General features: G+C 55.4%; 56 protein-coding genes and 1 other RNA gene (1 of these 57 cut by a window edge). 30 read left to right on the top strand and 27 right to left on the bottom strand.

The features are described 5' to 3' along the window. Positions 1 to 17: 17 nt before the first annotated feature. From AC6I8T_RS18115 to idnD, 3 genes are all read right to left on the bottom strand, one after another. The gene (locus tag AC6I8T_RS18115; RefSeq protein WP_021183501.1) at positions 18 to 1337 is read right to left on the bottom strand and encodes a gluconate:H+ symporter; all 1320 of its coding nucleotides are present in this window, start codon (positions 1335 to 1337) and stop codon (positions 18 to 20) included. Positions 1338 to 1407: 70 nt separating this feature from the next. Beyond that, positions 1408 to 2172, bottom strand: a complete 765-nt coding sequence (gene idnO, locus AC6I8T_RS18120; RefSeq protein WP_021183502.1) for a gluconate 5-dehydrogenase — start codon at positions 2170 to 2172, stop codon at positions 1408 to 1410. A 9-nt stretch (positions 2173 to 2181) separates the two neighbouring features. After that, positions 2182 to 3213 (bottom strand): L-idonate 5-dehydrogenase, encoded by a 1032-nt coding sequence (gene idnD / locus AC6I8T_RS18125; RefSeq protein WP_208724233.1) that lies wholly within the window; start codon positions 3211 to 3213, stop codon positions 2182 to 2184. 299 nt (positions 3214 to 3512) lie between these two features. Here idnD and AC6I8T_RS18130 point away from each other — a divergent pair, with 299 nt between their 5' ends. Further along, positions 3513 to 5516 (top strand): NADPH-dependent 2,4-dienoyl-CoA reductase, encoded by a 2004-nt coding sequence (locus AC6I8T_RS18130; protein WP_497834214.1) that lies wholly within the window; start codon positions 3513 to 3515, stop codon positions 5514 to 5516. Here AC6I8T_RS18130 and rlmG read toward each other — a convergent pair whose 3' ends face one another. Continuing rightward, positions 5517 to 6635: a 23S rRNA (guanine(1835)-N(2))-methyltransferase RlmG gene (gene rlmG, locus AC6I8T_RS18135; protein WP_208724235.1), complete on the bottom strand. Its 1119-nt coding sequence runs from the start codon at positions 6633 to 6635 to the stop codon at positions 5517 to 5519. An 81-nt stretch (positions 6636 to 6716) separates the two neighbouring features. On the opposite strand from rlmG, the gene AC6I8T_RS18140 reads away from it, so the two are divergent. The 6 genes from AC6I8T_RS18140 to AC6I8T_RS18165 all read left to right on the top strand — a co-directional run bounded on the left by AC6I8T_RS18140 (position 6717) and on the right by AC6I8T_RS18165 (position 12170). Beyond that, complete coding sequence (locus tag AC6I8T_RS18140) at positions 6717 to 7217, top strand: M48 family metallopeptidase (protein ID WP_208724236.1); 501 nt, start codon at positions 6717 to 6719, stop codon at positions 7215 to 7217. Between the two features lie 72 nt (positions 7218 to 7289). Then, the gene (locus AC6I8T_RS18145) at positions 7290 to 8213 is read left to right on the top strand and encodes a LysR family transcriptional regulator (RefSeq protein ID WP_021183507.1); all 924 of its coding nucleotides are present in this window, start codon (positions 7290 to 7292) and stop codon (positions 8211 to 8213) included. Positions 8214 to 8344: 131 nt separating this feature from the next. Next, positions 8345 to 9634 (top strand): flavin-containing monooxygenase, encoded by a 1290-nt coding sequence (locus AC6I8T_RS18150; RefSeq protein ID WP_208724237.1) that lies wholly within the window; start codon positions 8345 to 8347, stop codon positions 9632 to 9634. A 13-nt stretch (positions 9635 to 9647) separates the two neighbouring features. Then, positions 9648 to 10343, top strand: a complete 696-nt coding sequence (locus AC6I8T_RS18155) for an SDR family NAD(P)-dependent oxidoreductase (protein ID WP_208724238.1) — start codon at positions 9648 to 9650, stop codon at positions 10341 to 10343. Positions 10344 to 10394: 51 nt separating this feature from the next. Next, positions 10395 to 11753 carry an MFS transporter gene (locus AC6I8T_RS18160; RefSeq protein ID WP_208724239.1) on the top strand — a complete coding sequence of 453 codons (1359 nt, stop codon included), beginning with the start codon at positions 10395 to 10397 and terminating at the stop codon, positions 11751 to 11753. Positions 11754 to 11789: 36 nt separating this feature from the next. Continuing rightward, a complete protein-coding gene (locus AC6I8T_RS18165) occupies positions 11790 to 12170 on the top strand; it encodes a Rid family hydrolase (protein WP_497834215.1) in 381 nt (126 codons plus the stop codon). A gap of 42 nt (positions 12171 to 12212) precedes the next feature. On the opposite strand, the gene AC6I8T_RS18170 is transcribed toward AC6I8T_RS18165, so the two are convergent. Further along, positions 12213 to 13901, bottom strand: a complete 1689-nt coding sequence (locus tag AC6I8T_RS18170) for a chloride channel protein (protein WP_021183512.1) — start codon at positions 13899 to 13901, stop codon at positions 12213 to 12215. A gap of 151 nt (positions 13902 to 14052) precedes the next feature. On the opposite strand from AC6I8T_RS18170, the gene AC6I8T_RS18175 reads away from it, so the two are divergent. The 3 genes from AC6I8T_RS18175 to sstT all read left to right on the top strand — a co-directional run bounded on the left by AC6I8T_RS18175 (position 14053) and on the right by sstT (position 17795). Beyond that, positions 14053 to 15036, top strand: a complete 984-nt coding sequence (locus AC6I8T_RS18175) for a Gfo/Idh/MocA family protein (protein WP_208724241.1) — start codon at positions 14053 to 14055, stop codon at positions 15034 to 15036. A gap of 319 nt (positions 15037 to 15355) precedes the next feature. Further along, positions 15356 to 16327 carry a TerC family protein gene (locus AC6I8T_RS18180; RefSeq protein WP_036625557.1) on the top strand — a complete coding sequence of 324 codons (972 nt, stop codon included), beginning with the start codon at positions 15356 to 15358 and terminating at the stop codon, positions 16325 to 16327. Between the two features lie 232 nt (positions 16328 to 16559). Continuing rightward, positions 16560 to 17795 carry a serine/threonine transporter SstT gene (gene sstT / locus AC6I8T_RS18185; RefSeq protein ID WP_415175686.1) on the top strand — a complete coding sequence of 412 codons (1236 nt, stop codon included), beginning with the start codon at positions 16560 to 16562 and terminating at the stop codon, positions 17793 to 17795. An 87-nt stretch (positions 17796 to 17882) separates the two neighbouring features. Here sstT and AC6I8T_RS18190 read toward each other — a convergent pair whose 3' ends face one another. The 3 genes from AC6I8T_RS18190 to uxaC are packed head-to-tail and all read right to left on the bottom strand — an operon-like array spanning position 17883 to position 22244. Beyond that, entirely contained in the window at positions 17883 to 19373 is a 1491-nt protein-coding gene (locus tag AC6I8T_RS18190; protein ID WP_021183516.1) for a UxaA family hydrolase, read from the bottom strand. Between the two features lie 4 nt (positions 19374 to 19377). After that, positions 19378 to 20826, bottom strand: coding sequence for a tagaturonate reductase (locus AC6I8T_RS18195; protein WP_208725586.1), 1449 nt, complete (start codon positions 20824 to 20826; stop codon positions 19378 to 19380). Positions 20827 to 20828: 2 nt separating this feature from the next. Further along, on the bottom strand, positions 20829 to 22244 hold the full coding sequence (gene uxaC / locus AC6I8T_RS18200; protein WP_497834216.1) for a glucuronate isomerase: 1416 nt from the start codon (positions 22242 to 22244) through the stop codon (positions 20829 to 20831). Positions 22245 to 22640: 396 nt separating this feature from the next. Between uxaC and AC6I8T_RS18205 the strand changes: the two genes are divergently transcribed. From AC6I8T_RS18205 to AC6I8T_RS18250, 10 genes are all read left to right on the top strand, one after another. Further along, on the top strand, positions 22641 to 23942 hold the full coding sequence (locus AC6I8T_RS18205; protein WP_036625639.1) for an MFS transporter: 1302 nt from the start codon (positions 22641 to 22643) through the stop codon (positions 23940 to 23942). 91 nt (positions 23943 to 24033) lie between these two features. After that, positions 24034 to 24807 (top strand): transcriptional regulator ExuR, encoded by a 774-nt coding sequence (gene exuR / locus AC6I8T_RS18210; RefSeq protein WP_021183520.1) that lies wholly within the window; start codon positions 24034 to 24036, stop codon positions 24805 to 24807. A 322-nt stretch (positions 24808 to 25129) separates the two neighbouring features. Further along, positions 25130 to 25804, top strand: a complete 675-nt coding sequence (locus tag AC6I8T_RS18215) for a DedA family protein (RefSeq protein ID WP_013510637.1) — start codon at positions 25130 to 25132, stop codon at positions 25802 to 25804. Beyond that, complete coding sequence (gene mzrA, locus AC6I8T_RS18220) at positions 25804 to 26172, top strand: EnvZ/OmpR regulon moderator MzrA (RefSeq protein WP_021183521.1); 369 nt, start codon at positions 25804 to 25806, stop codon at positions 26170 to 26172. The genes AC6I8T_RS18215 and mzrA overlap by 1 nt, the downstream gene beginning before the upstream one ends. Before the next feature lie 172 nt (positions 26173 to 26344). Beyond that, the gene (locus AC6I8T_RS18225; protein ID WP_021183522.1) at positions 26345 to 26719 is read left to right on the top strand and encodes a DUF1090 family protein; all 375 of its coding nucleotides are present in this window, start codon (positions 26345 to 26347) and stop codon (positions 26717 to 26719) included. Positions 26720 to 26873: 154 nt separating this feature from the next. Beyond that, positions 26874 to 27179: an ElaB/YgaM/YqjD family protein gene (locus tag AC6I8T_RS18230; protein WP_208724244.1), complete on the top strand. Its 306-nt coding sequence runs from the start codon at positions 26874 to 26876 to the stop codon at positions 27177 to 27179. A gap of 2 nt (positions 27180 to 27181) precedes the next feature. Next, positions 27182 to 27580 carry a phage holin family protein gene (locus tag AC6I8T_RS18235; RefSeq protein WP_200864654.1) on the top strand — a complete coding sequence of 133 codons (399 nt, stop codon included), beginning with the start codon at positions 27182 to 27184 and terminating at the stop codon, positions 27578 to 27580. Beyond that, positions 27577 to 27861 (top strand): YqjK-like family protein, encoded by a 285-nt coding sequence (locus AC6I8T_RS18240; protein WP_497834217.1) that lies wholly within the window; start codon positions 27577 to 27579, stop codon positions 27859 to 27861. Before AC6I8T_RS18235 ends, AC6I8T_RS18240 begins: the two co-directional genes overlap by 4 nt. A gap of 210 nt (positions 27862 to 28071) precedes the next feature. After that, positions 28072 to 28482, top strand: coding sequence for a DoxX family protein (locus AC6I8T_RS18245; RefSeq protein WP_036625565.1), 411 nt, complete (start codon positions 28072 to 28074; stop codon positions 28480 to 28482). Positions 28483 to 28549: 67 nt separating this feature from the next. Next, positions 28550 to 29524: a glutathione S-transferase family protein gene (locus AC6I8T_RS18250; protein WP_497834218.1), complete on the top strand. Its 975-nt coding sequence runs from the start codon at positions 28550 to 28552 to the stop codon at positions 29522 to 29524. 23 nt (positions 29525 to 29547) lie between these two features. Here AC6I8T_RS18250 and AC6I8T_RS18255 read toward each other — a convergent pair whose 3' ends face one another. From AC6I8T_RS18255 to rsmI, 3 genes are all read right to left on the bottom strand, one after another. Beyond that, a complete protein-coding gene (locus AC6I8T_RS18255) occupies positions 29548 to 30531 on the bottom strand; it encodes an IS110 family RNA-guided transposase (RefSeq protein WP_497834219.1) in 984 nt (327 codons plus the stop codon). Between the two features lie 552 nt (positions 30532 to 31083). Beyond that, an RNA gene (gene rnpB / locus AC6I8T_RS18260) (RNase P RNA component class A) lies at positions 31084 to 31462 on the bottom strand. A 33-nt stretch (positions 31463 to 31495) separates the two neighbouring features. Next, entirely contained in the window at positions 31496 to 32359 is an 864-nt protein-coding gene (rsmI, locus tag AC6I8T_RS18265) for a 16S rRNA (cytidine(1402)-2'-O)-methyltransferase (RefSeq protein WP_208724247.1), read from the bottom strand. Between the two features lie 62 nt (positions 32360 to 32421). Here rsmI and AC6I8T_RS18270 point away from each other — a divergent pair, with 62 nt between their 5' ends. From AC6I8T_RS18270 to dolP, 4 genes are read left to right on the top strand one after another with little or no spacing between them, the layout of a single operon-like run. Further along, a complete protein-coding gene (locus tag AC6I8T_RS18270) occupies positions 32422 to 34476 on the top strand; it encodes a penicillin-binding protein activator (protein ID WP_497834220.1) in 2055 nt (684 codons plus the stop codon). Further along, positions 34434 to 34829, top strand: a complete 396-nt coding sequence (locus AC6I8T_RS18275; RefSeq protein ID WP_013510647.1) for a YraN family protein — start codon at positions 34434 to 34436, stop codon at positions 34827 to 34829. The genes AC6I8T_RS18270 and AC6I8T_RS18275 overlap by 43 nt, the downstream gene beginning before the upstream one ends. 14 nt (positions 34830 to 34843) lie before the next feature. Beyond that, on the top strand, positions 34844 to 35431 hold the full coding sequence (gene diaA / locus AC6I8T_RS18280) for a DnaA initiator-associating protein DiaA (protein WP_497834221.1): 588 nt from the start codon (positions 34844 to 34846) through the stop codon (positions 35429 to 35431). A gap of 14 nt (positions 35432 to 35445) precedes the next feature. Then, positions 35446 to 36018, top strand: coding sequence for a division/outer membrane stress-associated lipid-binding lipoprotein (gene dolP / locus AC6I8T_RS18285; RefSeq protein ID WP_021183530.1), 573 nt, complete (start codon positions 35446 to 35448; stop codon positions 36016 to 36018). A 29-nt stretch (positions 36019 to 36047) separates the two neighbouring features. Here dolP and AC6I8T_RS18290 read toward each other — a convergent pair whose 3' ends face one another. After that, positions 36048 to 36749, bottom strand: coding sequence for a pirin family protein (locus tag AC6I8T_RS18290; RefSeq protein ID WP_208724249.1), 702 nt, complete (start codon positions 36747 to 36749; stop codon positions 36048 to 36050). 128 nt (positions 36750 to 36877) lie between these two features. On the opposite strand from AC6I8T_RS18290, the gene AC6I8T_RS18295 reads away from it, so the two are divergent. Next, positions 36878 to 37777: a LysR family transcriptional regulator gene (locus AC6I8T_RS18295; RefSeq protein WP_013510651.1), complete on the top strand. Its 900-nt coding sequence runs from the start codon at positions 36878 to 36880 to the stop codon at positions 37775 to 37777. A gap of 125 nt (positions 37778 to 37902) precedes the next feature. Here the strand turns inward: AC6I8T_RS18295 and AC6I8T_RS18300 are convergent, their stop codons facing one another. The 11 genes from AC6I8T_RS18300 to pmbA form a co-directional block, all read right to left on the bottom strand. After that, entirely contained in the window at positions 37903 to 39813 is a 1911-nt protein-coding gene (locus tag AC6I8T_RS18300; RefSeq protein ID WP_208724250.1) for a BglG family transcription antiterminator, read from the bottom strand. A gap of 23 nt (positions 39814 to 39836) precedes the next feature. After that, positions 39837 to 40574, bottom strand: a complete 738-nt coding sequence (gene dagF / locus AC6I8T_RS18305) for a 2-dehydro-3-deoxy-phosphogluconate aldolase (protein WP_021183533.1) — start codon at positions 40572 to 40574, stop codon at positions 39837 to 39839. After that, a complete protein-coding gene (locus AC6I8T_RS18310) occupies positions 40571 to 41692 on the bottom strand; it encodes a DgaE family pyridoxal phosphate-dependent ammonia lyase (protein ID WP_497834222.1) in 1122 nt (373 codons plus the stop codon). The genes dagF and AC6I8T_RS18310 overlap by 4 nt, the downstream gene beginning before the upstream one ends. Next, positions 41676 to 42809: an amidohydrolase/deacetylase family metallohydrolase gene (locus AC6I8T_RS18315; protein ID WP_208724252.1), complete on the bottom strand. Its 1134-nt coding sequence runs from the start codon at positions 42807 to 42809 to the stop codon at positions 41676 to 41678. Before AC6I8T_RS18315 ends, AC6I8T_RS18310 begins: the two co-directional genes overlap by 17 nt. A gap of 9 nt (positions 42810 to 42818) precedes the next feature. Beyond that, positions 42819 to 43460: a DUF4310 family protein gene (locus AC6I8T_RS18320; RefSeq protein WP_021183536.1), complete on the bottom strand. Its 642-nt coding sequence runs from the start codon at positions 43458 to 43460 to the stop codon at positions 42819 to 42821. Positions 43461 to 43472: 12 nt separating this feature from the next. Next, entirely contained in the window at positions 43473 to 44249 is a 777-nt protein-coding gene (locus AC6I8T_RS18325) for a DUF4311 domain-containing protein (RefSeq protein ID WP_021183537.1), read from the bottom strand. A gap of 27 nt (positions 44250 to 44276) precedes the next feature. After that, positions 44277 to 44576 carry a DUF4312 family protein gene (locus AC6I8T_RS18330; protein ID WP_013510658.1) on the bottom strand — a complete coding sequence of 100 codons (300 nt, stop codon included), beginning with the start codon at positions 44574 to 44576 and terminating at the stop codon, positions 44277 to 44279. Between the two features lie 2 nt (positions 44577 to 44578). Further along, positions 44579 to 44941, bottom strand: a complete 363-nt coding sequence (locus tag AC6I8T_RS18335) for an SFCGS family glycine-rich protein (protein ID WP_152521872.1) — start codon at positions 44939 to 44941, stop codon at positions 44579 to 44581. A gap of 19 nt (positions 44942 to 44960) precedes the next feature. Beyond that, positions 44961 to 45293, bottom strand: a complete 333-nt coding sequence (locus AC6I8T_RS18340; protein WP_021183539.1) for a hypothetical protein — start codon at positions 45291 to 45293, stop codon at positions 44961 to 44963. A gap of 254 nt (positions 45294 to 45547) precedes the next feature. Further along, entirely contained in the window at positions 45548 to 45934 is a 387-nt protein-coding gene (gene cybC / locus AC6I8T_RS18345) for a cytochrome b562 (RefSeq protein WP_021183540.1), read from the bottom strand. 69 nt (positions 45935 to 46003) lie between these two features. After that, positions 46004 to 47344 carry a metalloprotease PmbA gene (gene pmbA, locus AC6I8T_RS18350; RefSeq protein WP_021183541.1) on the bottom strand — a complete coding sequence of 447 codons (1341 nt, stop codon included), beginning with the start codon at positions 47342 to 47344 and terminating at the stop codon, positions 46004 to 46006. Between the two features lie 115 nt (positions 47345 to 47459). Between pmbA and yjgA the strand changes: the two genes are divergently transcribed. Further along, positions 47460 to 48005 (top strand): ribosome biogenesis factor YjgA, encoded by a 546-nt coding sequence (gene yjgA / locus AC6I8T_RS18355; protein WP_021183542.1) that lies wholly within the window; start codon positions 47460 to 47462, stop codon positions 48003 to 48005. Positions 48006 to 48064: 59 nt separating this feature from the next. On the opposite strand, the gene AC6I8T_RS18360 is transcribed toward yjgA, so the two are convergent. Both AC6I8T_RS18360 and mpl read right to left on the bottom strand, forming a co-directional pair. Then, positions 48065 to 49372 (bottom strand): IS4 family transposase, encoded by a 1308-nt coding sequence (locus tag AC6I8T_RS18360; RefSeq protein WP_303465395.1) that lies wholly within the window; start codon positions 49370 to 49372, stop codon positions 48065 to 48067. 115 nt (positions 49373 to 49487) lie between these two features. Next, positions 49488 to 50843 (bottom strand): UDP-N-acetylmuramate:L-alanyl-gamma-D-glutamyl-meso-diaminopimelate ligase, encoded by a 1356-nt coding sequence (gene mpl, locus AC6I8T_RS18365; RefSeq protein ID WP_208724253.1) that lies wholly within the window; start codon positions 50841 to 50843, stop codon positions 49488 to 49490. Positions 50844 to 51012: 169 nt separating this feature from the next. Here mpl and fbp point away from each other — a divergent pair, with 169 nt between their 5' ends. Further along, entirely contained in the window at positions 51013 to 52020 is a 1008-nt protein-coding gene (fbp, locus tag AC6I8T_RS18370; protein WP_021183544.1) for a class 1 fructose-bisphosphatase, read from the top strand. A gap of 45 nt (positions 52021 to 52065) precedes the next feature. Here the strand turns inward: fbp and AC6I8T_RS18375 are convergent, their stop codons facing one another. Further along, entirely contained in the window at positions 52066 to 53625 is a 1560-nt protein-coding gene (locus AC6I8T_RS18375) for a methyl-accepting chemotaxis protein (RefSeq protein WP_208725587.1), read from the bottom strand. Positions 53626 to 53798: 173 nt separating this feature from the next. On the opposite strand from AC6I8T_RS18375, the gene AC6I8T_RS18380 reads away from it, so the two are divergent. The 3 genes from AC6I8T_RS18380 (at position 53799) to ppa (ending at position 55363) form a co-directional block, all read left to right on the top strand. Next, positions 53799 to 54212 carry a lysozyme inhibitor LprI family protein gene (locus AC6I8T_RS18380; RefSeq protein WP_497834223.1) on the top strand — a complete coding sequence of 138 codons (414 nt, stop codon included), beginning with the start codon at positions 53799 to 53801 and terminating at the stop codon, positions 54210 to 54212. Positions 54213 to 54282: 70 nt separating this feature from the next. Continuing rightward, positions 54283 to 54732 (top strand): DUF441 domain-containing protein, encoded by a 450-nt coding sequence (locus AC6I8T_RS18385; RefSeq protein WP_021183547.1) that lies wholly within the window; start codon positions 54283 to 54285, stop codon positions 54730 to 54732. 100 nt (positions 54733 to 54832) lie between these two features. After that, positions 54833 to 55363 carry an inorganic diphosphatase gene (gene ppa / locus AC6I8T_RS18390; RefSeq protein ID WP_021183548.1) on the top strand — a complete coding sequence of 177 codons (531 nt, stop codon included), beginning with the start codon at positions 54833 to 54835 and terminating at the stop codon, positions 55361 to 55363. 72 nt (positions 55364 to 55435) lie between these two features. Here the strand turns inward: ppa and AC6I8T_RS18395 are convergent, their stop codons facing one another. Further along, positions 55436 to 56642: the 3' portion of a glucosyltransferase domain-containing protein gene (locus tag AC6I8T_RS18395; protein WP_497834224.1), read on the bottom strand. 275 nt of this gene lie beyond the right edge of the window; 1207 of the gene's 1482 nt are visible here — the last part of the coding sequence; the start codon falls outside the window, past its right edge; it ends in the stop codon at positions 55436 to 55438.

Raw genomic sequence — 56642 nt, forward strand, 5'->3', positions numbered from 1 at the left:
CTGTGCAGCCATATTATTTAGTGGATCAACGCGTTAAGGATTAACACGCCCGCCAGACCCAGGATCGAGATCAGCGTTTCCATCACCGTCCAGGTTTTCAACGTCTCAACCACGCTGAGGTTGAAATACCCTTTGAACAGCCAGAAGCCCGGATCGTTAACGTGCGAGGCGATCACGCTACCGGATCCGACCGCCAGCACCATCAACGCCGGATCGGCATGAGTCGCCGCAATGATTGGCGTCACGATACCCGCGGTGGTGATCGCCGCAACCGTGGCAGAACCGAGCGCGACACGCAGCATCGCGGCCACCGTCCAGCACATCAGCAGCGGAGACAGCGAGGAGCCTTTCATCATATCGGCGATGTAGTTACCCACGCCGCTATCCACCAGCACCTGCTTGAAGGCACCGCCACCGGCAATGATAAAGATGATCATGGCGATGGCAGCGATCGACTCGCCACACATATCCATCACCTGCTCCATCTTGCGCCCATTGCGCAGGCCAAGGGTGAAGACTGCAATGACCACGGCGATAAACAGTGCCACTGCCGGGTTGCCGATAAATTCAAAGAACTGACGCAGCGGATTCTCTTTCGGCGTGGTTAATTCAAACACCGCAGCGACCGCCATCAGCACCACCGGGATCACGGCGGCGAAGATACTGATTCCGAAGCCCGGCATCTCCTCTTCCGTGAAGATTTTCGGGTTATACAGCCCTTCCGGCGGTGACTTTTCAAAGCTTTTGAGGAACTTCGAGAAGATTGGACCGGCGACAATGACCGTCGGGATGGTGATGATCATGCCGTACAACAGCGTGGTGCCGAGGTTCGCGCCGAAAATAGTGGCGATGGCCGTTGGACCAGGATGCGGCGGCAGGAAGCAGTGCGTAACGGACAGCGCAGCCACCATCGGCACACCGACATACAACAACGGCAACCCGGCAGCGGCAACGATGGTGAACACCAGCGGCAGCAGCAGCACAAAGCCCACTTCATAGAACATCGCCAGACCAACAATCAGCCCGGTGACCACCAGCGCCCATTGCAGTCGCTCCTTCCCGAAGGCGGCAATCAACGTGGTCGCGACCCGTTGCGCGGCCCCGGTGTCCGACACCAGCCGCCCAAGCATGGCACCGAAGCCGAGGATCATCGCCAGCCCGCCCAGCGTTGAGCCGATACCTTTCTGGATCGACGCCATGACATTCAGCGGCGTCATCCCTTCGGCAATCCCCACCACAGCGGAGACAAACACCAGAGCGATAAAGCCGTTGACCTTGAAAACAATCATTAAAACCAGCAGGAGAACCACGCCCAGAACGATTATGGTTATTGGCATTTTTTATTATCCATAGAGAAACAAGAGGTGATTAAGGTTTAGGCGCACCCTGGTGAATGCGCCAGTCACATCACACCGCCACGCGCATACCGCCATCGACGAATAGCAAGTGACCATTGACGAAATCGGAGGCTTTTGAGGAGAGGAACACCGCTGCACCAATCAGCTCCTCAGGTTTGCCCCAACGCGCCGCTGGGGTACGTTTGGTGAGCCAACCGGTGAAAGCCGGATCGTCAGCCAGTGCCTGGGTCATCTCGGTAACAAAGTAGCCCGGTGCAATGGCGTTGACCTGGATATTGTGACGCGCCAGCTCAACGCACATACCGCGTGTCAGCATGGTGACGGCCCCCTTGGAAGCGGCATACGGCGTGATGGTGTCGCGGCCCAATTCGCTCTGCATCGAACCGATATTGATGATTTTGCCTTGCTGACGTCCCACCATCTTCTTCGCCACCGTTTGTGACACCAGGAATACCGCGGTCTGGTTCACGGCAATCACGTCATTCCAGTCCTGCTCAGGGAATTCGAGGAACGGACGGCGACGCTGAATACCCGCGTTGTTCACCAGCACATCAATGGCGCCCCACTCGGCTTCAATCTCGTCTACCGCCTGCTGCACCTGCGCCGATTGTGTAACATCAAAGGCTTTCGACTGAGCACGCAAGCCAAGGTCACGCAGTTTCGCTGCCGCCTGCTCGGCCCCGGCTGGGGTGGTGGCGTTGACGATCACTTCTGCACCCGCTTCCGCCAGACCGCGTGCCAGCAGGAAACCAATTCCGCGCGCCGAACCGGTGATCAGTACGCGTTTACCTTCGAGGGAAAATAGCTGACTCATCGTATCTCCTTAAAATGTTAACTGGACTTTTGCCGCCCGGGTTTTGTCGCCCGCAAACTGCAACGCCGCATCAATGTCCTGCCAGCCATATGCTCCGCTGAACAACGGCAGCGGCTTGACCACGCCCTGTGCCAGCCACTCGACAGCGGTATTGAATTCATGGGTAAAGCGGAAGGAACCGACCAGGTTAATCTCTTTAGCAATCAATTGCATAATCGGGAACGAGGGAATTGCTCCGCCCATACCCACCTGCACGAGAGTACCTTTGGCGCAGGTCACGTCGAGGCAGCGTTGCAACGAAGAAGGGTGACCAGAGGCTTCGAAAGACACGTCAAAGTAGCCTTTGTCTGCCAGGTAAGGGGTGAAGTCGCCGTTGGCGGCATGAATCACGTCAGTGGCCCCCATTTGCTGGGCCATCGCCAGTGAACGTTCGCTGATATCGCTACAGACAATCGATGCCGCACCACGCGCTTTGGCCGCTGCGGCGATCAGGCAGCCAATCGGGCCAACGCCGGAGATAAACACATGCTTACCGGTAAGATCGCCTGCCTGGTGGGTGGCATGGATGCACACCGCCAGCGGCTCGGCAAACACCATCACGCTTTCGTCTGCGTCCTGTGGGAAAGGGATGCACTGCGCGCTGTCCACCACTTTGTACTGGGTAAACCCGCCATCGACATGCGGCACATACATGGCGCTGCCGAAGAAGCGCATCGAAACGCACTGGTTTTCCTGCTCACGGCGGCAATATTTGCATTCACCGCAAGGTTTGGACGGGTTAACCGCCACTTTTTGTTCCGGCTTCAGGCGTGGATCATCACTTTCCACCACAAAACCAATCACTTCATGGCCGAGGATCATCGGCATCTTGACTTCATAGCTACCGACTTTACCTTCCTGATAATAATGCAGGTCGGAGCCGCAAATACCCCCGCGCGTAATGCGTACCAGCGTGCCTTTGCCGTTCCACTCCACCTGCTGCTGCGCCACGCTGACTTGTTGTTTTCCGGTGATCACGCAGGATTGCGTTTCGATTTTCATAACTTCCCCATTCAGTGGTGTTGCAATGGGGGTCATAAAACCGGGTTACAGGGGTTAAAACTGTGATGAAGATCACTCAAAACCATGTTACGGAAAAGCTGTTACGCATAACGTGATACGGGCAAGCTGATTCAGCGTCGGAGGCAAGATCGCGCAATAAATTGCGCGTGGACCCCTGGTGTAGCGGTGCGATTTATCGCGCTTTTTTGACACTTCTCACAAGCTGGATGCATTGCACTTCCTTCCCAATTAATTGACGCTAAAGTTAACTCATCCGACCACTTAATTTATGAGTGATTATGACTCCGCATCCTGAGTTGTTTGTTCCGCTGGATTTAGGCTTTACCCAACTCAAAAACCGCTTTCTGATGGGTTCCATGCACACCGGCCTGGAAGAACATGCCGATGGCGCATCCCGGCTCGCTGCCTTCTATGCAGAGCGCGCGCGTGAAGGGGTGGCATTGATTGTTACCGGCGGTATCGCGCCCAATCCGCAAGGAGTGGTCGCCCAGGGTGGGGCCATTCTTAATCAGGAAAGTCAGTGCGGCTGGCATCGCACCATCACCGATGCGGTACATGCCGGGGGCGGCAAAATCGCCCTGCAAATCCTGCACGCCGGACGCTACAGTTATCAGCGCAATCTGGTCGCCCCCTCACCGTTGCAAGCACCGATCAATCCGTTTATGCCCCAGGCATTGAGCGACGCTGATATTCGGCAAACCATCGCCGACTTCGCCCAATGCGCCCGCCTCGCTCAGCAGGCCGGTTACGATGGCGTCGAAATCATGGGTTCAGAGGGTTACCTGATAAACCAGTTTCTGGTAGCGCACACCAACCAGCGGGACGACGACTGGGGTGGCGATGTGTCACGCCGTCAACGTTTCGCGCTGGCGGTGACGCGTGCAGTACGCGAGGCGGTCGGTAACGATTTCATTATTATCTTTCGCATCTCAATGCTGGATCTGGTGCACAACGGCAGCACGCTGCATGAAACGCTGGATCTGGCGGAAAAACTGGAGCAGTGCGGCGTCACGTTGTTTAACAGCGGCATCGGTTGGCACGAGGCGCGTATTCCAACCATCGCCACCTGCGTGCCACGCGCCGGTTTTGCCTGGGTGACCAAACACCTGCGCGAGCGCGTTTCCGTGCCGGTGATTGCCACCAACCGCATCAACCATCCGGCGGTGGCTGCCGAGCTGTTACGTGACGGCATTGCGGATATGGTGTCGATGGCGCGCCCGTTTCTCGCCGATGCCGCCTTTGTCAGCAAAGCCCAGACGGGTGATGACGCAGCGATCAATACCTGTATCGCCTGTAATCAGGCCTGCCTCGACCAGATTTTTGTCGGCAAAGTGACCTCCTGTCTGGTCAATCCCCGCGCCTGTCATGAAACGCTGATGCCGGTGACTGCTGCCACTCAACCCAAACGGCTGGCGGTGGTGGGCGCAGGACCGGCGGGTATGGCATTTGCCTTGCAGGCGGCACAGCGCGGGCATCAGGTGACGCTATATGAAGCCGAGGCGCAGATTGGCGGGCAGTTTAATATCGCCCGTCAGATCCCCGGCAAAGAGGAGTTCAGCGAAACGCTGCGTTATTTCCGCCACCAACTCCAGGCCGCTGGCGTGGAGATTCATACCCAGTGCCGCGTCAGCGCCGACCAACTGGAGGACGCCGATGAAGTGATCGTCGCCACCGGCATTGCGCCGCGCCAACTGACGTTACCCGGCATCGATCATCCGTGCGTACTCAGCTATCTCGACGTATTGCGGGATAAAAAACCGGTCGGCAAGCGGGTGGCCATTATTGGCGCGGGAGGCATCGGTTTTGATACCGCAGAATATCTGCTGCATCAGGCAGGTCATCACGAAGATTTCTACCAAAGCTGGGGCGTTGACCGCGCACTGGCGGCTCGTGGCGGATTGATTCCCCCCCAGCCGCTGCCCGCTGATCGGCAGATCTGGTTGCTGCAACGTAAATCTGGCAAACCGGGTGCCGGGCTGGCGCGCACCACCGGCTGGATTCATCGCGCCAGTTTGCAGGCCCACGGCGTCACCATGTGGGGCGATGTGGAGTATCTGAAGATTGACGACCAGGGTCTGCACCTGCGTCATCAGGACCAAACCCAGGTGCTGGCGGTGGATAACGTGGTGATTTGTGCCGGTCAGGAACCGCTGCGGGTGCTGGCAGATCAGCTCACTGCGCGCGGCAAAAAGGTCAGGCTGATTGGCGGGGCCGATGTGGCGCAGGAGCTGGATGCCCGCCGCGCCATCGCACAAGCCACCGAGCTGGCGCTCAGCCTGTGATTAACGCAGTTTGACCGAACGCAGCACCACAAACTTGGCATTCGACGCCACCAGCGTGCAGTTGCCAAACAGCTTCTTCATTTTGTGGTGATAATCGAGGTGGCGGTTGCCAACGATGCGCAACTCGCCGCCATATTGCAGACATCGTTTGGCATCACGCAGCATCTGCCACGCCAGGTGGTCAGTCACCGCATGCTGCTGATGGAACGGCGGGTTGCAGAGCACCGCGTGCAGACGATCGGACGGGAAGCCGCTCAACACGTTATTGACGCGGAACTGGCTGCGATTCACATCCTGCGGTCGGTTCACTTCAACGTTCAGACGACTGGATGCCACCGCCATGTACGATTCGTCAAAGAACAGCACCTCCGCCTGGGGATTCTGCTCCAGCGCCATCAGGCCAATCACCCCATTGCCACAGCCAAGATCGACAATCTCCCCTTCGATATCATGCGGCAGATGTTGCATAAAAAAGCGCGCGCCAATATCCAGCGAACTGCGGGAGAACACGTTGGCATGGTTGTGGATCTGATAATCGGTGCCGTCAAGCGGCCAGACAGTGGTTTGCGCCAGGTCAGGCAGCTTGGGCGCGGTGTAGCGGCTGTAAATCAGACGCGCTTTTTTCCACGCCAGCGAGGTTTTGCTCTCGCCGAGAATACGTTCAAACAGTTGCAGCGTGGAGCTATGGATATCTTTGGCTTTTGCCGCCGCCAGAATCAGGGTGTCCGGGGTGACCACATCGCGCAACGCACGCAGCTGATGTTCCAGCAGCGCCAGCGTCTTAGGAATTTTGATCAATACCGCCGCCGGGGCCGACGGTAATGCCGCCAGGCTGTCGAGGAACGTTACCTGATCTTCATCCTGCTGGTTAAGATGCAGATTCTGGCGTGCCGCCTGCTGACTGAGCCAGGAATCACTGACGTGCCAGACCTGGCGCGGATTTAATCCGCAGGTCAGCGCGCCAAAGCTGTCGTTAAACACCAGCACCGGGCCATCCGGCAGCGCCTGCTGCAACAGATATTCATCTGCCGCATCCCACGCCTGCAACGGGCTTTCTTCACGCATCGGTGGAAAGCGGTGCAACGTCAGGGTGCGTTCAGTCAGTTCAAGTTGGCTCATGGAATCTCCGGCGTGGTACACTTTGCGCGATTTTCGCCCTAAAAAGGGGGCGCAGTATACTGTCTTTCGCCGGGAATCCCAATGTCATTAATCTACCTCCAGGGCTACCCTGAACATATCCTCACCCAGGTCCAGACGCTGATTGACCACCAACGTCTGGGGGCTTTTCTCCAGCAGCGCTACCCGGATACCCACGATGTGGTGAGCGACAAAGCGCTGTACGACTACACGCAAAGCCTGAAAAGCCGTTATATGCGCAGCGCGCCGCCGGTGAGCAAAGTTATCTGGGATAATAAAATCAAGGTGATGAAGCACGCCCTTGGCCTGCATACCGCCATTTCCCGCGTGCAGGGCGGCAACCTGAAAGCCAAAGCGGAAATCCGCATCTCCACCTTTTTCCGCCTCGCACCGGAACCCTTCCTGCGCATGATCGTGGTGCATGAACTGGCGCACCTGAAAGAGAAAGATCACAACAAAGCCTTCTATCAACTCTGCTGTCATATGGAGCCGGATTACCATCAACTGGAGTTCGATGCGCGGCTGTGGATGACCGACCAGGCGCTACGCGGCAACGCCGCCTGACCGGTTTGCTTTTCCTGTGGTAGCGCATATGCTCAGAGGCGTCTGATTTCCCTCACTTAATGGGTTGGCGCAATGACACTTCAGCAGCTGAACTATTTTCTTGCCGCTATCGATTTTGGCACCATCTCGAAAGCGGCTGAGGCGTTACATATCTCGCAGCCGTCGTTGTCCGACCAGATTCTGCGACTGGAAAGCGAGATGGGCACCCATCTGTTTATTCGCACCAACCGTCGTCTGATCCTGACCGAAGCCGGACTACGTCTCGAACCCCATGCCCGCGCCACCACCCAGGCGGCACAACGCGGCTACGAAGCGGTGCAGTCGGTGCGCCAGCTCAAGGATGGTCTCGCCTCGTTTGGCACCTTCAGTTCCGCTTACCAATATTTTCTGGCCGATCTGATTTGTGAGTTCCGCGCGCGCTATCCGGGGGTGCGGATGCGACTGGTCGGAACCAACTCCTCGGAGGTCGCGCGCTCGGTAATTGATGGCGAAATTGAAGCAGGTCTGGTGATGCTGCCGGTGAACAACAAAAACCTGGTGATCAGTGAACCGGTGTGGTCCACGCAGATTGGCTATATCTCAGCCAGCGACGCGCGGCTGGAAGGCAGTAAGGATATGCAGGCGCTGCTCAACGCCCCGCTGATCCTCAGCGAAGCCACCTGGCATAACAGCGATCCGATTCGCCGTCTGCTCAACCAACGGGCGCAGGAGATTGGCGCACGGCTGGAGCCGATTATTGAAGTGGAGCACCAGGCTACCGCGCTGGAACTGGCGGCACGGGGATTGGGAGATCTTATCGCTACGCGTCCGATCCTCCACCACCTGGGTTATAGCGACAAACTCAAGTGGGTGCCGATCGAGCCTCCGGCTTTTGAGGTGTTTGCCTTTATCCACCGCGCCGATACCGCGATCTCATCCGCCACCCGCGAAATGATGCAACTGATGCGACGTTATTTGCAGGAGGTACAGATGGCGTACAGCCATATCGAATGCTGATGGAAAACGCTGGGTATAGGGCAAACCTATATGAACCAAAATCATAACCCTATTCATCCCGTGCAAATAGCCGCTTAAAACTATGTCAATCACGTTACCCCAATGTTGCAATAACTTTGCAGGAGAGACGTATGACATCACAGGCGCGCTATTGTGTGATTGGTGCAGGAGCTGCTGGTCTGGCGGCGCTACGCACCTTGCAAGAGCTGGGTATCGACGCTGATTGCTTTGAGAAAAGTGGCCAGGTCGGTGGCCACTGGCATCATGACTACGATGCCCTGCATCTGATTACCCCGAAAAAAAGCTCCGGTTTTGATGGCTTCCCAATGCCCGAGTCGTGGCCGGTCTATCCCAGCCGCGATCAGGTGCGGCACTACATCGACAGCTACGCCGACCACTTCGGCCTCAGAGCACAAATCCATTTCAATAGCACGGTTGAACGCATTGTTCCGCTGGGTAAGGCAGGTAGCGAAGGCTGGCAGGTGACGGTAAATGGTCAGACACGTCATTACCAGGGCGTGCTGGTCGCCAATGGGCACCTGTGGGACTGCGCGTTCCCGGCAGAAGCTAGCCACTTCAGCGGTATCTCGCTGCATTCCGGCCAGTATCGCAACACCGATCAGCTGCAAGGCAAGGTGCTGGTGGTGGGTTGCGGAAACTCTGGCTGCGACCTGGCAGTTGACGCCGCTCAGCATCGTCTGACTACCGATATCGTGATTCGCCGGGGTCAAGTGTTCCAGCCTAAGGCGCTGCTTGGTATGCCGCGCGCTGAAATTCCTTTCCTTAATCAGTTACCGCCGGAAATGCAGAATGCGGTCACCCAAGTGCTGACCATGATCTCCGTGGGCCGCTGGGAAAACTATCCCGGCATGCCGCAACCAGAAAGCTGGGACCTCGAACAACAGCCGCCGGTGGTCAACACCCTGCTGATGTACTGGATTCAGCATGGCCGTATCGGCGTGCGTCCGGCCATCGATCATATCGACGGCAAAACGGTGCATTTCAGCGATGGCAGCGCCACAGAATACGACAGCATTCTTTGGGCCACCGGTTTTCACACCCGTTTACCGTTCCTCGATGCGACCCTGCTCGACTGGCAGGATGGCGTACCGTTACGCACCGCCGCCATGACCCTGCCGACCACGCTGGAGAACCTCTATTTTGTCGGGCTTTCTGCCCCACGCGGCCCGCAATGGCCGACCTACTGCCAGCAAACGCGGCTTATCGCGCGCATGATTCAGCTGCGTGAACAGGGCATCCCCAACATCGCCAGCCTGCTGGCGGCCCAGCAGCCGCATGAGGCGCGTATCGATATCGTGCGCCGTCTGTGGCAAGCCAACCTCGATGAAACCTGGCGCACGCTGGATCTGCTGGAAACCATGCATAGCAGCCTGTTGCACAACGCTTCCTTAACCGCCTGACGGGAGAAAAACCATGAACAAACAACCTGTTGCCCTGGTCACCGGTGCCGCCTCCGGGATGGGCAAAGCCGTGATGGAGAAGTTTCAGCGCGAAGGCTGGGCGGTGATCGCCATCGATCGCAGCGAAATACCGCCACAACCCGGCATCACGCCGGTGGTGGCTGATATCACCAGCTACAGCGCGTTACGCGACGCGGTGGCCGGTGCGCTCCAGGGCAGTCGCGTTAGCGCGCTGATCAACGCTGCGGGGATTTTTCCGGTTTCCACGCTGGAGAGCAGCAACGATGCGCTCTATCGCCAGATTTTCGACGTCAACGTGCTGGGTAGCGTAAATACCGCCAAAGTCGCCAGCGAATTTATCAGCGAACAGGGTGGCGCGTTGCTGATGTTTGCCTCAGTCGATGCCTTTGCCGTCTCGCCGGGTCAGCTGTTGTACAGCGCCTCGAAAGCTGCGGTGGTGTCGCTGGTGAAATCGCTGGCGATTGAGTTGGTTGGCAAAAAAATCGTGGTGAACGCCATCGCCCCCGGCTGGGTCGAGACCGAAGGCACGCTAAAAAGCGGGCGTATTCATGAAGGTGTTAAAGCCGTGCCGATGCAGCGTGCGGCCAGTGTCGGAGAGATCGCCGACTGGGTGTGGGCCTTCAGTTCACAACCGGGCTATATCACCGGCGAAACCCTGGTTATCTCCGGGGGCAGTTATATGCGTTAAGCATTTTTTTCACAGGCGTCGTACTCCACTTCAAACAGACAGGGTAAGACAATGAAACAACAAACAATAAATCCAGCACTTCAGGGAGCAGTTCGCTATGTAAAGGAGCGACCGACATCGCGTCACATGGCGCGCGACGGTAATTTAACTCGCGCAGTCACCGGCGTCACGCTGGGGAATATGGTGGAATGGTTCGATTTCGCTATCTACTCCTCGATGGCGATGACGATGGCAAAAGTTTTCTTCCCCACCAGCAACAGCTACAACGAATTGATCGCCATTTATGCGGCGTTTGCCGCCGGATTTGTTATCCGGCCGTTAGGGGGCTTTCTGTTTGGCCCGATTGGCGATAAATATGGCCGCCGTACCGCGCTGGTTGCCAGCATCAGCCTGATGTCGATTGCCACCCTCTGCATCGCGCTGATCCCCGGTTATCACAGCATAGGCATCACCGCCCCGATTCTGCTGGTGTTGATGCGCATGTTGCAGGGACTCTCCACCGGCGGTGAATATGGCGGCTCCTGCATTTTTATCGCCGAACACAGCCCGGATAAACGCCGCACCTTTTTCACCAGTTGGCTGGAGTTTGGCAACATTTCCGGCTTCCTGGTGGGCGGGGTTATCGTCAATGTGATCAGCAATACATTGGGCGATGACACCATGATTGCCTGGGGCTGGCGGGTGCCGTTTGTGATTGCCGGATTGCTGGGCATTGTCGCGCTGTTTATCCGTTTGCGCGTCGATGAAACCCCGGTATTTCGTGAAATGCAGGCCGGTAAAGCCCGCGCCGAAGCGCAGTCCCCGGCGCGCTGGACATTATTCCTTAAAGAGTGGCCGCAGTTGCTGCGTTGCGCCGGTCTGGTCGCCACCTTCAATATCAACTACTACATCGTGCTGGGTTATATCCCGAGCTACCTGGTGAGCTTTATGGGGAAATCCGCCGCATTCAGCGCCCGGCTGTCGCTGATTGCAACCCTCGCGCTGCTGCTGTTTATCCCGCTGTTCGGCATGCTGGGTGACCGGTTTGGCAGAAAGCGCATGCTCCTGACCGGCTGTGTGCTGATTATCCTTTCTGCGATCCCCGTATTCTGGGCGATTCAAAGTCATGGCCTGGCGGCGATCGTCATCGGTATGGCGGTGTTAATTCTCGGCATGTTGTTCTTCGAGGGCACCATCCCTGCCACCCTGACTTCGCTATTCGGCACCACCGTACGCTACAGCTGCTTCGCCATTAGCTACAACCTGTCGGTTTCACTGCTCGGCGGCACCGCGCCACTGGTGAATACCTGGCTGATCGAAAAAACCGGTATCACGCTAATTCCGGCGTTTTACCTGATGGGCGGCGCGGTGCTGGGTCTGCTGGCGCTGTGGAAAATGCAGGACCGTACCGGCAAGCCCTTGCCGTCCTGACCTCTCTTTATCACCTGTGTATCTATGGAGCATAAAATGCCCCTGACCACGAAAGTTAAAATCTCTTCCGGCGGTGCCTATGAGTCTGTTTTTGGTTACTCACGGGCGGTCAAAGCCGACAATCAGCTGCATATCTCAGGCACCTGCGCCACGCCTGACTTTGAAAAGGCCGATGCTTACGAGCAGACAAAATCGATCATGAACACCATCGCCAGCGTGATTCAGCAGGCGGATATGGAAATGGAGGATGTGGTTCGTACCGTGGTGTATGTCCGTGACATCAACGATGCGGAAAAGGTGGCAAAGGCGCATCTTGAAACCTTTGGCACCATCCGTCCGGCCAGCACCATCGTGCAGGTGGATTCGATGCTGCGAACCTGGCAGCGGGTAGAAATTGAAACCTACGCCATTCGTTAAGCCGCCAGCAGCGCCCTGCATCGGGCGCTGCGCGTGGCAGAATTACAAAAATTCCTGCGCCTTCTGAATCAGACTGGTTTTGGTCAACGCGCCAAGGAAACGGCGCTCCTGCGGGTTATTCAGCACTGGCAGACGTTCCAGCGTGACACGGGCAAACGCCTCCCACCCTTCGCGCATGCTTTGGTTCTGATAAATACACGGGAAATTACTGTCCATCACCGTACTGACCGGTGAATGCAGGGTGATCTCCTCCGCCAGCACTTTGCGCGCAATATCGTGAATCGACACTACGCCGAGAAACTGGCCGCTGGCATTGATGACATAGACATAACGCTCACGCTTCAGCGAGCTGACCGCCAGCGCCTGCCCCACCGATTCCTCTGGCTGCAAGGCGGCACCGGGAATGATCAGTTGGTCGACACGCATATTATCGAAATCGTATTTGGCTTCGGAACGACTCAGATGCCCACTGACCACCGGATAGGTACTGGCGGATTGCAGGCGGTACACCAGCATCGAGGCCAGCACCGACGCAATCATCAACGGGAACAGCAGGCTGCTGTTAAGCGTCATCTCCAGCACCATCAGCATCGCCATTAACGGTGCCTGGCTGACGGCCGCCAGCACCGCCGCCATACCGACCGCCGCGTATAACAACGTATCGCCGACCGGCAGATGCAACACCGCCCCTAAACTTGCCAGCAACGCCCCCAGCAGCGCGCCAATCAGTAACGAAGGGGTGAACAACCCGCCGACCGCATTGGAGCCAACCGAAAGCGTGGTCGCCAGGATTTTTAATACCAACAACGCCAGCAAGCCACCCAGCAGATAATGACCATCGATGATTTTGACGATCACTTCATAGCCGTTACCCAGAATATCGGTGGAGATTAGCGCCAGAAAGCCCACCGCCAACCCGCCAGCGCCCAGCCGTAGCGGCAGGGAACGTACCCGACTGAACATCGTCTTGCTGCGCGCAATCAATTTAATCAGCAACCAGCCGGCCAGCCCGGATGCCAGCCCAATCACCACCGTCAGCAGCAGGCTGGTGATATCCATCTGGAAAGTCACATTGGAAAGCGGATAAAGCGCGCTGCGGAATCCCAGCGACCACATGGTCATCACCGCAACCGCCGAGGCGATCACCAGCGGGATCAGACGTTGCAACGCGGAGATGCCAAAGGCAATCTCCGCGACAAAAATGGCCGAGGCAAGCGGTGCGTGGTACACCGACGAAAGTCCGGCTGCGGCGGCCATCGCCACAATATCGCTGTTACGCAGGCCAAGCGATTTTGGCAACCAGCGCCCGATCAGGCTGCCGCACAATGCCGAGAGCTGCACCATCGGCCCTTCTTTACCGATTGAGGCACCGCTGCCGATACTGGCGATCGATGACAGGGCGCGAAACAGCGATGTTTTGGTCGGCACCGCATCCAGCCGGGCGTTGATCACCTCCAGATAATCGGTTTTCACCGTTTCCTGCTGCTCGATGGTCACGGCATAACGTAAAAACCACCCGGCCAACAGGCCGCCCGCGCCAACCAACAGCGGCCAGAAAATCCACGGCCAGGCGTGCATCGCCACCGTGATTTCGTTATCGCTGTTAAATAACAAACGGTTAATCAGATCGATCACCCCACGAAAAGCCAGCGTGACCAGCGAGGCCGCACACCCCACGGGGATAGCAATCAGCAATGTGGTCCAGTTCAGGGCATTTTTACTTCCGCTCACCCGCGCGTCCTCTTCTTTCCGGGTTAAAAATCGTAGCTGCATCATCATATTGGAATGCGGATCTCAGGATCAAATTTCGCCTGCGTTTGCTAATTACGCCACCGGGTCAGCGTGTTACTCTGCCGTTTTACCCTTGCCGGAGAAACCGTACGTGATTCGCTTCGCTATTGTGGGAACCAACTGGATCACCCGCCAGTTTATCGACGCCGCACATGAAAGCGGCAAAATGAAACTGAGCGCCATCTATTCGCGCAGCCAGCAGCAGGCTGAAGCGTTCGCCGCAGATTATCCTTGCCCGCTAACCTTCACCTCGCTGGAACAGATGGCCGCCAGCGATGCCATTGACGCGGTGTACCTCGCCAGCCCCAATGCATTGCACTGCGAGCAGGCGCTGCTGTTTATGTCGCACGGCAAGCATGTGATCTGCGAAAAACCACTGTCCTCCAACCTGCGTGAAGCAGAAGCGATGATCGCCTGCGCGCGTGACAACAAAGTGGTGCTGTTCGAAGCCTTTAAAACTGCCAGCCTGCCCACTTTTTTGCAGTTACAAAAAGCGTTACCGCAGGTCGGCAAGCTGCGCAAAGCGCTGCTTAATTATTGTCAGTATTCATCACGTTATCAGCGTTATCTTGATGGTGAAAACCCCAATACCTTTAATCCGCGCTGGTCCAATGGTTCGATCATGGATATTGGTTACTACTGCCTCGCAGCGGCTGTGACGTTATGGGGTGAACCACAACGGGTCACTGCACAAGCGTCACTGCTGGCAAGCGGTGTGGATGCGCACGGCGTGGTGGTGTTGGGCTACGGCGATTTTGATGTGACGATTTTGCATTCGAAAGTCAGCGATTCACTGATTCCGAGTGAGATTCAGGGCGAAGCAGGTTCGCTGGTGATCGAGAAAATTTCCGAGTGCCAGCAACTGCGTTTTACCCCGCGTGGCGGCGAGAGCCAGAATCTGACCCAACCACAGCATATCAACTCGATGCTGTATGAGGCCGAAACCTTTGCGCAACGGGTAAGCCAGGGCCTGGTGGAACACCCGGGGTTGCAGGCGTCGCGGATCACCGCAGCGCTGCTAACGGAAATCCGCCGCCAGACTGGCGTGGTTTTCCCGGCGGATCAGGTTAATTGATGATACGCGCACGAAATTGCGCGATAAATCGCGCCGCTACGGAATGTGGTTTGTTGTGTAAATATGTCTAAATATTTCCGACATCTTATTGCTTATTCACTTTGCAGCACGTAATTTACGCAACAGCAAAGGGGAGTAACTTGTAAGCTGATTGATCGTCATTACGATGCGCTATTTGCCCATCCGGTCATCAGGCAACGCGGAATCTATTCTGAGTTGTAAGTGAGACCTTGCCGGAAGGCGAGGTTTGCTTATACCTAATAAAGCGGCTGACGTCTTCTGACATCAGCCTTTTTTATTTTCAGGACAGGATACGCTTATGCAATCTGTAGGCACACCACTACTCTGGGGCAGCTTTGCTGTCGTAGTGCTTATCATGCTGGCGATCGATCTCTTTCTTCAGGGACGTCGCGGCGCACAAACAATGTCATTCAAACAAGCGGCTGTCTGGTCGCTGGTTTGGGTTTCCATCTCATTGCTGTTCAGCGCCGCCTTCTGGTGGTACCTCAACGGCACCGCCGGGCGCGAGGTTGCCACCGCCCAAACCCTCGCTTTCCTCACCGGTTATATTCTGGAAAAAGCGCTGGCAGTCGATAACGTCTTTGTCTGGTTGATGCTGTTCAGCTACTTCGCTATTCCGGCGCAACTGCAACGTCGTGTGTTGATTTATGGCGTATTGGGCGCGATCGTGCTGCGTACCATCATGATTTTCGGTGGTAGCTGGCTGGTTACGCAGTTCAGCTGGATTCTGTATATCTTCGGTGCCTTCCTGCTGTTCACTGGCCTGAAAATGGCGCTGGCGAAAGAAGAAGATGACAACGCAGTCGGCGACAAACCGCTGGTGCGCTGGCTGCGTAAGCACCTGCGCATGACCGATGGTCTGGAAGGTGAGAAATTCTTCACGCGTAAAAACGGTGTGCTGTTCGCCACCCCGTTGTTGTTGGTGTTGATCATGGTGGAGCTGAGCGACGTGATCTTTGCCGTCGACAGTATCCCGGCAATCTTTGCCGTCACCACCGATCCGTTTATCGTGCTGACGTCTAACCTGTTCGCCATCCTCGGTCTGCGTGCCATGTACTTCCTGCTGGCAAACGTGGCCGAGCGATTCTCAATGCTCAAATACGGTCTGGCGATTGTGCTGGTGTTTATCGGTATCAAGATGCTGATCGTCGAGTTCTGGCATATTCCGGTAGGGGTTTCGCTGACGGTGGTTGGGGTGATTTTGGGGGGAACACTGCTGATTAATGCCTGGGTTAACCGCAGAAACGACCAGAAGAAGATATCATCATAATCTGCTACAGGGGCGTTAATCGCCCCTGCTTTATTTTGCCACCATAAACAGTCACACTTTATACTGCTGTCACAGATAACATCATTAGCAGATCGAAAATCCAATCATTCCCACAAAGACAGAATTTTCTCTTTCTTCAACGCATGTTTTCCTTATACTCCGCCCGTTAAACTAGGGCTGCGTGGTGGCTCCGCGCAGCAAACTTATTACCGCCATATAAAAAGATCGTGATATGCAAACAAACATCATTGGACGTCTGGGCGCGCTGTTTGCGGGCAGCCTGGTAAAACAAATTATGCTGGGTCTGATTGCCGGTGTGGCGCTGGCCTGGTTCTCGCGTGATGCCGCGCTGGCGGTCGGCCTGTTGGGGGAACTGTTCGTTCGCGCGCTGAAAGCCGTGGCACCGCTGTTGGTCCTGGTGCTGGTAATCTCCTCGATTGCTAACCATCAGCAAGGGCAGAAAACCAATATCCGCCCGATTATCATGCTGTATCTGCTCAGCACCTTCTTTGCGGCAGTGGTGGCGGTGATTTTCAGCCATCTGTTCCCGCAAATGTTGTCGATGAATGTCGGTAAAACTGAAATCACCCCGCCGTCCGGGATCGCTGAGGTATTGCATGGGCTGCTGATGAGTATGGTGGCGAACCCGATTGATGCCCTGATGAATGCTAATTACATCGGTATTCTGGTATGGGCACTGGGGCTTGGCCTGGCATTCCGGCACGCCAGCCCGAGCAGCAAAGCTTTCCTCAATGATGCCTCAAACGCCGCGACCTGGGTGGTACGTTGCGTGATCCGCTGTGCGCCGCTGGGTATTTTCGGCCTGGTGGCATCGATTCTTGCCTCCACCGGTTTTGATGCGCTGTGGGAATATGCCAGCCTGCTGTCGCTGCTGCTGGGTTGTATGTTGCTGATGGCGTTGGTGGTCAACCCGCTGCTGGTGTTCAACAAAATCCGCCGCAATCCTTACCCGTTGGTATTCACCTGCATCCGCGAAAGCGGCGTCACCGCCTTCTTTACCCGCAGTTCCGCGGCCAATATTCCGGTGAATATGGCGCTGGCGAAACGCCTGGGCCTTGATGAAGACACCTATTCAGTCTCGATTCCGCTGGGTGCCACCATCAGCATGGCGGGTGCGTCAATCACCATTACCGTGCTGACGCTAGCGGCAGTGCATACGCTGGGGATTTCTGTTGATGTGCCGACGGCGATTCTGCTTAGCCTGGTGGCCTCGCTGTGCGCCTGTGGCGCTTCAGGGGTGGCGGGGGGGTCCCTGCTGCTGATCCCGGTTGCCTGTAATATGTTTGGCATACCCAACGATCTGGCGATGCAGGTGGTTGCGGTGGGCTTTATTATTGGCGTGTTGCAGGATTCAGCCGAAACCGCGCTGAACTCGTCAACCGATATTCTGTTTACCGCGGCGGTATGTCAGGCCGAAGCAGAACGCGAGACGCGCACCGCAGTATAATTATTTCCCGTAGCGGCGCGATTCATTGCGCGTTTTTTTTCCTGCATCGCGCACGAAACTGCGCGATGAATCCCGCCGCTGCGCGGTTTATAACGTCACTCCGCTTTTAAAAATCGCCAGTTCACGGAAGTCATTGGCTTCATTGCGCGCAGGCTTGCCGTTGGCAATGGCGACGATCATCTCGACAAAATCGGCCAGCATCGCATCCATACTCATGCCCTCAATCAGTCGTCCGGCGTTGAAATCAATCCAGTGCGGCTTTTTCTCCGCCAATTGCGTATTGGTGGCAATTTTCACCGTCGGTACAAAGCCGCCATAAGGCGTGCCACGTCCGGTGGTAAACAACACCATATGGCAACCCGCGCCCGCTAAGGCACTGGTGGCAACGGCATCATTGCCTGGCGCGCTGAGCAGATTAAGACCTGGCGTTTTCAGGCGCTCACCGTATTTCAGCACATCCACCACCTGGCTCTGCCCGGCTTTTTGCGTACAACCCAGTGACTTCTCCTCCAGCGTGGTGATGCCCCCGGCTTTATTGCCCGGTGAAGGATTTTCATAAATCGGCTGTTGATGGTCGATAAAGTAGCGTTTGAAGTCGTTAATCATCGCCACCGTTTTATCAAAAGTGGCTTCATCGCGGCAGCGGCTCATCAGAATGCGCTCCGCCCCGAACATCTCCGGCACTTCGGTCAGCACCGTGGTGCCGCCATTGGCGATCATCTGATCGGAGAAACGCCCCAGCATCGGGTTCGCCGTGATGCCGGAAAAACCGTCCGAACCGCCACACTCCAGACCAAACTTCAGCTCGCTGAGTTTGCCCGGCTGGCGCTGATCGTGACGCATCACGTTGTATAACGCGTGCAGCCGCTCAAGTCCGGCCTCCACTTCATCGTCCTGCTGCTGACACACCATAAATTGTACGCGATCGCTTTCATACGCGCCGAGGGTGTCGCGGAACACATCCACCTGATTGTTCTCACAGCCCAGACCAATCACCAGCACCGCGCCAGCATTTGGATGACGCACCATATTCTGCAACATGGTGCGGGTGTTTTCATGGTCCTGGCCCAACTGCGAGCAACCAAACGGATGGCTGAACAGATGCACGCCATCGATCCCTGCCGCATCGTCCGTCTCTTTGAGAAAACGTTGCAGAATTTGGCGCGCAATGCCGTTAACGCAACCCACGGTTGGCAGGATCCACAATTCATTGCGAATCCCCACTTCGCCGCTGGCGCGACGGTAAATCTGTACTTCGCGATCCCCGGCCTGCGGCGGCAGTGCAAGAAAATCGGGTTGATAATCATATTCGTCGAGATCGCTCAGGTTGGTGCGCGCGTTCTGCGAATGGATGATTTCACCCGCGTCAATCGGCTGCGTAGCGTGCGCAATCGGCAATCCGTATTTGATCACCAGCGCATCGGTCGCCAGCGGTTGCAGCGCAAATTTATGACCGCGACCCACGGCCTGACGCAGCTCAACACGGACGTGATCGATTTCAACGAGGGTATTGGCTTCCAAATCGCGCAACGCCACAGCGACGTTATCGCGTGAATGTATTCTTATCGCATCTTGCATAGCGTTATCTCAGTTGTGTCAGCGCCGTTCGCATCCCGTGAACGATGATGTTTTGCAGGTGTTGGCTTACCGCAGCCACCAGCCCTGGCTGCCGGGTTAAATCTTCGCCCCAGTGGTTGGCATCGCTCAGAACCGTGCTGACCAGTTGTTCCACGGGCAGCTGTTGCGCCTGCACTGCTGGCCAGAGTTCGGCATAGCGTTGCAGCCAGTGGGCATCGTCCTGCAACGGCCAACTTTTATCGCCCTGCTGACCGCGATAAAACGCCAGCAACGCGGCAAAGGCGAAGGTCAGGCGCGGCGGCCAGCTACCCTGTTGTTGCTGCGCCAGCAATAGCTGCGGCAGCAGGCGGGTACGGAATTTGGTCATGCCGTTCAGCGCGATAGAAAGCAGTGCATGGCGAATAAATGGGTTACGGAAACGGCGCTGTACCGCAGCAGCAAAGGCATGCAGCTCAGCAGGCGGCAAGTCGAGAGTGGGGATCACTTCATCGCGCAGTAACGCTTCAACAAAGCCCGCGATCTGCGCATCGTCCATCGCTTCTCCGACGCTCTCCAGACCGGACTGGAACGCCACCGGTACCATCGCAGTGTGCGCGCCGTTGAGGATCGCCACTTTTTGCGCCTTGTAAGGGGTGATGTCTTCCACCAGCTTCACTTCAGGTGCCAGCACGGCCAACTTCAGCTCTTGTGCCAGTGCCGCCGGTCCCTGAATCACAAACTGGTAATACACCTCACCCGCCACCAGGAAACGATCTTCGTAACCCAGTTGGGTAGCGATAGCTTCACTGTCGGCCGGGAAGCCGGTGACGATACGATCAACCAGCGTGTTGTAGAACGCGCAATGCTGCTGTACCCAGTGGGCAAATGCCTGCGGTAACTGCCAGTGGTCGGCATAGCGCAGTACCAGCGCGCGGAGCGTATCGCCGTTGTAGTCGATCAATTCGCAGGGAACGATTAACCAGCCCTTAGCAGCGTCCCCGGCAAAATGCTGGTAACGCGCCCACAGCAGCTGGGTCAGCTTGCCGGGAAAGGAGGAGGCTGGCGCATCGGTCAGTTGATCCTGTTCGGCAAACGCAATGCCTGCTTCCGTGGTGTTGGAGAACACAAAACGCATCTCTGGCGCGCGCGCCAGGGCCAGAAAATCGTCGAATTGTTGATAGGGTTGAATTTCCCGGTTGAGGCTGCGAATCAGGCGGGTTTCGCTCACCTGCTCACCCGCCGCATTCAGCCCGCGAATCAGCGTGGTGTACAACCCATCCTGCTGATTCAGCGAGTCTTTCACTTCTCGATTACGCGGCCGCACCACCACCACACCGGCATCGGTACCCTGATGCTCATTGAGCCAGTCGAGTTGCCAGTCAATAAAGGCGCGCAGAAAATTCCCTTCGCCAAACTGGATTACGCGGTCGGTATAGCGCGGGCCGGGAAAGTCGTGACGGTTTAGCCGCTGCATCATCAGGCTCCTAACTCAATGTCGAAGTAATCACGGGCATTGTTGAAGCAGATGTTTTGTACCATCTGCCCCAGCAGCGCTTCGTCGGCAGGTGCTTCGCCGCGTTCCACCCAATTGCCGATCATCTGGCACAGCAGGCGGCGGAAATATTCGTGACGGGTATAGGACAGGAAGCTACGGCTGTCGGTCAACATGCCGACAAAACGGCTCAACAGGCCAATCTGCGCCAGTTGCGTCATTTGACGCTGCATGCCATCGAGCTGATCGTTGAACCACCATGCCGAGCCAAACTGCATCTTGCCCGGTTCCCCTTCACCCTGGAAATTCCCGGCCATCGTCGCCAGTACTTCGTTGTCGCGCGGGTTTAGGCAATACAGGATGGTTTTCGGTAATGCGTTTTGCCGATTTTGTGCATCCAACAGACGAGCCAGCGGGATCGCCAGCGGCGCATCGTTGATAGAATCGAAACCGGTATCCGGTCCCAGCAGCTCAAAGTGGTGACGATTAGCGTTACGCAGCGCACCGATGTGGTACTGCTGCGCCCAACCGCGACGGGCATATTCACTGCCCAGCCACACCAGCACCGCCGTTTTGAATTGCGCGGTTTCTTCGCTGGATGGGGAACCACCCTGCAAACGACGCGTCAGGATGCCATCAAGTGTGGCCTCATCAGCTTCTGCATACACCACCACATCCAGCGCATGATCGGAAATCTTGCAGCCGTGAGCGGCAAAGTGATCAAGGCGTTTGCTTAAGGCACGACGTAGATCGTCAAAACGCTGCACGCTGACATCCGCCACTTGCTCCAGCTTGTGGATCCACGGCAGGAAGGTTTCCAGCTCAATGTTAAAGGCTTTGTCCGGACGCCAGCTCGGCAGCACTTTGACGCTGAAGCTGTCATCCTGCGCCAGGGCGCGATGATGCTGTAAATCGTCAAGCGGGTCGTCGGTGGTGCCGACCATTTTCACCTTCATCTGCTGCATAATGCCGCGTGCGGTAAAGGCATCCTGTGCCAGCAACGCATTGCAGCGATCCCAAATGTCATCTGCCGTCTGCTCAGACAGCAACACATTGGTGATGCCAAAGGGGCGGCGCAGTTCGAGGTGCGTCCAGTGATACAACGGATTACCAATGGTGTGCGGCACGGTACGCGCCCAGGCATTGAATTTTTCACGGTCGGTGGCGTTGCCGGTGCAAAGGGCTTCCGGTACGCCATTGGCGCGCATCGCTCGCCATTTGTAGTGATCGCCTTTCAGCCAGATGTCATAGAGGTTGGTAAAGCGGTAATTTTCGGCAATCTGCTGTGGCGGCAAGTGACAGTGATAGTCGAAAATCGGCTGGTCTTTGGCGTAGTCATGATAAAGACGACGCGCAAATTCGCTTTCCAGTAAAAAATCCTCAGTCATAAAACGCGACATACCTGCTTCCTCATTTTTGTAGCCCGTTGGCTAATGACACAAAGTTATCATACCAATTTTGATAAACGGCGGAATTCTTTGCGACGAACCTCACATTAATGACAGATCTTTGATGTGGATATGGACAAAAAAGCCGCAAAAATACCGCTAACCTGCTGTTATTACGTCGAAGAACAGTATCACACACGCCTTGAAGGGTTTTTGTGATGGCTCTCAACTTTTAAAGTTGTATAACAAGTTAACCTCTCGCTCCATTGATGCCAGACCGATGGCACAGGCAAGGAAATAAAGGCGCGTTTCAGCGTCTGCGGGCGTGAAGAGAGCTGTCTCACGAGCAGTCCCGCTCCAGATAACAACAGCGGCAACGCCGCAACGACAAACTGGAAGAGGTTAATGATGCGTAAGATCAAAGGGCTACGCTGGTACATGATTGGACTGGTGACGATGGGCACCGTTCTGGGCTACCTGACGCGTAATACTATTGCCGTAGCAGCACCCACGCTGGCGACCCAGCTTCACATCACCACCCAGCAATATTCATATATCGTCGCCGCGTATTCGGCCTGTTACACCGTGATGCAACCGGTTGCTGGTTATGTGCTGGATATGCTGGGCACGAAGGTCGGCTATGCGGTGTTTGCGATACTTTGGGCTATCTTCTGCGCCGCCACTGCGTTAGCAGGGAGTTGGGGTGGGTTTGCGCTGGCGCGTGGTGCGGTCGGTGCCGCAGAAGCAGCCATGATCCCGGCAGGATTAAAAGCCAGCAGCGAGTGGTTTCCGGCCAAAGAACGTTCTGTGGCGGTGGGCTACTTCAATGTGGGTTCATCGATAGGTGCGATGCTGGCACCGCCGCTGGTGGTCTGGGCCATTGTGGCGCATAGCTGGCAGATGGCGTTTATCGTTACCGGGGTGCTGAGCATGATTTGGGCGCTGTGCTGGCTGGTGTTTTATAAACATCCGAAGCAGCAAACCAAGCTGAGCGAGGAAGAACGCCACTACATCATTGCCGGCCAGGAAGTACAGCATCAAACCGGTAACAACAGCAAAATGTCGGTTGGTCAGATTCTGCGTAATCGCCAGTTCTGGGGGATTGCGCTGCCACGTTTCCTGGCTGAACCTGCCTGGGGCACCTTCAATGCCTGGATTCCGCTGTTTATGTTTAAGGTGTATGGCTTCAATCTGAAAGAGATTGCGCTGTTCGCCTGGATGCCGATGCTGTTTGCTGACTTCGGCTGCATCCTGGGGGGTTATTTACCGCCGCTGTTTCAACGCTGGTTCGGTGTCAATCTGATCGTCTCACGTAAGTTGGTGGTCACGATGGGTGCAGTGCTGATGATTGGCCCCGGTACCATCGGCTTGTTTACCAGTCCGTATGTGGCAATTGGTCTGCTGTGTATCGGCGGTTTTGCTCACCAGGCCCTGTCCGGTGCGCTGATTACCCTGTCATCTGACGTGTTTGGTCGCAATGAAGTGGCAACCGCTAATGGCCTGACCGGTATGGCAGCCTGGACCGCCAGCACCCTGTTTGCCCTGGTGGTGGGTGCCCTGGCCGATACCCTCGGCTTTAGCCCGCTTTTTGCTGCTCTGGCGGTGTTTGACCTGATCGGCGCAGTCGTTATCTGGAGTGTGCTGAAAAACAAACCGGTTTCCGAAATGGAAAGCGCGCCACCCGTACAAACTGCGGCGGTCCGTAGTTAATCTCTTTGGGCTGGTGTGAGCCAGCCCATTTCTTCCGCCCGGCCGAAGTGGTATAACAACTCCTCGTTTACCTGCATAGCGGAACCGCGCAATGGACCTGACCGAATCCCGACGTCTTTATCAACAACTGGCCAGCGAGCTGAAACGCCGCATTGAAGCCGGAGAATACCCGGTGGGTGATAAACTTCCTGCCGAGCGTTTAATTGCTGAGGAGATGCAGGTCAGCCGTACCGTGGTACGTGAAGCGATCATCATGCTGGAAGTCGAAGGCTACGTGGAAGTGCGCAAAGGTTCAGGCATTCACGTTATTGCCAGCCAACAGCAAAACCGTATCGTGACCTCCAGTCAGTTGGAATTCGCCAGTTTTGGTCCATTTGAATTGTTGCAGGCACGTCAGCTGATTGAGAGTAATGTCGCGGAGTTCGCGGCAACCCAGGTGACTCGTCAGGATATCATCGCGCTGATGGCCATTCAGGAGAAGGCCCGCCAGGAAGACCATTTTCGTGATTCTGAATGGGATATGCAGTTCCACGTCCGCATTGCACAATCGACGCAGAACAGCGCCTTAGCCGCCATTGTCGAGAAGATGTGGTTGCACCGCCTGCATAACCCCTATTGGCTGAAATTGCATGAGCATATTGATCAGCGCAACATCCTCAGTTGGTGCGATGATCACGATCAAATTCTGAAAGCACTCATCCGCAAAGATCCCGCCGCCAGTAAGCTGGCTATGTGGCAACATCTGGAAAATACTAAACAGATGTTGTTTAACGCTACCGCAGACGATTTTGAGTTTAATGTCGATCGTTACATGTTTGCTGAAAACCCGGTCATCCTGCCGGAAGGCACTGATAATTCCCGCTAATTTTGCTGATTTTTCCGGCAGGAAAGTCAGTTAATCTGCAATAGTGTCAGCTCATGTAAAGCTCCTTTTGACCAGTTGCATCTAAAGGTAAAACTCCTCTCTTGCGGGAACTTTCTACTGTCTCAGATCCATGATTTTTGTTACAGTTATCGCCCTTTTCTTACCCTTTGCGACAGGGCATTAAAAAGTTGCTGATTTAACAATCAATTCTGGAAGGATCCGGAAAATCCGGCTCAGCTGCGCTCCTAAAATGCATAACCAAACTGCCAGCTAGTGCTCCAGCCCTTCGGGCACGTTTAACAATGATGTTCAGGACCGATTGATGGATATTTTGCAGGCATTACTGCATGCCTTATGGCAGCAGGATTTTGAAACCCTTTCCGACCCGACACTGGTGTGGGCCATTTATGGCGTGCTGTTCATGATTCTCTTCCTTGAGAACGGCCTGCTGCCCGCTGCATTTCTGCCCGGCGATAGCTTGCTGATTCTGGTTGGCGTGCTGATCGCCAAAGGCACCATGAACTTTCCACTCACCATTCTGGTCCTGACCACCGGTGCCAGCCTCGGTTGCTGGGTTAGCTACATTCAGGGACGCTGGCTGGGGAATACCCCCACGGTACAAAAATGGCTTTCTCATTTACCCGCGCAATATCATCAACGCGCGCACAGCCTGTTCCATCGTCATGGGCTTTCCGCCCTGCTGATTGGCCGTTTTATCGCGTTTGTGCGCACTCTGCTGCCAACCATTGCCGGGTTATCTGGCCTCAGCAATGCGCGTTTCCAGTTCTTTAACTGGGTGAGCGGTTTGCTGTGGGTAGTGATCCTTACAGTGCTCGGTTTCGCACTTGGCAAAACCCCCATTTTCCGTCGCTATGAAGACGAATTGATGTTTTGCCTGATGATGCTTCCCCTGGTGTTGCTGGTGTTTGGTCTTGTCGGGTCACTGGTGGTGCTGTGGCGTAAACGTCAGTCTGATCAGAATGGGAAATCACAGTGATGAAAATTCTGACCCGCATCCCAAGGCGTCTTCTGCCCTGGTTGTTGGGCGCTGCGCTGGCTCTCGTTGCCATCAGTTTCGCCCCTGCGCTGCTGAGCCATGAAACTGTGGTGCAGATTCGCGTTGCCAACAGCGGCACCCCGCTGCCGGATGGCTTCTATCTGTATCAGCAACTCTCCGCCCAGGGCGTGCGCATTAAAAGCATCACGCCTTCTGGTGATGCATTGGTGATTCATTTCGAAAACGAAGAGCAAAGCCTGGCCGCACAGAAGGTACTGCGTCGCCTGCTGCCACAAGGTTTTGTTGTGGCCGCCGGTCATCAGGCATCGCAGCAAAATCAGGACCCCAGTCGTCTGACTTACAGCTAAATTGCGTCGTCCGGATACTCGTCCGGGCGACCACAACCCTCGCTATCCCCGCGTCTTCTTTGAATTTTTTCATCCGCTGTCTATGCTTAAAGGTAGCGCGAGCACAAGACAAGCTGGGAAGCCTCTCCTGCCCGGTTTGCGGCAGGTCATTCACAAAGGAAGGTTTTACCTGATGAAACGTCAATTACTCCTGGGTGCTGTTCTCCTCTCCCTCTCCGGCTCACTTCTGGCAGCAGAGTCACTATGTCAGCAGAAGGAGCAGGACATTCAGCGCGAAATTGGTATGGCAAAGCAGCATGATAACCAGCGCCGGGTAAACGGGCTGGAGCGTGCGCTAACCGAAGTGCGCGCCAGTTGTACCGATGAAAAACTGAAAGCTGCACATCATGAGCGTATTGAGGCGCAAAAGCATGATGTCGCCGAACGTGAGCGTGAGTTGAAAGAAGAGCGCCAGGAAGGTAATGACAAAGAGAAGATCGCTAAACGCGAGCGCAAGCTGGAAGAAGCGCAGCACGAGTTAAAGCAACTCGAAGCTGAACGCTATTAATCGGACTTACTGTTACATGCCCTAAATAATTCAGGTTACAGGAAGGCGGCAAGCTCATAGACTTCAGGAGCTTACTCCAGTAAGTGACTGAGGTATATGAACGCAGCCAACGTACCTGTAGCCTGAAGTATGACGGGCATAAAAGGAGATTTTCATGGCTAAAGAACCAACATCAGAACATTTGCGTGCCGAACTGAAAAACCTGGCCGACACCCTGGAAGAAGTGCTGAGCAGCACCGGCGAGAAGTCAAAGACTGAGCTGGATAAATTGCGTCAGAAAGCCCGCGAAGCCCTCGACACTTCGCGTGAACGCCTGGGCGAGTCTGGCGAACGCCTGGCGCAATCCACCCGCGAAGCCGCACATAAAGCAGATGATTACGTGCGTGAAAATCCCTGGCACGGCGTCGGTATTGGTGCTGCGGTGGGTGTGGTCATCGGCATTCTGCTTTCACGGCGTTAATGATGAGTGACAGTCAGCAAAGCCACGGCCCGGGCAAAGGGGTCATCAACATTGGTCAACGTATCGTTACCACGTTGGTCAGTATCGTTGAGACACGCGTCCGCCTGGCAGTGGTGGAACTGGAAGAGGAAAAAGCCAACCTGATTCAGATGCTGATGATGGTGGGCCTTACCATGCTGTTTACCGCTTTCGGGTTAATGAGCCTGATGGTGCTGATCATCTGGGCGGTGGATGCGCAATATCGGCTGATGGCGATTGCGATTACCACTGCCGTCCTGTTCCTGCTGGCGCTGATTTTTGGTGTCTGGACACTGCGTAAATCCCGCCAGTCCACACTGCTGCGCCATACGCGCAAAGAGCTGGATACCGATCGCAAACTGCTGGAGGAGCATCGCTCATGAGCCGCCGCGAGCGCGAAGCACGCATCCACGCATTGCTGAATCAGGTACAACAGCAACGGCTGGATCTGAGCGCAGTCAGGCGTGACTGGCTGGAGAGCACCGCGCAGTATGATCGGGGCTGGCTCACCTTCCTCAGTTTGCGCCGCTATCTGGCGATTGGTAGCAGCGCGCTGGCAATCTGGTCAATTCGCAGCCCTAATCGGCTACTACGCTGGGCGAAACGCGGCTTTGGGCTATGGAGCACCTGGCGGATGATCAAATCAGCGCTGCCACCACGTTAGGCTAACTCCTTCTGACAACGGACCTTTTTCAGGTCCGTTTTTCCTTTAATCAGAATTCCTGAACAACATCGACAGATTATCTCGCTTACAACCTTTCCAACCCGCGATTATCATCTCTAGCCATCAGCCCAATGAATCACAAGGCGTGATTCGACGGGATACATTGCCGCAGGCCAGCAACCTGCAATAAAAACCTTGTTGGAGTAGATGATGAAAAAATTCGAAGATTCTGGCCTGTTACTGGCACGCGTTCTGATGACCATTCTGTTTATCACCGCTGGCTGGGGCAAACTGACCGGTTATGCAGGCACCGCACAGTACATGCAGTCAATGGGCGTCCCTGGCTTCCTGTTGCCGCTGGTAATTCTGCTGGAACTGGGTGGCGGTCTGGCGATTCTGTTCGGCTTCCTGACCCGCTTCACGGCGCTGTTTACTGCCGGCTTCACCATTCTGACGGCGTTCCTGTTCCACAGTAACTTCGCTGAAGGTGTTAACCAGCTGATGTTTATGAAAAACCTGTCAATCGCTGGTGGTTTCCTGGTGCTGGGTCTGGTTGGTCCAGGTGCATACAGCATCGACCGTCTGATTCGTCAGCGTTTCCAGACTGCAACCGCACGCTAAGTACACAAGCAGCGTATACTGAAAAGGGGCGAGGATATTCCTCGCCCCATTTTTTTGTGGAGGGCTTATGGGACAACTGATTGACGGTGTCTGGCATGACACCTGGTACGATACGAAGTCAACCGGTGGCCGCTTCAAACGTACAGAAGCGGTGTGGCGTAACTGGGTTACCGCTGATGGCAGCGCGGGTCCCACCGGGAAAGCCGGTTTTGCCGCCGAACGCGACCGCTATCATTTATACGTTTCACTCGCCTGCCCGTGGGCGCATCGTACTCTGCTGATGCGCAAGCTGAAGGGACTGGAAGAGATGATTTCCGTGTCGGTGGTACATCCGCTGATGCTGGAAAATGGCTGGACCTTCGACGACGATTTCCCCGACGCTACCGGCGATTCGCTATATCAGAACGAATACCTGTATCAACTCTATCTGCATGCCGATCCTCACTACAGTGGGCGCGTTACCGTGCCAGTGCTGTGGGACAAACATCAGCACACCATTGTCAGCAATGAATCGGCCGACATCATTCGGATGTTGAATAGCGCGTTTGATGCGCAGGGCGCACGCGCTGGCGATTACTACCCCGAGGCGTTGCGGCCACAAATTGATGAGCTGAATAGCTGGATTTACGACACGGTAAACAATGGCGTGTATAAATCGGGCTTCGCCACTTCGCAGGCTGCTTATGATGAATCGGTAACGGCGCTGTTCCATTCACTGGCGCGCCTGGAGCAGATCCTGGGTCAGCATCGCTATCTGACCGGCGATCAATTGACCGAAGCCGATCTGCGTCTGTGGACCACCCTGGTACGTTTTGATCCGGTATATGTCACGCATTTCAAGTGCGATCGCCACCGGATCAGCGATTATCGCAACCTCAGCGGCTTTCTGCGTGATATTTACCAAATGCCAGGGATTGCCGAAACCGTCAATCTGCCGCATATCCGTCATCACTATTATTGCAGCCATAAGACCATCAACCCGAGTGGGGTGATCTCGCTTGGACCGGCATTTAACTGGGATGAGCCGCACGGACGGGGATAAATTCGTAGCTACCGTCTTGAACGTCAAGCGGTAGCTGCGTAATTTTCATCCCACTTCATCCGCGTTTTCAGCACCCCGAAGCACTGATGAACCAGCTTGCGCATCACCGCTCCAGGCGCGGCCTTGCTGGCTTTGCCCTTCGCGATTAGCCTCTGGTACAGCGCCTTCGCCGGGGCATTCCACCTGATCGCCACGATCGCCGCCATATACAGTTTCGCCCTTACGTCTGCCGGGCCTGTTTTTGACATCCGCGCACGCCCCCTGACTGAGCTCCCGGACGTTTTTTCCACCGGTACCACACCCAGCCACGCAGCGACCTGTGAAGCACACCGGAACGGACACGAGCGCAGCACCGACAGCATTGTCGTGCCCACCACGCTGCCTATTCCTTTTATCGATTCCAGCAGCTCACGGTCTTCCTTCAGACCCGGATGATTATCTGTGTGGTCTGAGATGAGCGCTTCAATACGCTTCAGCTCGTCCCTGTGGGCTTTCAGGGTTCTCTCCAGCGAGTCAATGATTTCAGGCGCTGTGCGGGTTGAATGGGCTTTTTCCAGTCGGTTCTCCGCCCGCTGGACATCAGCCTGAAGTGAGTCCCGCAGACGCACCAGCTCCCGAAGTTTACGGACCTCCGGGGAGGGTGGCACCCAGGCATCAGGCTGTTTCAGCTCGCCATAACGGGCCAGGATGTAAGCATCAACGGAGTCGTTTTTAGTCAGGATAGCCATTCCACGGGCGAACTCCCTGACCCGCTGAGGATTGCTGATGCAGACCGTGACGGGGGTATTTTCATGAAGACTGAAGGCGACGTTTTCGTGATAAATGCCGGTCGCTTCGAGCACCACCATCACCTGTTCAGGATGGCATTTTTGCCTGATTAACCAGTCATTTATCTCCCGGCCGGCGTCGGGATGATTTTTGAGGGTTTTGGTTTTCTTTTTCCCGTTGCCGGGCAACAGGCAGAGGTCGAGTTTGTTTTTACTGACATCAATACCGAGATAAATCATAAGACAGCTCCCTTTCACATGAACCATCACGCCATCTTGCCTTGTACATACGAAGTCAGAGCTTCTGGTTACCGTTCAGAGTAGATGCTGGCGTGAAAGGAGAAACGGAGGACTTTAAGCTACGGCACAAGATCGGGTCTTAAGCGGCGCGACAAGCTGCCTCCGTTTCGTGTAACGGGTAGCTAACCAGTTACAACTTCAAGATACAAGCGGCGCGATTTATCGCGCGGATTTTTCTGGCACCGAGCACGGAATAGCGCGATAAATCGCGCCGCTACGGTTCAGTGCATGCTGAAAACAAAAACCCCGCCGAAGCGGGGTTTTTGCATTAAAAAGCCGAAACTGACCGATAAGCCACGTTCTTTTCATAGAAAGAGGAGTGGACAGTTATTCATTCCGGGCAAAAACAAAAACCCCGCCGAAGCGGGGTTTTTGCATTAAAAAGCCGAAACTGACCGATAAGCCGCGTTCTTTTCATAGAAAGAGGAGTGGACAGTTATTCATTCCGGGCAAAAACAAAAACCCCGCCGAAGCGGGGTTTTTGCATTAAAAAGTCGAAACTGACCGATAAGCCGGGTTCTGTCGTGGACAGTCATTCATCTAGGCCAGCAATCGCTCACTGGCTCAAGCAGCCTACCCGGGTTCAGTACGGGCCGTACCTTGTGAACCCCTATTTGGCCTTGCTCCGGGTGGAGTTTACCGTGCCGCGAACTGTTACCAGCCGCGCGGTGCGCTCTTACCGCACCCTTTCACCCTTACCTGATCCCATTACTGGGCCATCGGCGGTTTGCTCTCTGTTGCACTGGTCGTAGGCTTGCGCCCCCCAGGCGTTACCTGGCACCCTGCCCTATGGAGCCCGGACTTTCCTCCCCTCTGCCCGTCTCCCCCCGAAGAGGGACGACGACAAAGCGGCGACTGTCTGGTCAGCTTCGGCGCGGGATAATAGGCGATCCGCCGTCGTTTGTCACGCCTCTTGCTGATCGAGTGCGTAGCGATACAGTGCGTTCTTCTTCACACCGTGAATTTCCGCCGTCAGCGCAGCCGCCTTCTTCAAGGACAGCTCCTGTTGTAGCAGCGCCAGGGTGCGCAGCGCATCTGCCGGTAAGGCTTCTTCATCGGCCTTATGGCCCTCCACCACCAGCACCATCTCCCCTTTGCGGCGATTTTCATCTTCCAGCACCCAGGCCAATAGCTCGGCCACTGGCGCACCGTGCAATGACTCCCAGGTCTTCGTAATTTCCCGCGCCAACACCACATAACGTTCAGCCCCCAGCTCACTGACCATATCCTGTAAGCTATCGATTAAACGGTGGGTCGATTCGTAGAAGATCAGGGTGCGCGGCTCCTGCGCCAGAGCACGTAAAGCATCGCAGCGCGCCTTGGTTTTCGCCGGCAGAAACCCTTCGTAACAGAAACGATCGGACGGTAATCCCGCTGCGCTTAATGCTGTAATCGCCGCGCAGGCACCCGGTAAGGGCACCACGCGGATACCCGCTTCACGGCAACGACGCACCAGATGATAACCGGGATCGTTGATTAACGGCGTTCCGGCATCAGAAACCAGCGCAATGCTTTGGCCTTCCTGCAATTTGGCCAGCAGCACTTCGGCTTTCTGCTGCTCATTGTGGTCGTGAAGTGCGAACAGTCGCGCATTGATGGCGAAATGTTGTAGCAACAGCCCGGTATGACGTGTATCTTCCGCAGCGACCAGATCGACGCTCGCAAGCACCGTTAACGCACGCTGCGTAATATCACCCAGGTTACCGATCGGGGTAGGAACGATATAGAGCGTGCTGGCAGAAATGTCTGCCCGATCGAGTTGTTTCATTGTTTCATCCGAATTGCCGATTTAATATTGAGCATCTAGAAAAAAACATCACTGGATACAGTATGCTTCCTTCAAAAGTCTTACGTCGTAAAGCAGGACGCTTTGTACCTGTTCTTCTCGCTGGGCTAATTTTAGCCGCCTGTAGCGGTCAGGGACCACAGCAAACGTCTTCCGTCAATGTTCAGGGTCCGATCACGGCCCAGTCTGACTATTACCTGCAACAGGTGCAGCAAAGCAGCGATGATAGCAAGACCGACTGGCAATTACTTGCCATCCGTGCCTTGTTGAAGGAAGGAAAGTATCCACAGGCCAGCGATCAGATCAAACAATTGCCGCAGCAGCTCTCTGATGTGCAGCAGCAGGAATTACAGTTGCTGCGGGCGCAGATGCAGATTGGTCAGCAGGATTTCAACGGTGCACAGCAACTGTTGAGCCAGGTGAAAACCGACGGTCTGTCGCAGGATCAACAGGCGCGCTTCTACGGCCTGCAAATCGCTGCCGCTCAGAATCGTCCCTCGCTGGCATTGCTGCGCGCCTATATCGCTCAGGAACCGCTGCTGAAAGCGGCCGATCACCAGAGCAATATTGACGCCACCTGGCAGGCGCTGACGCAGATGACCAAAGATCAGCTCAACAGCCTGGTGATCAATGCCGACGAGAATACCTTGCAGGGCTGGCTGGATCTGCTCAACACCTGGCATACCAACAGCCAGGACCCGGAAATGCTGAAAGCCGCCATCAAGGATTGGCAAACACGCTATCCGCTCAATCCGGGTGCCAAAACCCTGCCGACCGCCCTGAGTCAGGTGCAGAACTTCAGCAAAGCTTCGACCAGCACCATCGCGTTGCTGCTGCCGCTGAATGGCCAGGCGCAGATCTTCGCCAACGCCATTCAGAAAGGCTTTAACGATGCGAAAAACGGTGTGCTAACCGCCCCGGCCGCAGCCCCACAACCACAGCCGACAGCGACACCGGCGAGCGCGGATGCCAGCGCCCAGCCGCAGCCAGCCGCTGCAACGCCAGATGCGACCGCCAATACCGTAGTCAGCCCGGCCGCTGCTGCCATCACCCCGGATCAAAGCACCCAGCCGCAACCTGCTGCTGCTGCACCTGCCCCGGCAGCCAGCGCAGGTGATAGCAATGCCCAGGTCAAGGTGTATGACACCAGCAGTCAGCCGATTCAGCAGGTGATGCAGCAGGCGCAGCAGGATGGCGCAACCATCGTCGTCGGCCCGCTGTTGAAAAGTGATGTAGAGACTGTCGCTAACAGCAACTCGCCGCTTAACGTACTGGCCCTGAACGAGCCGGAACAGATCCAGAACCATCCGAATATTTGTTACTTTGCGCTTTCTCCTGAAGACGAAGCGCGCGATGCCGCCCACCATATGTGGGATCAAGGCAAACGCCAGCCGCTGCTGCTGTTGCCGCGTAACAGTTATGGCGATCGTGTTGGTAAGGCCTTTGCGCAAGAGTGGCAGACGCTGGGTGGTTCGACCGTGTTGCAACAACGTTTTGGTTCCGTCAGCGAGCTGAAACAGGGTATCAACAGCGGTGCCGGTATCAACCTGAGTGGCACACCGCTGGTGGTGGAACCCGCACAGTCGCAGGGCGTATCGATTGCCGGATTGAACATCCCGGCGCCGCAGACCAGCACCCCGGTAGCCGATACCAGCGGTGGCAGCCTTGATGCGGTGTATATCGTCGCCAACCAGGATGAGCTACAGCTGATCAAGCCGATGATTGCGATGCGTACCAGCAGCCGCAACAATATCGCGTTGTACGCCAGCTCACGCAGCTTCCAGGCCGGTGCGGGTCCGGACTTCCGTCTGGAGATGGATGGCTTACAATTCAGTGACATTCCGCTGCTTTCGGGTAGCAACCCGGCGCTGATGCAGCAAGCGGCGAAGTCGTTTAACAATGATTATTCGCTGGTACGCCTGTACGCAATGGGCATTGATGCCTGGACGTTGGCGAACCACTTTAACCAGATGCGTCAGGTTCCGGGCTTTGCCATTGATGGCAACACCGGCAAGCTGAGCGCCACCCCGGATTGCGTGATCAACAGGAAGTTGGCATGGAACCAGTATCGTCAGGGACAAATCGTTCCGGTACAGTAAATCGCCAGCGCATTGGCGCTGAGCAAGAGCAGCAGGCGCGCCGCTATCTGGAGCGCGCCGGGCTGCAATGGATTGCCAGCAATGTTCGCTGTCGCAGCGGTGAGATTGACCTCATCATGCAGGATGGCGACTGCTGGGTCTTTGTCGAAGTGCGCTATCGACGCGATGCGCGTTTTGGCGGTGCAGCCGCCAGCGTAACGCGTCAGAAACAACAAAAGCTACTCCGTACCGCAGCGCTATGGCTGCTGGGACGTAACGGCAGTTTTGACACGGTAAATTGCCGCTTTGACATCATAGCCATTACCGGGCGCGAGCTGGAGTGGCTGCCCGATGCCTTTCATGCCGATGTGTAGAACCAGGTGGTCTTGTGCAGGACAGAATTAAAGCGTGTTTTACCGAAAGTATTCAGACTCAAATCGCTGCCGCCGAGGCGCTGCCGGATGCCATTTCCCGTGCGGCCATGACGTTGGTGCAGTCGCTGCTGAGCGGTAACAAAATCCTTAGCTGTGGTAATGGCGCGTCAGCGGCCAACGCTCAGCATTTTTCCGCCAGTATGATCAACCGGTTTGAGACCGAACGCCCCAGCCTGCCCGCGCTGGCGCTCAGTGCCGACAACGTAATGCTGACGGCCATTGGTAACGATCGGTTGCACGATGAAATTTATGCCAAGCAGGTGCGAGCGCTTGGCCAGGCCGGTGATGTTCTGCTGGCCATTTCCACCCGTGGCAACACCCGTGACATTATTAAAGCGGTTGAAGCTGCGGTTACACGCGATATGACCATCGTGGCGCTGACCGGCTACGACGGCGGTGAGCTGGCCGGCCTGCTCGGCCCACACGATGTGGAAATTCGCATTCCGTCACATCGCAGTGCGCGTATTCAGGAGATGCATATGCTGACGCTGAACTGCCTGTGCGATTTGATCGATAACACCTTGTTCCCCCACCAGGAATGACTGAAGGAGCTAAGATGAAAGCATTGAACGCTGTCGCCATTCTTTTCACCGCCATGATGTTGCAGGGCTGCGTTGCTGTCGTCGCTGGCGGTGCCGCAGTAGCCACCAAAACCGCCACCGATCCCCGCACCGTGGGCACCCAGGTGGATGACGGTACGCTGGAGTTACGCGTCAGCAACGCGCTGGCAAAAGATGAACAGATCAAAAACCAGGCGCGCGTCGTAGTGACCGCCTATCAGGGCAAAGTGCTACTGACCGGTCAGTCACCGTCGGCGGATCTCGCCAGCCGCGCGAAACAGATCGCGATGGGTGTCGATGGCGCGACTGAGGTGTACAACGAAATCCGTACCGGCCAGAAAGTCAGCCTCGGTACATCCTCTAATGACACCTGGATCACCACCAAAATCCGCTCACAACTGCTGGGCAGCGATCAGGTGAAATCGTCGAACGTGAAAGTGACCACCGAAAACGGCGAAGTGTTCCTGCTGGGTCTGGTGACACAACAGGAAGCGGCAGCGGCGGCGGATATCGCCAGCCGGGTAAGCGGTGTGAAGCACGTCACCACCGCCTTTACCATTCTGAAATAAACCTTCAGGGCGGCATCAGCCGCCCTTTTTTACACCGGTATATCAATCACCAACGCACGTAACGGCGTTTTCGCCTGCAACGTAATCTGCTGTTCTTCTGCCAGAAATGCCCCATCGCCACAGCTTAGCTTTTCCTGATGCGCACTGCTCGCCTGCACATCCACCGATCCGTGGATCGATTGCAGATAGGCGCGTGGACCGTTCAGCTTCACGCTATGTTGCTCGCCGGGAGCCAGCGTTACCTGATGAATCCACACCTGCTGACGCAGCTGTAAACTGCCTTCCGCACCGTCTGGCGAAGCCAACAGGAAAGAGGTCTGCTCGGGCAGCGACATTTTCTGCAACAACGGATTCTCGCGTTCCGGGCACGCCGACAGCCACAACTGCATACGTGTCAGCGGTTGATCTTTGCTGAGATTGATTTCGCTATAGCTCACGCCCTGGCGCGCCGACAACAGCAGCGCTTCACCGGCACGGGCGATAATATGGTTGCCCTCGCTGTCGCGGTACTCCGCCTCGCCCTGTAGTACCAGGTTGAGTACATCAACCTGAGGATAGGTGCGGGGCTGGAAGGCAGCACCGGGTGCCAGCACTTCTTGATTGAGCACGCGCAGTGAGGCATAGCCCATCAGTTTCGGATCAAAATAGTGGCCAAATGAGAAGCTGTAACGCGCCTGCAACCAACCGAAATCGGCCTGGCCACATGCTGACGCGCAGCGGGTTGTCATCATGATTTACCTCCGACGCTCTGCGGGATGATACGACCGCAGGTTTATAGGATTATGGTAAAAGGCTGGACGCCGGATTGTTAGCCAGTTAATCTGCCTGGCATGTTCAAATTTCCTGACAGAGAATCGGCATGGCAAAAGAGCGCGCGTTAACCCTGGAAGCTTTACGTGTGATGGATGCTATTGACCGGCGCGGCAGCTTTGCGGCTGCGGCCGACGAGCTGGGACGTGTACCTTCCGCATTGAGCTACACCATGCAGAAGCTGGAAGAGGAGCTGGATGTCGTGCTGTTTGACCGCTCCGGTCACCGCACTAAATTCACCAACGTAGGACGCATGCTGCTGGAACGTGGCCGCGTGCTGTTGGAAGCCGCCGACAAACTCACCACCGACGCTGAAGCGCTGGCGCGCGGTTGGGAAACCCATCTCACCATCGTCACCGAGGCGCTGGTGCCCACCGAACACCTGTTCCCGCTGGTGACCAAACTGGCGGACAAAGCCAATACCCAGATATCCCTGGTGACCGAAGTGCTGGCCGGTGCCTGGGAGCGGCTGGAGCAGGGGCGTGCCGATATCGTCATTGCGCCGGATATGCATTTCCGCGCCTCAACGGAAATCAACACCCGCAAGTTGTACAGCATGATGAGCGTGTATGTCGCCAGTCCGGATCATCCCATTCATCAGGAAGCCGAGCCACAATCTGAGGTGACGCGTGTGAAGTATCGCGGCATTGCAGTGGCCGATACCGCGCGCGAGCGCCCGGTGTTGACCGTGCAGTTGCTGGACAAGCAACAGCGCCTGACGGTAAGCAGCATGGAAGACAAACGCAAAGCGCTGCTGGCCGGACTGGGTGTGGCGACCATGCCCTATTCGCTGGTGGAGCAGGATATCGCCGAAGGACGTCTGCGCGTGGTGAGTGCGGAATATACCCGCGAGGTGGATATCATTATGGCGTGGCGCCGCGACAGCATGGGTGAAGCGAAAGCATGGTGCCTGCGCGAGATCCCGCGTTTGCTGGCGAAGAAAGGTTAATCAGCAACGCTGACTAACCTTTCCGTGGCGGCGCGATTTATCGCGCAATTCCGTGCGCGATGCAGGAAAAATCCGCGCGATGAATCGCGCCGCTACGAACAATGCATTACGCAATAATCGCGCCGTTACAGGCGACTCAAACAATCCATCGCCACGGCCTTGAAGCTGACAAAATCGCCGCAGTCACGCAACCGGGCGGTTGCGCGTTCGCGCAGGAAAGTGACGAACAGGTCATAAATCGCCATCGCCTCTTCATATTCACTTTTGCTGATGGCCAGCAGGAAAATCACCGAGGCGGTTTCATCGCCCCAACTGATGCCCTGCGGTGCCAGCACGGTGTACACCACGGTTTTCTTCGCCAGCAGACCCAGCGAGTGCGGCAGCGCAATCCCCTCCCCCAGCATGGTGCTAACAATCGCTTCACGTTCCTCAACCGAGGGATAAAAATCGTCTTCCACATAGCCTTCACGCTGAAGCTGGTTGCACAGTTGATGGAACAGCGCCGATTGCGTCATCGGCTGGTCCACCACCAGAAAATGCTGTGCATCGAAGTATTTTTCCAGCATATAAGGCCGGGTACGATCCACCAGCACCAGTTTGCCGAGCTGCTCAAGCTGGAATTCCGTTGGGAACGGCGACATCACCACCACCGGGCTGTTTTTCTCACGCAAGCGGGTGGTGGAGATAACAAAATCTTCATCAATAGCCGCAAGCGCCTCGTATTCACGTAGCGACAGGCGGCCCGTCACCTGCAACTGGGGATACTTACGTAGCAGCATCGCTTCAATCATGCGCAAGGTAGAGTTACCGCTGTCACACACCAGCAGCACCTGGGGGTGACGCTGATAGCCCACATCATAGTGACGCTCCAGCCCGACGCCGATATGCAGCACCAGAAAACCGATTTCGTTTTCGCTGATGCTGTAAGGGGTATATTTCCCCCAACTGGTGACCGCCGCCAGCGTCATGTCGTAGGCCATCGGGTAATGCTGCTTGATATTACTCAGCAGCGGATTGGGGATATGGATCTGGTAACGCACCCGGGTGATCATGGTTTTGATATGGGTGAGCAGATCGGCACGCAACTGTTCATCCTGTTGCAGACGATAGTTGTAGTGCGTGTTGATGTAATTCAGCAGGTAATCGACCAGCGCATCCGCATCATCGGCATTGATGGTGCTGGGGGCCAGCGCCTGAATCTGGCGGGCAGCGATGTTGACGCGCAGCCAGTTCTCTTCCGCCTGAGAGATCGGTTTTCCCACCAGCGGCCGCATCAGGTTAATCAGTTGCTGCGCGGCTTCACGCACCTCCTCGCCGACATCCTCCGCACCCGGATCGTTCAGCGGAAAACCTTCGCTGATGCGCCGTACTGCCACCGCGCAATAGATTTGCAGATAGCGTTCACCTTCATCGCTGAGGCGAATGGCGTGCTGCGAGAAACAATGCTGAAGCAGCGGTTGCAACTGCTCCAGCATGCCGCTGTGTAGCGTTTCCACCGTTAACAGCGGGCTGTCCGGCGTATCCTGGTCGATTTGCCACAGCAAATCAGTCAGGCAGGTGCGAATCGCCGCTTCGCTGCCGAACAGCTTCATTCCGTAACGCGGTTTGGTTTCGATATTCAGATGATAACGCCCGAACCATTCACGCACCTCAGCCATGTCGCTTTGCAGGGTCGCGCGGCTGACAAACCACTCTTCCGACAAATCTTCCAGCTTCAGCGAATATGCAGCGGTGAGAAAACGACTGAGCAGATAACGCACCCGTTCCTGTGAGGTACGCGGCACGCGCAGCGGTGCCGCGGTTTGTGCCTGGAGCTGACCAAAACGCAGCGCGTCCTCCACCTTCAGTTGATAACCCTCGCCACGCGCCAGCACGAACTGCGCACCATGCTGCGCCAACAGCGCGTTAAGCGCCGTGATATCGGTGCGCACCGTGCGAGTGGACACGGAAAAACGTCGCGCCAGCTCATCCTGCGGCAGCGTTTCGGTTTGCAGCGCAGCGAAAAGTTGGGCCAGACGCTGGTTGGGAAATCTCACGGGCTTCACCTGTTACTTAATTGTTACAACAACTTTTTGCACGTTGCCAGAAGCTGACGCACATCGTCAATGCGTGTGTCGCCAGTCGCGCTATCGATAATCGAACTGTAGACGTGCGGAATCACTTTACTGACGCCCGCCTCCAGCGCAATGCGAACAATCTCTTCAAAATTGTCGAGATCAATACCGCCGGTGGGTTCCAGCCAGAAGTTGTTACGCGCACAGGCTTCCGCCACCGCGCGGTACTCCGCTACCGCTTTCAATCCCCCCATCGGGAAGTATTTCACCGAGCTGCCGCCCATGTCCTGCAACAAGCGAATCGCGCTGTCGATTGGCACGATGGCATCCGGCCCTTGCGCACTCAGCGGTCCGGTGGAGATTTTGACCAGGCCCGGCGTGCCGGTGGGGGAAATCAGGCCGTTGACCACGGTGTCATGCTGGCCGAGCAGCGCGCGACTGGTCGCGACGCCGGTGAACACCTGGTTAACGTGTTGCGGTTGCAGCTCAGCTGCAATCTCACTCACCATCGCCGATTGATTGGGATCCCCGGCACCCAGTCCAACCGAAATCGCGTTATCAATCAGCGCAGCATATTCGCGCATATCGGCAATTGCCGCCTCAGTGCTGGCGTAGTTTTTCGACAACACGCCCACCAACACATAACCATCCGCCGCTTCCCAGATATCGCGCGCATTCTGTTTAGAACCCGCCAGCACATTGAGGCACAGACGGCCCTGATAAAATTTTGGAGTCAGAGTCATGCGTGTTTCTCCCCGCTGAGCAGCGCCTCGATGGCGGTAAAAATGGTATGCAGCTGATCGGCGCTGACGCTACGCACATCGGCCTCGATAATGCCTTCATTGGCTTTATAGCCACGGAAATAGATGGCGATAGCGCCGTTTTTCAGTGCCTGCACCAGCTCGCCAGTGGCCCAGCCGGTTTGCGCTTCGTCGAACTTGATTTCGGCACGGGCGATGTCACGTCCGGCAGCATCCCATACCACACGCGCGCTGACGCCGTTCAGGGTGTTGAGGTTGGCGATAAACGGCGTCATTTTTTCCACCATCTCTGCGCCGGTGGTTTTCTCCTGCGACAGATAGTTTTCAATCGCCTGCGTCAGGCCGAGGATGCCCTCTTTGCCGACTTTCATCGCACGACCGATGCCGTTACTCTGGCGCTTCACCCACTCAACATATTGGGTGCGGCCAATCACCAGACCGCTGGTTGGTCCTTCAATCGCTTTCGCCCCGCTGTAGATCACCAGGTCAGCGCCCATCTGGTAGTAGCACTGCAAATCTTCTTCCGCTGCCGCATCGACAATCAACGGAATGCCATGCTTACGCGCCACCACTGCCGCCTGTTCGACACTGAGATGGCTTTTCTGCACGCAATGGTGTGATTTGATATACAGCAACGCGGCGGTCGTCGGCGTAATCGCCGCTGCCAGCTGTTCTGGCGAACATTCGTTGCTGTAGCCTGCCTCCACCAGGCGTCCACCACCCAATGCCACCATGGTGCCAACCGGCGCGCCAAAATTGACGTTATGACCTTTCGGCATCACGATATCGTGCGGCACGCTGAGTGGTGCGGCATGCAGGTTTTCCAGCAGCCAGGCGTTATCTTTCACGATCACCGCCGCCACACTTTGCGCAATGCCCGCCGACGCACAGGAAACCACCACTGCGCTTTCCACCTCAAGCAGTTGCGCGATATACGCCCCGGTTTTATCCACCAGATCTTTCATCTCAAAGTAGTGGTTAAGGCCGTATTTCACGGTATCGACCACGTCTGCTGCCGGGGTCGATACGCCAAGAATGGTCATGCGACCAGAGGCATTGATGACCTGCTTCAGGTCATATTTTTCATAAATCGAAGACATGATTGGCTTTCCCTTCATCTGTCAGATGCCATTGCCCCGCCACCACGGCGGCCAGCGGCACCAGATGTTGCTCACCCAGCACCTGTTCGCCTTCAGCATCGACGAACGGGCGGGCTTCCTCTTTGACGGTAAAAATGGTCAGGTCGGCGTCGTAACCGACCGCCAGGCAACCTTTGTTTTTCAGTCGCAGACCTTCAGCGGCTTTGCGTGTCACGCAGTCGATCACCTGCGGCAATGTCATGCCAATGCTGAAGAATTTCGACATCACATGCGCCAGGCTGTGCACCGGGCCATTGATACGGTTGCGGCAGTAGATATCGGAGCTGATGGTGTCAGGCAGAATGCCCTGCGCAATCGCCTGACGCGCCACCTCAAAGCTGAAGCTGGCGCTGCCGTGGCCGATATCCAGCCGCACACCACGCGCTAACGCATTCTTCACCGCGGCTTTCAGCTCGCCCTGCGGCGTAAGAATGCGGTTGGGTTTGCCGTTGTAGCAATGGGTGATGATGTCGCCGGAAGTCAGCAGATCGGCAATGTCCTCCAGCACCGGCGGGTTGTTGCCGATATGCACCATCAGCGGCAGATCACCCGCCGCCTGCTGGATGGCTTTGGCCCGGATTAACGGCTGGATACCGTTTTCGCCCACTACGCTGCTGCTCATACGCGCTTTGAGGCCGACGATAAAATCGGGACGACGCTGAATAGCCTGCACCACCGCCTCACCGTCGATTTGCGCCATATCGGCCAGCTCGTTTTGCGTGACAATGCCGGTGCGGGCTATGTTGATCAGCGCACGAACGTCGGTCGTGACCTGTCGCGTAAGCTGATAAAAATCGTCAATATCATCAGCGCCGGTGCTGCCGGCATCCACCACCGTGGTGACCCCCTGTGCCACACCGATGGCATCCGCATCGTCGTGATAAATCGGCGATTTGGGATAACAGTGAACGTGGCTGTCGATCCAGCCTGCGCTGAGGTAGTAGCGCCCGGCCAGGTCGCGTTCTTGTGCCGCCTGACCGCTTACGCTACCCAGTGCGGCGATTTTGCCGTCCTGCCACGCAATATCCACCAGCTGTCCGTCGCACAGACGCGCACGACGGAGAATGACATCAAACATACCCCCTCCTTAGAGAGAAACCGGGAAGATCGCGCCCAGCACCATGGCACCGAGAATCGCACCACCGGTAATCGGCTTGTTCCACAGGTAAAACAGCAGCGAACCCGCCAACGAACCAAGACCAATAGGAATTGACGCGGTCATTGCCGACAGGATGATCAACGGACCGAGGAAGCGGCCAGAGGCGTTACCCGCCCCCATCATCACGTCGGCACCGTAGGTGGAGTCGCTCTGATTGATGGTGAACTTACGCGCCAGGATGATGATGTAGCCAATCGCCACGCCAATCACCAGACCGGTTGCCAGCGAGGCGGCGAAGTTCGCGACCGGGAAGACAATGCCCGCGCCCAGTAACAACGCCGGAACCCCCAGACCCACGCCGGTCTGAATCGCCCCGCCGATATCGAGAATCCCCACCAGCGAACCTTCGATGATACGGGCGAACAGGAAGCTGGCACCGAACGCCGCTACCGCGCCGTAGACCCCGGTTTCCATGCCGGAACGCAGCATGGAGACAAACGCCACTTCGTTAAAAGCACCAATGCCGTACAGGTAGTACATATGCGTACCGGCAAACACCCCGGCGGAGAGCAGGCCGACAAAAATCGGGAAAGACCAGTCGGCGTACCAGAACCCTTTGTTTTCGTTCATGCTGATGGCTCCTTATTTGCCGCTGAGGCTGTTGTGAATCATGTCCAGCCAGCCGGGAATACCCAGTTGGAAGGATTGCAGCAGTTTCATGTCAAAGCCGCGGAAGAAACCGCTCAGCACGAACAGCAGCACAATGGCGGTCATCATCACCTTGGTGACTTTGTTCCAGCCGCTCTCCTCGACACCCTTACCGATCAGGATACCCAGAACCAGGCCCGGTACGGCGTTGCCCATAATCAGCTGCGCCAGGCCGCCGAAAATGGTGGCCCAGAAGCCCGATTTCTTACCGGCATCAATCGCTGCCAGCCAGAAAATCACTGGCATCACGGTGTTCACCAGCAGGTTGGCCGCCGGTACCAATACTTTTACCGCCGTAACCTGCAACGCTGCCGGAACGGCAGAAGCGGTGCTGTTCAGGAAGGCGACGACGATCATGCCGATGATGCCGCAGGCAATCGCCATCTTCTTCGGGTTGTGTAGTGTTTCTGCTACGTTGCGGTTTTTCACCATCAGGGCCGCCGCGCCCCAGTTCGGCAGGATGCGATGGTCAACATCCTGAGTGAAGGAACCCGCTGCAACGGATGAAGCCCAGGCGTTAAAGAAAAAGCCGAGACCAAAGGAGAAGTGCGATGCCGGATCGCCCTCACAGGAGTTAAGCTCGCCCAGCGTACGGAACGCGCCCATGCCCTGCGTGGTAGGAGCATGGAACATGCGCGCCGCACCTGCTCCAACGCCAACCCCTACCAACCCGCCAATGATTAACGACTTAAACAAAATAATTAAAAACATGCGTTTACCTTTGTTTTTCGTCTGTTGTTAAGGTGCCGCCGTGAATTCCACCTGTTCGGTATCGATCACGGTGACGCTGACGGTAATCTCCAGCTCCACGCTGTAGTTCCGTCGCTCACGCGCGAGGAAAAAGAACAAAAACTTCTCTGTCTTAACGCGCTCCTGCGCGCGCAGCACCCGGACATCCTGGGGTTCGATGCGCAGCAGAATTTTTTGTGTGGTGCGCAGCACCTGCTGCTGCACCTTACTCAGGGCATCGGCAAAGGCTTTGGCTTTGCTGTCACCTTTGCCCTGTACCGTTACCTGAGTCACGTATTGTTGTTTCATACTTAGCTGCCGTATTTTTTGTTCCAGGCCTGTACCAGCCGTTCACCCAGCTCTTCTTTATCCATAAAACCAAAACCGAGGACATTGGCACCTTCGTTAATCGCCGTGACGCCTTCATCAATCGAACGCATACCGTGCTTTGATTTGTAGCCATATTTGTTCTGCGCGGTAATTGCCCCCGCACCGCCGCTGCCGCAGAAGGAGATGCCGAAATCCGCATTTTCTGCCTTCATGACGTCACCCAGCTTCATATCTGCCGCTACCCCCGGCACCACCACGGCACGCCCACCGGCTTTCTCTACGCCAGCCGCGACTTTTTGCCCTTTACCCAAACGATCACCAATGACTACCGTTACCATGTTCAATTCCTCTTTGATTGCTGACTTAATTCGATCTTGCTACTTCAATGTGGACGGACAGCAACCACGCCTCTTCGCGTGGCAGGTTGCCAAACAGATCCACCACCTGCTGCGCCAGCGCCATGGTCTCGGGCGAGATGTCCTCAAACAGCTCCGCTTCCACTTCCGGTAACGCTTCACCGGTCAGGGAGCGCGAGGCCATTGCTCGCACATGTGAGGCCAGCATCTGCTGCTGCACCGCATTGGGTTCAATGTGGTGCGCGGCATACAGCGCGGCAATCTGCATCATCACGTTATCCGCCAGCGCCTGAATCGCTTCCGGCGTGCTTTGTTTCAGCGGAACAGCTTCACTACTCACCTGGCTCACTCCTGTTTACAGCGGACAATGACAGTTAATTCGCGTTGAGAAGAAATTACGCTGTTCGCTGTTGGCTGTGGAGACGCATCTTTTCCACCTCAAAGTGGAAATCATGCGAGCAACTGTGCGCCAGATCGCAGGATGCACGAATAATGCAAAACGCATCACGTTTTACACAGAATGATGGATTTAACGCATTCAGGCAGTCAGATATGACCAGGGAAATAAGGCCAGCCAATTAGCTGGCCTGACTATCAGCGGAATTTCTTATGGTTGGCGTTGCGAATATCTTCCAGTTTCTTCGCTTCGGTTTTGGCTTCGTCCAGTTTGTTGGCTTTCGCCAGTTGGTCGACCACATCAATCTGGGCGATCAATGAATCAAGTCCGGCATGGAAATCCTTGATCTGGGCGCTATCAGCAGGCTGACCTTCCAGCTTTTCCGGCGTGGATTTTTTGGCATCCTCCGCCGCCTGGCGCATCTTGCCCAGTGCGGTTTGCATCTCCTGCGCATCATCAGTTTTTTTAACCGTGCTCAGGCCATCTTTGAGGGTATCCATATCTTTTTCCAGGTCAGCCGCATATAAGCTGGCACTGGAGAACAACAACGACAGAGACAACATTGCAATCACATGCTTACGCATCGTTTATTCCTTTTTTATTTTACTGACAAAAAAGGCAGCCTTGCGGGCTGCCTTCAGGAAGCGATGTCATTATTGACCGGCGATCTTCATCTCCGGTAGCAGCACCGATCCACACTGGATGTTGCTGCGGGTTTCAATATCGTTGCCGACAGTGACCATATTGCGCCACATATCCTTCAGGTTGCCGGCGATGGTGATTTCGCTCACCGGGTACTGGATCTCACCGTTCTCCACCCAGTAACCGGCAGCACCGCGTGAATAGTCACCGGTAATGGCGCTCACACCCTGCCCCATCAGCTCGGTCACCACCAGGCCACGCCCCATCTGCTTCAGCAAATCTGCAAAGCTGTGGCCCTGACCGGCAATGCGCCAGTTGTGGATACCGCCCGCATGGCCGGTGCTTTGCAGACCGAGTTTGCGCGCGGAGTAGCTGGTCAACAGCCAGTTTTGCAGCACGCCATTTTTGATAATGTCACGCGCCTGAGTGCGTACCCCTTCGCTGTCAAACGGCGTTGAGGCCAGCCCTTTCAGCAAATGCGGTTTCTCTTCGATGGTCAGCCATTCCGGCAGGATCTGCGTGCCCAACGCATCCAGCAGGAAGGTGGATTTACGATAGACGCTGCTGCCGCTGATGGCCCCCACCAAATGGCCAAACAATCCGGTTGCCACTTCCGGGGCGAAAATCACTGGCGCTTGCATGGTGGAGAGTTTGCGTGGCGCCAGGCGTGACAGCACGCGACGCGCGCATTCAGCACCAACCCAATCCGCGCTTTGCAGATCGTTGATATCACGGCCAATGGTGTAGGCGTAATCACGTTCCATCTCGCCGTTCTGCTCGGCAATCACGCAACTGGAGAGCGAGTGGCGGCTGGAGCAGTAGCTTTGCAACATGCCATGACTGTTGCCAAAAACTTTGATACCGACGTGGCTGTTGAAGCTGCCGCCTTCGGTGTTGGTGATACGCTTGTCAGCCTGTAGCGCAGCCTGTTCCGCCTGCGCGGCCAGCTCAATGGCGCGATCGGCATCGATCTCCCACGGATGGTAGAGATCGAGATCCGGTGCCTCGAACGCCAGCAAATCGCGATCCGCCGGGCCAGCATTGGGATCGCTTGAGGTGTAGCGGGCAATATCGATCGCCGCCTGCACGGTGCGTTTGATGGCATCCGGGCTGAGGTCGGTCGAGGAAGCACTGCCTTTGCGATTCTGATGATAAACGGTGATGCCGAGTGCGCCATCGCTGTTAAATTCGACGTTTTCCACTTCGCCGTAGCGGGTACTGACACCGATACCGGTGGTTTTGGTCACCGCCACTTCTGCGCCATCGGTGCTGGCTTTCGCCAGTTCCAGCGCCTGTGCGACAGCCTGTTCCAACACTTTACGTTGTTCTGCAACCTGAGTAGATACGTTCATCGACCTGCCGTCTAATCTTATGTATGAATGTTTTGAGTCTATCAGACTCAGAGAACAATTTCGCAGTCACCCGATAAACTGGTAGGATTAGCCTCTTTTTTTAGGGAGCCAAGAGATGACCAAGCAGCCCGAAGACTGGCTCGATGATGTGCCGGATAATCAGGAAGAAGAAGACGAAGAGATTATCTGGGTCAGTAAAAGCGAAATTAAACGCGATGCCGAGGAGCTGAAGCGCCTGGGTGCCGAGTTAGTTGATCTGGGGAAAAACTCCCTCGATAAAATTCCACTCGACGAAGATTTACGTGCCGCGATTGAACTGGCGCAGCGTATTAAGAAAGAAGGTCGCCGCCGCCAGTTGCAGCTGATCGGCAAAATGCTGCGCGCGCGCGATGAAGATCCGATCCGCCAGGCACTGGATAAGCTGAAAAACCGCCACAACCAGCAGGTTGCGCTGTTCCATAAACTGGAAAACTTACGCGATCGTCTGATTGAGCAAGGTGATGATGTGATGGCCGAGGTGATCAACCTCTATCCGCAGGCGGATCGCCAGCAACTGCGCAGTATGATCCGTAATGCGCAGAAAGAGAAAGCCGGTAACAAGCCACCGAAATCCGCGCGTCAGATTTTCCAGTATTTGCGTGAGCTGGCTGAAGCACAATAAGCTTCAAACTGCTGAACCGTAACGGCGCGATAAATCGCGTAATGCTTGTCAGTTAAGCCTCAGTCATGCCGGAACGCATAGCGTTTCGGCCTCTTTTTTACCGCCCGTGGATAATGCCTCTGCCTTCGCTTCGGAAGCACGAAGCTTCCTGCCATCTCCATTATTTCATTTATTATTCGCGGGATTTTTCCCGGTGCTACGGCGGGCAGGATGCTTAGCTGGCCCGTCAGATAAAGCGCGGCCTGCTTAAAGCCCATCTGATAAGGTTCCACATTCTTCAGGCTGTAAGCCATCTGCGCCATCATAAAGCGCAGGAGATTGTACGCCAGTGCAACGCCCCATAACTCCTGTCTCACCAGCTCCGGTTTTTTACTTCTCAGCGTCAGTTCATTGTTCAGTAGATGCTGTTTCATCTCCCGGAAGCCATGCTCGATTTCCCAGCGATACCCGTAAAGCTCAACGATATCCGCCTTCGGATAACGACGCGCATCGCACATCGAGGTCAGGATTTGTACTGTTTTCCCGTTAACCTGCTTGCTTATCAGCCGCGCCGTCAGTGTCTCCGGCGCATCTTTCCATTTTTTGCGCGCCTGCCACGACAGGTCGAACTCTACCAGCTCGTGGCCTTTGTCCAGCTTTTTCAGAACCCGGTACTTTGCATCTTTACGCAATGGAAGCATCCAGTGTCGCCCTGTCCCGGATGTCTGCCAGTAGTGCAGCAGGCCGAGCGCATAGAAGCCTTTATCCAGTATAGTCAGTGAGTTATCGGGAGTCTGTTTCACCAGCCCGGCGGCAAGGTCAACTTCGCTGGTTTCTGTCACACTGCCAAAACTCACACCTGACAGCAGATGGCTGGTCACTTCCATCTGGCAGACCATGCGTAACTGCGGCCAGTCAGAGCGGCTGTGTATATTTGCCGTTCGTCCAAAAGCGGCATCGTTTTCCGGCGTATCGGGCGCACGCCATAGCGTGCCATCGACGGCCAGCAGGGTCAGACCATTCCAGTTCGACAAGGGTGTTTTGTCGAACCAGAGCTGGCGGGACTTCTCAAAAACCAGACGAACAACATCTTCACCGAGTCGCTGACGCGCCTGCACCACGGCGCTGGGCGCGACAAAAGGACGTTTACCCGGTAACACGATATCCAGATGAGAAACAATCTGGTTCATGGAAAGCGAACGAAACAGGGACATGCCGGTAACAGCCCAGACCATCATATCCATTGGGAGGCGGCGTTTTCGCAGAGTCACGACACCGGTATCAACCAGACATTCATCAATGAGTTCGGGTGAGAGCAGATCGGAAAGCGCAGAAAATTCTTTCGGCGTAAAGTTCAGGACGGTATCGAGAGCCTGGCTGAGTAACATAAAAAAATCCGTAATCCCCGGGAGATTACAGATTTTTGCAGAACTACAGGATCGTTCAATCGATCATTTCATGCTTAACTGATCGGCATTACGCGATAAATCGCGCCGTTACGGATTAACGACCCAGCCTCTCCAGCAGTTTCTGATGGATCCCACCAAACCCGCCGTTGCTCATCACCAGGATGTTATCGCCCGGCTGTGCCACCTTCGCCACCATCTCCACCAGCGTATCGATATCCGCGCTCCAGTGCGCAGGCTGGATACAGGCATCAGCCACGTCCGACACCTGCCACGGAATATGGTGTGGCTGGAACAAGAACACCTCATCCGCACGTCCCAGTGACGGAGCCAGTTCATTCTTACTGACGCCCATCTTCATGGTATTGGAACGCGGCTCCAGCACCGCCAGAATACGTGCCGTGCCGCCGACTTTGCTACGCAGCGCAGCCAGGGTAGCCAGAATTGCCGTGGGGTGATGAGCAAAATCGTCATAGACCTTGATGGCATTCACTTCACCACGCAATTCCAGACGACGGCGCGCGTTGATAAAGCGCCCCAGCGCTTCGCCCGCATCTTCGGGTTTCACACCGACATGACGCGCGGCGGCTATCGCCATCAGACCGTTATGCATGTTGTGTTCGCCCACCAGGCCCCAGCTCACTTCCGCCACTTTGGCGCCATCGAGCCAGACTTCCCAGCGTGAGGCATCCGGCGTCAGTTTTTTCGCCTGCCAGTGGCCGTTGTCGCCCACCGTTTCCTGCTCGCTCCAGCACCCCATCGCCATCACCTGCTTCAGGTTGTGATCGTGTTCCGGCAGCAGGATCTTCCCCTGGCCCGGCACGATACGGATCAGATGATGGAACTGTTTCTGGATCGCCCGCAGATCGTCAAAGATATCCGCATGATCGAACTCCAGATTGTTAAGAATCAGTGTGCGCGGGCAGTAATGAACAAACTTGGAGCGTTTGTCGAAAAAGGCGCTGTCGTACTCATCCGCTTCGATAACGAAGAACGGGCTTTTTCCTAATTTTGCTGATACATCGAAATTTCCTGGCACACCACCAATAATGAAGCCAGGTTCAAGGCCACAAGCCTCCAGAATCCACGCCGCCATGCCGGCTGTCGTGGTTTTGCCGTGAGTACCGGCCACTGCCAGCACCCAGCGGTCACGCAGCACATAATCGTGCAGCCACTGTGGACCAGAGAGGTAGGGAATGTTGCGTTCCAGCACAGCTTCCACACAGGGATTTCCGCGTGTCATGGCGTTACCAATGATCACCATATCGGGTGCAGGATCGAGCTGGCTGGCATCATAACCTTCCGTTAATTCAATGCCTTGCTGCTCCAGCAAGGTGCTCATTGGCGGATAGACATTGGCGTCAGAGCCGGTCACCTGGTGGCCCAGCGAGCGGGCCAGCATCGCCAGGCCGCCCATGAAAGTGCCACAAATCCCAAGGATGTGAATACGCATAAATTTGTTCCATTACTCATAAGTCCGGCGCTCAGTTTAACCCCGAGTGCAAGTGGAAGAAACGGATTTGGCCTATGGTTTTTGAAGTTCAATCGGCTAAACTGCGTACGCATACGTTGGCAGTTTGTTACAGTGGCTGCCACTCCATCGTAGATTCAGGGAATGTGTTATGAAAACGTTAGGCGAATTTATCGTCGAGAAGCAACACGACTTTCCTCACGCCACAGGTGAACTGACGGCGCTGATTTCAGCCATCAAGCTGGGAGCTAAAATTATCCACCGCGACATCAACAAAGCGGGTCTGGTGGATATTCTTGGCGCCAGTGGCGTGGAAAACGTCCAGGGTGAACAGCAGATGAAGCTGGACCTGTTCGCGAACGAAAAGCTGAAAGCGGCACTGAAAGCGCGCGGCATTGTGGCTGGTATCGCCTCTGAAGAAGAAGATGAGTTCGTCATCTTTGAAGGCGTTGAGCACGGTAAATACGTGGTGCTGATGGACCCACTCGACGGTTCTTCCAACATCGACGTTAACGTTTCCGTTGGCACAATCTTCTCGATCTACCACCGTGTTTCACCGCCGGGAACACCGGTTACCGAAGCTGACTTTATGCAGCCGGGTCACAAGCAGGTTGCCGCAGGTTACGTGGTCTACGGTTCGTCTACCATGATGGTGTACACCACCGGGGTTGGCGTTCACGCCTTTACTTACGATCCGTCACTTGGGGTATTCTGCCTGAGCCACGAACGTATGACCTTCCCGGAGAAGGGCTATACCTACTCCATCAACGAAGGAAACTACATTCGCTTCCCGCAGGGCGTGAAAAAATATCTGAAGTTCTGCCAGGAAGAGGATATTGCGACTAAACGTCCTTATACCTCACGCTACATCGGTTCACTGGTGGCAGATTTCCACCGTAACTTGTTGAAAGGCGGAATTTATCTCTACCCAAGCACCGCCAGCCACCCGAAAGGTAAGCTGCGTTTGCTGTACGAATGCAACCCAATGGCGTTCCTTGCCGAGCAGGCAGGCGGTAAAGCCAGCGACGGTAAACAACGTATTCTCGATATTCAACCAGAAACCCTGCACCAGCGCTGCCCGTTCTTCTGCGGTAATGACGCGATGGTGGATGACGTCGAGCGCTTCCTGCGTGAATTCCCGGATGATCACCAGGGCTGATTGCTAGCATAAAGTCGCGGCGCGATTTATCGCGCCGCGATGGTTTTAAGCAGTGGCGATACGAAACTGCGCCATTGATGCCTGTAGCTGCTGCGATTGCGCTTCGAGCGATTGGGTTGCCGCACTGGCTTCCTCCACCAACGCCGCATTCTGCTGCGCCACCTCGTCCATTTGCGTCACCGCCTGATTGACCTGCTCAATACCGCGACTCTGCTCTTCAGAGGAAACCGAAATCTCCTTCATCAGCGTGGTCACGCGCATCACCTCACTGGAGATTTCATCCATCGTTTCACCCGCCTGCGTCGCCATGACGCTGCCCTCTTTGACACGGGTTTGCGAGTCGCTGATCAGCTCACGAATCTCCTTCGCGGCGGTGGCACTGCGTCCCGCCAGGGTACGCACCTCATTTGCCACCACGGCGAAACCACGCCCCTGTTCACCCGCGCGGGCCGCTTCCACTGACGCGTTCAGGGCCAGAATGTTGGTCTGGAATGCGATGCCATCAATCACGCTGAGAATATCGGCGATGCGATCGGAGCTGTGGGTGATTTCCTGCATCTTCTCAATTACATAGCACACCACTTCTGCGCCACGATCGGCGGTGTCAGAAACGCTGTTCGCCAATTGATGCGCCTGCTGAGCATTGCTGGCGTTGAGTCGTACCGTGGCGGTGAGCTGCTCCATGCTGGCAGCAGTTTGCTCCAGCGACGCTGCCGACTCCTCAGTACGCTGGGAAAGGTGCACCGTCCCGGCCGCCAGCTCACGGCTGCCGACATCAATTTGCAGGCTGGCTTCGCGCACCTGGCTGACGGAATCGCGCAGGGCCAACTGCATCACCGCCAGCGCCTGATTCAGGCGTCCCAGCTCATTGTGGGTGGTTTCGGGCAAGGTTTGTGACAGATCCCCTTCAGCTACCCGTTGCAGATGGCCAATCGCACTTTCCAGCGGTGTCAGCAACAGTCGACGCAGGATCTGCCACGCCAGTACGATCAACACCACCGTCAGCACCACGGCAATGCCAATCAGGATTTTCATCTGCGTTTCATTACGCGCCGCCTTCGCCAGGCGATCAGCAGAGACTTGATCGGCGTACAAGCTGAAATCGTTCACCGCTTTGGCGTAGTTGGCCGCCAGAGTGGAGAGGTTGCCTTCCAGTACCGTGTAATATTCATCGGTGTACTGCTTTTGCAGCGCATCCATCATCGGCGCAATACCTTGTTGCAGATAAGCGCCAAAGCTGGCTGCCACCGCATCAGCCAGGATTTTGCCCTGGGCCGTCACGGTGCCAGCATCGACAAAATCCTTCAGATGCTTTTGCGAGGTGACAACATCAGCCTGGGCCTGTTTGGTCACTGCGGCCCCCTCATCCAGCAGGCCAATTTCGATTTTGCGCACCGCCAGCGCACCACTGGCGCGAGCACGCATCAGATCAGCGTTGCTTTGATACAGGCTATTGAGTTCAATGCCCTGAATACGATTGATCACATCCAGCGACTGATTGCCGGCATTGATGGCGTAAATTCCCAGGGTGCTGACCGCCAACAGCAGCAATGTCATAAAGGCGAGTAGTGTGAGTAGACCGGTCCGTACTGATAAATTTTTGATCATGTTAGTACCCGTGTGTGTAGAAAAAGGCAGAAATCCAGCAGCCCTAAAACGGATAAGTTATCGGCAGTCACCTCGCTAAACTTTAACCATTGTTGATGGTCAATCTACTGATGATCACCTGTTCTTCAATAATGCTAACGTTACTCCAACCCCGATTGAGGAATTCCAGAATGAAAAAATGGCTCCCGGTTGCCTGTCTGTTGCTGAGTGGTTATGCGGGCGCACAGGACAATCTCATCGATCAGAAATTGCAGCGTTGCCTGAACCGTGAATCCAGTACTGTCGGGATGTCTCAATGTTATGACGCAGCTAATAAGGCGTGGGATCAGGAGATGAACAACCAGTACAACCAAATGATGAAAAAATTAACTGGTGCACCTAAAGCCAAATTAAAAAACGCCCAGCGTGCCTGGCTGGCTTATCGTGATAGCTGGCTTGATGCCAGCAAGAGCTACTTTTCCGCCAATCAGGGCACTATGGCCATGCTTTCGCTTGGTGCACAAGGGGTCGATTTGGTACGCAATCAGGCACTGATGCTGCAATCTATTAACAAAGGCAGTTGCGCGAATCCCGATGATTGTTGATAAATGGGGGCGGTAAAAACCGCTTCGCGTTGGCAATTGTCAACGCCCCATCAATTCTCAGGGAGAAATCATGGCTGCTTATGCCTCGACCATCATTCTGATTTGCCTCGCCGTTCTGAGCTATTTCGTCCACAACAACGCCGTCACCATCTCCATTCTGATTCTGTTGGCGATTAAAATTACCCCGCTGGCGCAGTTCTTCCCTTATGTCGAAAAACAGGGAATTCAACTCGGGATTATTATTTTGACCGTGGCGGTCATGGCACCGCTGGCCAGTGGATCGCTGCCAGCGTCTTCGTTGATTAAATCTTTTGCCAACTGGCAATCGATTGTGGCGATTCTGGTCGGGGTGTTTGTGGCATGGTTGGGGGGGCGCGGCGTGCACTTTATGAGCGCGCAACCCTCGGTGATTGGCGGCTTATTGATTGGGACGGTGATTGGTGTGGCGTTCTTCCGGGGCGTTCCGGTCGGACCATTGATTGCTGCGGGCATTGTCTCGCTGTTTGTCGCAGCGAAGTAACCGGCTGGACCATTCCGAAACGCCAAAAAGAGGGCATACTTTCGGAGTCAGTTGGCTATAATAGCCGACACTCAACTTACGACTAATGAAGGAAAGCCAGATGAGTTTGAACCAGGTGCCCGCAGGTAAAGATCTGCCAGAAGATATCTATGTCATCATCGAGATCCCGGCCAATGCCGATCCGATCAAATATGAAGTAGACAAAGAGTCTGGCGCCCTGTTTGTAGACCGTTTTATGTCTACCGCCATGTTCTATCCGTGCAACTACGGTTACATCAACAACACCCTGTCTCTGGATGGTGACCCGGTTGACGTACTGGTGCCGACCCCGTATCCGCTGGAGCCGGGCTCCGTTATCCGTTGCCGTCCGGTTGGCGTGTTGAAAATGACCGACGAATCCGGTGAAGATGCCAAACTGGTTGCGGTTCCGCACACCAAACTGAGCAAAGAGTACGATCACATCAAAGATGTGAACGACCTGCCGGAACTGCTGCGTGCGCAGATCACCCACTTCTTCGAGCACTACAAAGATCTGGAAAAAGGCAAATGGGTGAAAGTTGACGGCTGGGACAACGCAGAAGCCGCCAAAGCTGAGATCATTTCCTCTTTCGAGCGCGCTCAGAAGAAATAATCTGTAAAGCGAGCGGAAGACATCCTGTAAACAGGCCCGATTTTCGGGCCTGTTTTTTTTCGTCTGTCCTGCCTAACGCTGGCAACCCTGCAACGTAAAGTCGACCGTCAGGCGATTTTGATACTTATACAGATCATAATCCTGATGGTGGGCAATGCGTTCTCCCTGACACAATCCCTCGTGCAGATTCTCATTCGTCACGGTAAGGTCGTCTTTCAACGGGTTAAGCACCTGATAACCTTTCAGCGCCATATACGGGAAAGGGAACCACCAGTTGGCAAAATACTCTGGAATCAGCACACCCAAAACCGGATAGTTTCTCAATGCATTTTTATACACCTGGGCACGAGGTGATGTCCCAACAAACTGCATATAAAAGTTTTGATCAGCGAGCGTCGCGGTATCATTTTTCAACTGATAAACGACACCCTGATTAATATTATCCTGCTGTTTGATCGCGTTACCGTAAACATAAATACTGGTCACGGCGTAAAGCAACGGCACGGCCATAACAGCGAAAACAAAACACATTTTCCCTCGGAATGCCCATGCCATCAACGTGGCGCTAAACAACATAAACCCACTGATTGAAAGCAAAGCGCGCGGGACGAGCAGCGCATTTTCCAGAAACAACAAGTTACCGGCAATCATCACAAACGCGACCGGGGGTAATAGCAGTGCTAATAAACCGATTGCTATGCGTGAATGCTTCATCCCGGCTCTGATATAACGCAGTGCAATAACTGCGGCGGAGATAACGGCCAGAATAAGAATGGCAACCAGCACCGCCATTCCTTTACCGTCTTTATAGAAGGTCTGATTAATGAAATCCCAGTAAGCCTGTACGTTATGATTGATGGTCAGCCATAACTGATTACCTGCGATATTCGGGTGATTAGCCGGGTGATCGCCTGAGAATGTCGATGGCAGTACAATCTTCAAATAAATTATCGATGCCACCAGCACTTCCACACCACGTTGCAGCAAAGACATAAAGATAACCGCAGGACGATCATTATTTATTATTTGCCTGAACGTCACCACCAGGGCCATCATCACCGCAACATTGACGGCAATCTGATAAAGGCTATAAATTGCGATAATGATTGCAATACCAATAACAAAACGAACGATTCTGTTTAAAGGTGGCAAAAGCACCCACGCTAAACTTAGCGCCAGGGCACAACTTAGTGTCAATACATCAAAACGGTAGGAGAAAACTTCCGCAAGATAAGGGTTTGCAAAAAAGCTCAGGGTCGCTAATGCACCAATCCAGCCC

It is taken from the genome of Pantoea sp. X-Soil-OKNW-556, from assembly GCF_059730695.1.

Excerpts from the sequence above, each read along its gene's own strand:
- AC6I8T_RS18115 (WP_021183501.1), bottom strand. The coding sequence starts at position 1,337 with ATGCCAATAACCATAATCGTTCTGGGCGTGGTTCTCCTGCTGGTTTTA.
- idnO (WP_021183502.1), bottom strand. The coding sequence starts at position 2,172 with ATGAGTCAGCTATTTTCCCTCGAAGGTAAACGCGTACTGATCACCGGT.
- idnD (WP_208724233.1), bottom strand. The coding sequence starts at position 3,213 with ATGAAAATCGAAACGCAATCCTGCGTGATCACCGGAAAACAACAAGTC.
- AC6I8T_RS18130 (WP_497834214.1), top strand. The coding sequence starts at position 3,513 with ATGACTCCGCATCCTGAGTTGTTTGTTCCGCTGGATTTAGGCTTTACC.
- rlmG (WP_208724235.1), bottom strand. The coding sequence starts at position 6,635 with ATGAGCCAACTTGAACTGACTGAACGCACCCTGACGTTGCACCGCTTT.
- AC6I8T_RS18140 (WP_208724236.1), top strand. The coding sequence starts at position 6,717 with ATGTCATTAATCTACCTCCAGGGCTACCCTGAACATATCCTCACCCAG.
- AC6I8T_RS18145 (WP_021183507.1), top strand. The coding sequence starts at position 7,290 with ATGACACTTCAGCAGCTGAACTATTTTCTTGCCGCTATCGATTTTGGC.
- AC6I8T_RS18150 (WP_208724237.1), top strand. The coding sequence starts at position 8,345 with ATGACATCACAGGCGCGCTATTGTGTGATTGGTGCAGGAGCTGCTGGT.
- AC6I8T_RS18155 (WP_208724238.1), top strand. The coding sequence starts at position 9,648 with ATGAACAAACAACCTGTTGCCCTGGTCACCGGTGCCGCCTCCGGGATG.
- AC6I8T_RS18160 (WP_208724239.1), top strand. The coding sequence starts at position 10,395 with ATGAAACAACAAACAATAAATCCAGCACTTCAGGGAGCAGTTCGCTAT.
- AC6I8T_RS18165 (WP_497834215.1), top strand. The coding sequence starts at position 11,790 with ATGCCCCTGACCACGAAAGTTAAAATCTCTTCCGGCGGTGCCTATGAG.
- AC6I8T_RS18180 (WP_036625557.1), top strand. The coding sequence starts at position 15,356 with ATGCAATCTGTAGGCACACCACTACTCTGGGGCAGCTTTGCTGTCGTA.
- sstT (WP_415175686.1), top strand. The coding sequence starts at position 16,560 with ATGCAAACAAACATCATTGGACGTCTGGGCGCGCTGTTTGCGGGCAGC.
- AC6I8T_RS18190 (WP_021183516.1), bottom strand. The coding sequence starts at position 19,373 with ATGCAAGATGCGATAAGAATACATTCACGCGATAACGTCGCTGTGGCG.
- AC6I8T_RS18195 (WP_208725586.1), bottom strand. The coding sequence starts at position 20,826 with ATGCAGCGGCTAAACCGTCACGACTTTCCCGGCCCGCGCTATACCGAC.
- uxaC (WP_497834216.1), bottom strand. The coding sequence starts at position 22,244 with ATGTCGCGTTTTATGACTGAGGATTTTTTACTGGAAAGCGAATTTGCG.
- AC6I8T_RS18205 (WP_036625639.1), top strand. The coding sequence starts at position 22,641 with ATGCGTAAGATCAAAGGGCTACGCTGGTACATGATTGGACTGGTGACG.
- exuR (WP_021183520.1), top strand. The coding sequence starts at position 24,034 with ATGGACCTGACCGAATCCCGACGTCTTTATCAACAACTGGCCAGCGAG.
- AC6I8T_RS18215 (WP_013510637.1), top strand. The coding sequence starts at position 25,130 with ATGGATATTTTGCAGGCATTACTGCATGCCTTATGGCAGCAGGATTTT.
- mzrA (WP_021183521.1), top strand. The coding sequence starts at position 25,804 with ATGAAAATTCTGACCCGCATCCCAAGGCGTCTTCTGCCCTGGTTGTTG.
- AC6I8T_RS18225 (WP_021183522.1), top strand. The coding sequence starts at position 26,345 with ATGAAACGTCAATTACTCCTGGGTGCTGTTCTCCTCTCCCTCTCCGGC.
- AC6I8T_RS18230 (WP_208724244.1), top strand. The coding sequence starts at position 26,874 with ATGGCTAAAGAACCAACATCAGAACATTTGCGTGCCGAACTGAAAAAC.
- AC6I8T_RS18235 (WP_200864654.1), top strand. The coding sequence starts at position 27,182 with ATGAGTGACAGTCAGCAAAGCCACGGCCCGGGCAAAGGGGTCATCAAC.
- AC6I8T_RS18240 (WP_497834217.1), top strand. The coding sequence starts at position 27,577 with ATGAGCCGCCGCGAGCGCGAAGCACGCATCCACGCATTGCTGAATCAG.
- AC6I8T_RS18245 (WP_036625565.1), top strand. The coding sequence starts at position 28,072 with ATGAAAAAATTCGAAGATTCTGGCCTGTTACTGGCACGCGTTCTGATG.
- AC6I8T_RS18250 (WP_497834218.1), top strand. The coding sequence starts at position 28,550 with ATGGGACAACTGATTGACGGTGTCTGGCATGACACCTGGTACGATACG.
- AC6I8T_RS18255 (WP_497834219.1), bottom strand. The coding sequence starts at position 30,531 with ATGATTTATCTCGGTATTGATGTCAGTAAAAACAAACTCGACCTCTGC.
- rsmI (WP_208724247.1), bottom strand. The coding sequence starts at position 32,359 with ATGAAACAACTCGATCGGGCAGACATTTCTGCCAGCACGCTCTATATC.
- AC6I8T_RS18270 (WP_497834220.1), top strand. The coding sequence starts at position 32,422 with ATGCTTCCTTCAAAAGTCTTACGTCGTAAAGCAGGACGCTTTGTACCT.
- AC6I8T_RS18275 (WP_013510647.1), top strand. The coding sequence starts at position 34,434 with ATGGAACCAGTATCGTCAGGGACAAATCGTTCCGGTACAGTAAATCGC.
- dolP (WP_021183530.1), top strand. The coding sequence starts at position 35,446 with ATGAAAGCATTGAACGCTGTCGCCATTCTTTTCACCGCCATGATGTTG.
- AC6I8T_RS18290 (WP_208724249.1), bottom strand. The coding sequence starts at position 36,749 with ATGATGACAACCCGCTGCGCGTCAGCATGTGGCCAGGCCGATTTCGGT.
- AC6I8T_RS18295 (WP_013510651.1), top strand. The coding sequence starts at position 36,878 with ATGGCAAAAGAGCGCGCGTTAACCCTGGAAGCTTTACGTGTGATGGAT.
- dagF (WP_021183533.1), bottom strand. The coding sequence starts at position 40,574 with ATGACTCTGACTCCAAAATTTTATCAGGGCCGTCTGTGCCTCAATGTG.
- AC6I8T_RS18310 (WP_497834222.1), bottom strand. The coding sequence starts at position 41,692 with ATGTCTTCGATTTATGAAAAATATGACCTGAAGCAGGTCATCAATGCC.
- AC6I8T_RS18315 (WP_208724252.1), bottom strand. The coding sequence starts at position 42,809 with ATGTTTGATGTCATTCTCCGTCGTGCGCGTCTGTGCGACGGACAGCTG.
- AC6I8T_RS18320 (WP_021183536.1), bottom strand. The coding sequence starts at position 43,460 with ATGAACGAAAACAAAGGGTTCTGGTACGCCGACTGGTCTTTCCCGATT.
- AC6I8T_RS18325 (WP_021183537.1), bottom strand. The coding sequence starts at position 44,249 with ATGTTTTTAATTATTTTGTTTAAGTCGTTAATCATTGGCGGGTTGGTA.
- AC6I8T_RS18330 (WP_013510658.1), bottom strand. The coding sequence starts at position 44,576 with ATGAAACAACAATACGTGACTCAGGTAACGGTACAGGGCAAAGGTGAC.
- cybC (WP_021183540.1), bottom strand. The coding sequence starts at position 45,934 with ATGCGTAAGCATGTGATTGCAATGTTGTCTCTGTCGTTGTTGTTCTCC.
- pmbA (WP_021183541.1), bottom strand. The coding sequence starts at position 47,344 with ATGAACGTATCTACTCAGGTTGCAGAACAACGTAAAGTGTTGGAACAG.
- yjgA (WP_021183542.1), top strand. The coding sequence starts at position 47,460 with ATGACCAAGCAGCCCGAAGACTGGCTCGATGATGTGCCGGATAATCAG.
- AC6I8T_RS18360 (WP_303465395.1), bottom strand. The coding sequence starts at position 49,372 with ATGTTACTCAGCCAGGCTCTCGATACCGTCCTGAACTTTACGCCGAAA.
- mpl (WP_208724253.1), bottom strand. The coding sequence starts at position 50,843 with ATGCGTATTCACATCCTTGGGATTTGTGGCACTTTCATGGGCGGCCTG.
- fbp (WP_021183544.1), top strand. The coding sequence starts at position 51,013 with ATGAAAACGTTAGGCGAATTTATCGTCGAGAAGCAACACGACTTTCCT.
- AC6I8T_RS18380 (WP_497834223.1), top strand. The coding sequence starts at position 53,799 with ATGAAAAAATGGCTCCCGGTTGCCTGTCTGTTGCTGAGTGGTTATGCG.
- AC6I8T_RS18385 (WP_021183547.1), top strand. The coding sequence starts at position 54,283 with ATGGCTGCTTATGCCTCGACCATCATTCTGATTTGCCTCGCCGTTCTG.
- ppa (WP_021183548.1), top strand. The coding sequence starts at position 54,833 with ATGAGTTTGAACCAGGTGCCCGCAGGTAAAGATCTGCCAGAAGATATC.